Genomic DNA, 57,671 nt, shown 5'->3' on the forward strand with positions numbered 1-57,671 from the left:
TTGTCTATTCTTTGTTTGTTAATAAGGGGGGCACTACTTGCCGTATATAGCAAAGATTAGTAGATTAACTTTGTATTTTTATTAAACCGTTTTCTGCAAATCTTTTAGCAGACAAAAAGAAATATATGTTTATTGAGGGCATATCTGTCATTGACATTATGATATAATAGTTTTCATAAATCTGATATGGAACTTATCTAATAAAATTGAAGATTCCATGTTAACGGAAGATCAGACGGCATCACTGTTTGATACAGGTATGCTTCCGGTAAACGACGATTACTATCAGGCAAAAGATGTAGAAGAAATGAATGGACATTTCTTAATGTTTAATAAGATGATTGACACGTTGGAAGAACCATTATCCATTGATTTGATCAAAACTTTTCATTATGAACTGAAAAGTGGTGTTTTTGAAGATCGGGCGAAAGGATATGCGATAGGTGATTTTTAAAAACGTTTGGACATGGTTGGAATGTATGAAACGGTACTTCTGAAAGATGTTCCTGCGAAAATGGAAGAACTTTTAGAATGGTATCACAGCTAACCGTTAAAGGAACTCTCATATATGGCAGAATTCCATGCGAAATATGAGGCGATCCATCCTTTTCAAGATGGAAATGTAACACAGAGACGCCGGCAGAAAGTGGCGTAACAGCGGCACCCGATTTGCACATTAAAATTAGTTAAAGTATTTGTATTAGGAAGATTGTTGGAGAAAATGTGATTGTTGAGTAGAAAAAAGACAGACAGATTGATTTATGAATAATTTATAAAGTTGTTGAGCTATTTGCAGATATGAAATATAATTATTTTGAAAAAAGGTGTCTGACTGTTACTGTTCATAGTCGAAATGCATTTAAACTACGCTGTTACGATTCGGTACAGTGAATTATGAGAGTGTTTATGTTTCGCTGCAAGCAACTTTAAATGTGCAAATACCATTCCTATAATTGGCTGGAAGCTATGAATAGTAACGTTTAACTATATGATTAGGGTATGGAAGTATTGACATGTAAGGGAATACTTGCTATAATATGTCACTTTGGAGGAAAGTAATGGCGAAGAAAAAGATATATGCGGTAAGAAAAGGAAAATTAGTTGGGATTTTTAGAAGCTGGGATGAGTGTAGAGATTCAGTTAATGGGTATCCAGGGGCAGAATACAAAGGCTTTTTTACAGAGGAAGAAGCAAACGAATATTTATCTGGAATAGAGAAGAGCGAGTTGAATAGTTCTTTTGAAAAAGGGGAAGAATGTTTAGAAAATCAAATTATTGCATATGTTGATGGTAGTTTTGATGCAGATATTGGTAAGTATGCGTTTGGTTGTATTATAATTACTCCTAATGGTGAGGTCATTCGGGAGTCTGGAAATGGAGATAATCCTGATTCAATAGCATTGCGAAACGTCACGGGAGAGATGCTCGGAGCAATGTTTGCTGTAAAATGGTGTGATAAGAATGGATATTCTGCAATAGAGATATGCTATGATTATTTAGGTATAGAGAAATGGGCTACTGGCGAGTGGAAAGCCAAAAACAGTTTGACAAAGAAGTATGCGAATTTCATGAAAGAGAATAGTGATAAACTTAATATTTCATTCAAAAAAATCGCTGCACATACAGGGAATAAATATAATGAAGAAGCTGATAAATTAGCAAAAGCAGCATTGACAAATGGAAAGGGGATTCCTAAAATTAAAAAAGGAGATTTTTGGTTTACCGTTGATAATATCCTGTGGTCAGATTTAGAAACTATATTGATTTTGTTAGAGGAAGAATTTGGAGCAAATAATATTCAGAAGGAAGAAAAAAGTATTGCATATGGGCGTTCTGTTTCATTAAAATTAGGCAATAAGGATAAAATAGTGATAAATTATTATAACAAGGGAAATAAACTTGTTATGCAAGGAAAACCCAAACAGCTTTTTTCAACAATTTTGTCATATGTGACTGAATTAGTAGAAATTGAGAAAATTCCACAGATATACAATGATACATACAAAATTAATATTGATAAAGATGAAATTAGTTCAAAAGTTCAATATTATATGCCGAATGCTTATGATAAATTGCCAGCAAAAATGTCAAAGACATTGCATCAAGCAGTTTACAATTTAAAACTAGATGGGAATATGTTTGATGGCACATATTTGGCTCAACCAGTAATCAGAGCAATAGATGGTCATTTAAAAATGATTCTTTTGAATTTGGAGATTATTCCTGATTGGAAATATATAAAAGCAAATGGCTATGATATGTTTGAGAAAGTAGGGGCGAAATATAGGTTATGTTCTGAAAGATATGGGAAAGCTACTACAGAACAAGTGAAATATATAGGGAATTGTTATACTTTCTTTAATAGTAACCGAAATAAATTATCTCATTGGGATGACCCTACAGCACCTTTGGACACAACGGATTTACTTGATGTAGGAAGAGCACATGATTTAATTAAAAGAACATTATCGCTTATTGATGAATATTATGAATAAGTAGTAAAACAAAGAAAGGAGAAGACATATGAATAATTTTGATATTGTAAAACTTGATAATAAAGAAATAAAAATCCTAGTTATTATGAAAACCAGTGATTCTCCTTTTGATTTTGTTAATGAACTTCAACAACAATTAAGAACAATAGATTTTTCTGGTTTGTTTGTTATTGATGAATTACTGCATAGTGGCAATAATGAGGAGCGATTTATTAGTGGTTTTTTTGATGGGAATTCGTTTGATAATTCAAAATTTAAATTTGAATATATAGATAAAAAAAGTATTATTCGTAGTTATATGTGCAATTATCTTAAATCTGATTTAGAAGTTTTGAATTATAGTAGTCTGACAGAGAAACAGCAAAAATTGATTTCTCATGGGTGTGTTATATAGGTATAGTGTAAAGAGCAGATGTGATTAGATATATCTGTTCTTTATTTATTGGGAAAAATCGGTTTGACAGTTATCCCCATCGTACCATTGCCAGATGGAAATGGTACGATGGGGAGGTTTATTCTATTCAGAGAATGTTTGAAATCCAATTTGATTCCTTTGATTATAGAGGTTAAGTACCGAACAAAGTATATTGAAGGGCTGGAAGAATACCGGGAAACAGGAAGAGTTGGAGTGCTGCTGGGGCTGTTTGAAGAGGAACAGAAAAAATATCTTGAAAAGGTTGCTTATTTCCTCTGCGAAGATGTCAGGTGAATATGTTTGGTAAGAACTTGATATTATTCAGTATGAAAAAATTCATTAAGGATTTTCAATCATCTGTTAAAAGTGAAGAAAGCAATAGACAGATTATATAGAAATTATAATTTACTTACTGCATATGAGAACGAAGCGGGAGGATTGTATATGAAAGATAATATGTTTTGTCTTGCAGGAAAGGTAAATATTCCAGCAGAAAAAAGAAATGAGATGAATAGATATGTTCTTGAAATCATGGACAAATGTGGTATAAGAAAGACAGTAGAAATGACGGTTGCAGGAAAAAAGTGACTGTGGCTGCCCCTGCACGACCAAATACAGATGGGATTGTTTTATTTGATTAATTCAATTTTTGAAAAGAAAAAGAGAAAAATTTCCCAATACGACCTGAATACTTGCGAACTGTATGTGGAAGATCCGGGATATAATGAATTTGGTATTGTAATGAATATGATAATGGTCTTGCAGGAAGCATATACGAATGGCGGCTGCTATTTTATAAAATCTGGCAAGCTGTATGATGTAGAAATATACCTGCTTTTGATTCAGGGGGTATTAGGAGAGAAAGTAACGTTGCCTGGGCGAATTAGAATGTCGGAAGTGTATCTTTTTTTCAGAAATTCTGAAGAATATAAGGATATTACATATACAGATTTATTAGAGGATTATTCGGACAAGTATGGCAGCTTGGATATGGAGCAGTTGCTAGCAGTTTTTGAAGTCGAAAATAAAAAAATAATTATGCCCGATGAGACAAAGATATCTTGTAGAAACGAAATAAAATCTGCAAATTCATGCAGCCGGATAGAATATGCATATAGAGTTTTTGAAGGTATAAAAGAAACTGAAAAAACAGTTATGAGAAGTTTCCTTGCAGAACTGATAAACGCTGATTTTACTAAAAGAAAAGAACTATCAGCACGTCAGGATGAAAAGGGGATTATTGCAGAGCTCTCCCTGTATGTTTTACCTATGCGTCTTGTGCTTGCCTATACGCAGGCTGCCAACTTGGATTTCTGGGAAACATGGGACTCTGTAGGGACAAAAGGATATTCTGACATCATATGGGAAGCTGATTCCAAAGATGACGAAAGTGATTTCCAGAAGTTTCCCTTTTATAAGGCAATACAGAGAGAAGATGAAGACGAATTTTTAGAGTTTTGGGATGGATGTAATCTGCTTTTATCACAAAATATGAAGGAATGTATCCGATATTGGGAAGAGGAAATGAATGGTATTTGCGTACCTCCTATTATTTCAGTAGAAAGTTTTTTGGCGGATATTATAACTAGATTGGAACGTAGTTGCTGCAGGTATGTGGAGGAGAAGTTTGTTGCAGAGTTTATGGAGCATGGAAGTGAAATAAATTACCAAAAGGCACTTATACTTATTCAACGGCTTTTGGACAAGGGGCAGGAGTATTTTCCAGAATTGACGGGGGGCAGGCAGAAGAGTGGATCATTAAAGACTCTAGGGATAGTTTTGACTATATTAAGATAAGTGCATTGGTGTCTTTGCTGACAAACAAGAAACAAAGAAATATTATATTTGGATTTTAGGGTGGCGTAGTATGGGTACATTTGCAAGATATACGGGAAAAATGGATATACCAGAAGAAAAGCGGGAATGCTTTGGCAGGCAAATGATGAAAATTCTGAACTATGGTGGGATGATGCAGTTTGAAAAGGTTTTATTGTTTGGTCACGAACTGCTTCTTTTAAGCCCAGTGGAATTATCGAGTGAAGGTAAGGTGGATTTCTGGTATAATTATTTTGAGGAAAGTAGCTTGGAAAATGGAGGATTTTATGTGAATGATTCTATTTTCTATTCTAGTAAGATAGGAAACTGTGAGTTTTGTGACGTTATTCTTGCAGCATATGTGTATACTAAATGTATGATAAAAGTCCTGGGTTTGTAGAGTGCAATGGAGAAATAATTGATCCTCAATTTTATGTTGGATGGCTCAATCATATTCTCGGAACAACATTTTCCATGAAAAAGAGATATCATCTTTGGGAAGCGGCAGAACATATTGCTTCTTATAGATGTGATTACGATAAGCCGTTTTCGAGAGATAAATTAAGACAGATGCTCCCTGATAAATTACTTAAAGCTGCTGGAGGAACGGAACTATCAGATCTGTTATATATCATATATGGTACTAAGAGTTTAAAATTAGATAATATAGTGCCGGCATCCTATCCGGAGGATATATACCGGTGCAAAATGGCCTTATTGCATTTACAGGAGTGTTATGGAGATAAATTCTATGACCATCTTTTACGGTTTCTTCAATTGGACAGAAAGAGGAGAGAGAAAAGTAGGGACGAAAATTTAAAGGCACTTGCAGAATTATCGTTGTTCCTTCCGGCACGAGTATTTGTTTATCCTGCGGCAGAAATAAAACAGGAGTCATTTTGGAAATTGTGGGAAGAATGGAAAGACAAAGTATATTATGACGAGCAGATGAAACAGTACGCTTCTGGAAAGTTGCAGGAACAGCGGAGAAAATGGAAAGAACAGATAATTCCTGAGATAAAAACAGCTGAATTTCTTCGACAGGATAATTGGTTCACATTTTATCATACGCCGGAAAAGCTAAAAGGGAAAAGCAATTATTATCTGACGGATGATGACCGGCTTTTTTGGTGGGACGGTACGGATGAAGTTGTTATATCAGAGGAGATGAACATTTGGTTGGAAGAACTTGCTGACAGGCATCGTAAACTAATGGAACTACCGGATGCAGGTTGTGGGGATATATTTGACAGCAGTAATTTTATAGAGAGTTTCATAATTCTTCTGGAGAAAATATGCAGCTATTATAAGCGTATTTATCCGTTCAAAACAATGTTTTATGATTTTTATCAGAATTCAGAAAAGAAAGAGTACAGGGCTGCTATAGCACTGCTTAAAATGCTTTACGAAGAAAATAAAGAAGATGGGAAAATAATCGAATACGCAAGAGAAAACTGGGATATGGTCAGCAAAAACGTGACGCAGAATATAGCGCGTTTGCGGTTAAAAAGGTATCTGAGCGTTATGGCAAATACAAAAGTGAGAAAAAAGTATTTTGGGTTTTAAGAGAACTTGCTATAAAAAGCTGGATGGTTTCTAAATGAGATCATTCAGTTTTTTGCGTCTCCAGATACACTTATACCACAACAATACTAGAAGCAGGATATGATATGGCTGCAGTTTCAAGAACATTAGGATATACGCGGAAAGAATTTTACTTTGATGACCTGATAGAGTATATAGGCTCTTTGAACAAAAGGAGTATTTTTAAGAAAAGACCAAGGAAAGAAGATAAAGCAGAAATGATGTTTCTTGCCCAGACCTTATTGCATTTCCATCCCAGATAGTGGCGTTTTTGTTCGAGTGTGCTTTCAGCTTTACACCAAACGAGTATTTTCTGTTCATAAGAAATTGTTCGCCGGCATCCATTCCTATGCCGGGCAAATAATTGTAAAATCGGCAAAAAAACAAAAAATTGCCGAATTGATAAAGGCGGTGAGAAATTGGAATGGAAATTTGTTTTTGATAATTTTACAACAACCTCTTTTGCCTGCTAGTAGAAAAGAACGCGAGGACTTTCTATGAAAGAACTGGCAGAGGAAGTCGGTATTGTTCCTGCAACACTGGTTCTATATAAAAGTGATAAACATCAGATTAAATACTGCGTTGCGGTCAAGTTGACCGAAGTATTAAAAATTGATTGGAATCAGCTTTTAGATACGCTTCGTTTGTGGACTATCTTTGTTTATCACTTCTAAAGAGAATACGGAAAGAACTATCAAAGTCTCAAGTGGAAATGGCTAAAGTGATTCAGATGAGAAGAAAAAACTTTCCATATTTCTTACGCTGGAGGAAAACAGTCTCCTGATCAAGAGTTAAAATCACTTACGGAACAAGTTGCTAGGAGAAAACAAGGCCACGGACAGCGTGGACGCTTTTATGATAAAAGCCATGTGCGCCCCTGGTAAAGAAAGGCTGAACAATCACATATCCTTTGGGCTAAGATGAGCCACTTTGTCTATAAAAAGAGGAAACGTTTTTGGTGCCCATTTTTACATAGCTGTCTGCCTTGCCGACAGGCAGCCAAATTTATGGAAAAGGAGGGAACAAAACATGTCGAACCAAAGAAACTCTCAGAAGAATGGCCGCTTGATTGCACTGGCCAATCAGAAAGGTGGGGGCAAAACAACAACTGTTAGCTTAGGGAGCGGCCTTGCCCTGCAAGGGAAAAAGTGCTGCTGATTGACGCCAATCCCCAGGGCGATCTCACGACCTGCCTGGGTCGGCAGGATCAAGACAGTTTACCGATGACGCTTGTCACTCTCATGGAAAAGGTGATCCGCGACGAGTCTTTTTCTGTGGGCGGGGTATCCTATGCTATGAAGAAGGCATAGACCTTCTTCCGTCCAATATCGAGCTGTCTGCGATGGAAATAAGCCTTGTAAACGCCATGAGCCGGAGTTTACCATGCGAACCTATGTTGATGAAGTAAAAAACGGTATGATGTACGACAAACGCATGAGTAAATAGATTGTGAACAAATCCTTTTTTGGTATGATAGAAAAAAATGGGATTTTTCTATGAATGAATTATTAGAATGGATGGAATATATAGAGGATAGCCGTCAGCAGGCAAAGGCAAGGCATGAACTGAAAGATATTATTGGGATCGTACTCTTCGCTACACTTGCCAATGTGGACGACTGGGTGGAGATGGAATATTTCGCCCATTACTATTCAGGGGAGAAAAGATAGTGTTTTACAGTGCTGTTTAGTCTCATTTAATATCATTTTGTATGTCACGGGTGGACAGGATGATACTATAAGGATTAAGTGATACCAGATGAACGGGTGACCTGATTCGTACAATAGCAAATAGCTGTCTATTAGCCTGCATATTTATACCCTTACAGGAAAAAGGCGTCTTATACAGAGTATACTTGAAAGTATATTTGTACATCTGTTTAAAATGTGTAAAGGGGATGGAATCTTGCTCCGCAATCTTCTGTTGAATGAAAATCATCCGCTTCATAACTGGACACTGCATATTAGCGGCACATTCAAAGAACCGGAAAAAGCGAACATTGAAGATGTTTTCACAGCAAAGGGAACTACTCATATTCAGATATTACGGGAAGCTTTAAATTCCCAGGTTGCTTTTGGAAGGCCTAACGTATAGAGGGGCCTTGGTCTGAATCTGACAAGTAGCTCAGAGCTTTTGAGTGAAATGGCAATGCATGGTATCATCGAGCCTGTGAACGGTCATGGAAAAGGAAAGTATCACTTCCGGCATCAAGAGAACTGAGACGATAAAGAAGAAGGGGATAGAAGTGGGAAAGCTCTTTTTTACAAGCGATAATCATTTTGGCCATGAGAGGGTAATTCAATTCGATGGGCGTCCGTTTTCTTCCGTAGAAGAAATGGATACAGAGATGATTCGCAGATGGAATGCAAAAGTGGGTAAAGGGGATCTGGTTTATGTGCTTGGGGACATGATATGGAAAACGCGCAGTGACGAAGCACCAAACCTGATTAAAAGTCTGAATGGCCAGATTATCCTTATTAAAGGAAATCATGATCGTTTTTTGGATAATGCGAAAGCAAAAAATGCTCTGGCAGGGATTAAAGATTATGATGATATTCGTGTGACGTTGGAAGACGGTACGAAGAGAAGATGTATCCTCAGTCATTATTTTATACCTATGTATAATGGACATCGCTATCAGGCGATCCATTTGCATGGGCATTCACATTTTACAGACGAAGCGGACATAGAGGTCGATATTGCGGAGTGGTTCAATAAGCAAGGACTCCATACAGAGATATATAATGTGGGATGCATGTACTGGAATTATGAACCGGTTACGTTGGATGAGATTATTGCTCATGGGAAGACGGTGCGTCCTAATTATGGGATGCGGAGCGATAATATGGAAAAGAGGAGTGAATAGCAGAGATGTTTCTGGTGAGCAGAGTCAAAATGAGAAATTACTTTTTGGAAAACGCTGACTATGAGTATGGTAGAACAGTTTTTTTTCATTGAATATGCAGACAGTCCTTGTTTCCGGGGCATGGATATCTGGAAAGAGGAAAAATACCGAGAAATACAGGGGACTTATCCTGTGATTTCGCTTACATTTTCATCTATTAAAGAACGAAATTTTGAGGAGGCAAGGAAAAAGATCTGCGCTACGATCCAGATGCTGTACCAGAAATGCCAGTTTCTGCTGGAAGGAGATATCCTGAACGGGCAGGAAAAAGGGAAAGGTAACAAAGTGACACCGCAGAAAGCGTCCTAACAGCGGTAAATTGCTCCGCAGATAAAATTTATAGGATAAAAATAAAAGAGCATTTACAGGATAGTGCGTAAATACTCTTTTAATATTTTAATATTTGTCCCAATATTGACAAAAATGTCCCGTGCATGATAAACTAAGTATAGAAAACAAGGAGGAGAGTGCGTATCATGAAGAAAAAAAATGTGATAAATTTAATAAAATATTATGCAGAAAAGAATGATGCGGGCTTTAGAAATGAAGCTTATGAAATTGCTAAAGGATTTGATGCTTCTGGAGATTATCAGCTTTCAGAGTATATTATGTCTTTATTGTCCAATGTAAATACGTTTGTTCCACAACTGTCGGAGAATGATTCTCCATTTTTTGAAAAAATTGAGGGAAAGGAAGATATGCTGTTACTTCCAGATGTAATTACCGGCGATTTGTTGGGCGTAGTAAATGCAATTGAGCATCATATTGGAATTAATAAGTTTTTATTTCAGGGGGCACCAGGAACAGGGAAGACAGAGGCGGTTAAGCAACTTGCACGGATATTGAATAGAGAAATTTTTATGGTGGATTTTTCGGCAGTGATTGATAGTAAACTGGGACAGACACAAAAGAATTTATCTATGTTGTTCAAGGAAATAAATAGTTTCATTCAACCTAATAAGGTCATTGTTATGTTTGATGAAATCGATGCCTTGGCTTTAGATCGAACGAATCAGAATGATTTGCGGGAAATGGGGCGGGCAACCTCCGCGATGTTGAAAGGATTTGACCGGATGAATGAAAATGTAGTTTTAGTTGCTACAACTAATCTTTATAAATACTTTGATAAAGCGTTAATTAGAAGGTTTGATTCAGTCATTGATTTTGATAGATATACCCAAGAAGATCTTCTTTCGATTGCAGAGAAGATGTTAGATCAATATCTTGATAAATTAAAACTGGCAAATAGGGATATCCGCTTGTTCCGTAAAATAATGAAACTAATGCAACAGATACCGTATCCGGGGGAATTGAAAAATTTGATTAAAACATCTGTTGCATTTAGTAATCCGCGTGATGGTATGGATTATTTTAGAAAGCTTTACTCTGCAGTCTGTAATGAAAAACCAGGAGATTTGAAAAAACTTCAGAGTCAGAAATTTACAGTTAGAGAAATAGAAATACTGGTTGGAAGATCAAAAAGTAGTGTTGCAAGAGATTTGAAGGAAGGTGTAATGAATGAATAACATTTTACAATTAAAAGGAAGATTTGAGCAAAGACCTAATAGTTCCAGACCGGGATCACCGAAACTTCCAAAGGGAAAAAGTGTGTCTTCGTTACATCTTATTGAATTGTCTGAACAATTGAAAAGAATTTTGGAGTATTGGGAAACAAATACAGATATCAATGGTGCCTTGGTAAGCGTGCACTATACACATATTGTTGCAAAGAGCAACAGATTGAAAATTTTGTTGTCTGAGAATAGTAAATCTCCTACAGAATCTATTAAAGGTGCTAAGTTTATCTGGGAATCAGACGAAGATGGTAAAGAGATACAAAAGCATGTGTTTACTCATTATATTTCACTTAAAGCGATTGAAAAAGCAATTGAAATATTGAGCGAAACAATATCTGTTATTGAAAAACACTTTAATGGAAATATTACTAGTGAGGATACAGAAAAAATAGCAGAAACACCCGCGGATAGATTTAGTGAATTTTCTAAATCCAATTTTTTAAATGCTGTGGTGGATGGATTTTATGTTGAAAGTTTTGATATCGATCGTGCCACAGAAGAGATAACAGAGGAGTCCATTATAACAATTTATCAGACCGGGATTGAGACGAAGAAATTATTGTCAAAGTTTGGCATCCATATTGTTGATGAACGTATTATTGATGGCACTACATTAAGACTTAATCCAGATGAAGCGAAACTGTTATACAATAATGCATCTTATCTGATTGCGATGAGTATCACTGATTTTTCACAGCTTACGAGAGATGAAGCGTTGGATGATAAGGAGGAGCTTAGTAATGAAGAAAATTTGATACCGCATCCGATCAACGAACCTGTAATAGGAGTTATTGATACACACTTTAATGAAAAAGTATATTTTCATGAGTGGGTAGAATATAAAAATTTGCTTGATCCCAATATTCCATTGACCGCAAAGGATTATGAACATGGAACAGAGGTAAGTTATATTATTGTAGATGGTCCACAAGGTAATCCAGCACTTGATGATGGGTGTGGTAGATTCCGAGTGCGCCACTTTGGTGTTGCAACACATAAGGGTTTCAGTTCGTTTACCGTGTTAAAAATGATACGCAATATTGTTGCCTTAAATAGGGATATTAAAGTGTGGAATTTATCATTGGGCTCCAAACTTGAAATCAAGCCTAATTTTATTTCCCCAGAAGCGGCAGAACTAGACCGTATACAAAGTGAGTATGATGTTATTTTTGTTGTTGCGGGAACAAATAGATCAGATGGTGAAACAAAAAAAGATATGAGAATTGGATCGCCAGCAGATTCGCTTAATTCTCTGGTAGTTAATGCTGTAGATTTTAGAGGAAAATCGGCATCTTATACCAGAGTTGGTCCTGTATTATCGTTTTTTCATAAGCCTGATATCAGTTATTATGGCGGAGACGGTTCCAGTTATATTGATAAAATGGTTGTATGTCGTGATGAACTGGGTGCGGCATATGTAAACGGAACTTCATTTGCGGCCCCGTGGATTTCAAGAAAATTGGCATATTTAATTCACATTATGGGATTGAGTAGAGAAGTTGCGAAAGCGTTATTGATTGATACTGCAGCGGGATGGAATAGGAAAGATGATGTTTCACATAGTATTGGCTATGGTATTGTTCCAAGACATATTAATGAAATTTTAAAATCATCGAATGATGAGATACGTTTTATTTTGACAGGCGCATCAGAGGAATATGAGACATATACATATAATCTGCCAGTACCGGTTGTAGATAATGCACATCCATTTTATGCAAGAGCAACGTTAGTTTATTTTCCGCAGTGTGATCGTAATCAGGGTGTCGATTATACAAGTACTGAAATGGATATACATTTTGGGAGAGTTATTGTTGAAAAGGGGAAAGCTAAAATAAAACCAATAGATAATAACCAGCAATCGGAAGACAAGTTGATTACCATTTATGAAGAAGATGCAAGAAAAATGTATCGGAAATGGGATAATATTAAGCATATTAGTGAAGAGATTAAGGAAAGAAGAAGACCAAGGAAAGCATATGCTTCTGGTCTTTGGGGGCTAAAGATAAATACCAAAGAACGTTTACAGAGAAGAAAAGAACCACTTCAATTTGGAGTAGTTGTAACATTGAAGGAAATGAATGGTGTAAATCGTATTGACGATTTTATCAAGATGTGTATGGCACGTGGCTGGCTGGTTAATAAGTTGGATATTGAGAATCAGTTGGATGTATATGCAAAGGCAGATGAAGATATTGTATTCGAGTAATAATGTTGAAAAATGCATATAGGAATAGAAATCATCGTTTATTTGATAAGAAAAGGTATTTTAAAAGTGTTTTCACCTTGTGTGATATATTTGGATTATTTTGGAATAAAAATTTTAATGAGGTAGTACATGAGAAAAATAGTATATTTTGATGAAAATTCTGCCACAGACTATTTAACTATTCTTAATGGTGGCACGTTATTGATTTCTGATTCAGAAGAAGAAAAGGTTGGAAACAATACCGAAATTAAAGCTGGTGCAAGATTAAAAGTTCTGTTTAATTCTTTGTTTGTTAGCGGAAGTGCAAACTTAGACTCTAATATAGGAGCTTACACATCAGGAGAAAATTTCATAAAGACAACGATTTCAAATACGACACTCTCAGATTTTATAGAGATTGTAAGAGAGTCGGACAGTGACATTAAATGTATGAAAGGGTATAGTATACATATTATGCCTAACTCTATTGCATATTTTCAGACAATTACTCCTTATTTAGCAATGACAGAGGGACGGATTTGTGTTGATGGTGATTTTGCAATCAATATGAATAAAATGTATGATACATTGCGTTTGGGCAAGGGATATTATGAACTGTTGGCAATAAAGGAAACGGAAAAAGTAATATTCCGTTTTAATAATGAAGCATTTAAGAACAACTATGGGATTTCTGATTTATTACAGATGAATTTGAACTTTTATGGTGTCGAAGTGGGAAAGGGAAAAGAAGATCAGTTTGATTTTTCAAAGATGTTTTCTGATGAAGGAAAGATTATAACCGATTTTGAGCAGGTTGTGGTAGATAGCAATGAAGATAAATTGTTTCCCATTTACGATATTATATTGGCAGGGGTTGAATAGATGGCAAGACTTGTATTATATTATGGACCTCGTAATGAATTCTTGAAAATTATTCCAGAAAGATATTATCCTTTGGAAACTTTGATTAGGGTCTGTGATTCGGCAAATATATTTAGAAAAATAGATTTTGATTATGTGGTAGGGTATTCGATGTCATATTCGAGCATCACTGAGGGAGGTATTCAGAACTTCTGTACTATTTTGGATCGGGTGGATGAAGCTTTGGAGATTGTATATTTGCAGAATCCACCAGAATGTATCAAGAATGAAATTATTCGGTCTTATAACAAAGAGGATGTAGAGATAAAACAATACAAATATAGGTCGATAGGAAAGAAACAATTAGAGAATATTAATATTCATTTTGACGAGGAGATAGTAGGACAACCAAAAGTAAAAAAACAATTATTAGCCTCGTTGTACCAATTATATCGTAAGAAGAATAAGAATGCACCAATCATTTTTATGTTCTACGGGCCTTCGGGTGTTGGAAAGACAGAGACAGCTAAATATTTGAGTATGCTTCTTGGTGGAGAATTGTTTAGGCAGCAATTATCTATGTACCAGACGCAAGGTTTTTTTGATTATTTATATGGTGCTGATCATAACAGAGGAAGTTTTGCAAAGGACTTATTAGAACGAAAAAGTAATGTGGTTTTATTGGATGAGTTCGATAAAGCAAATCCAGGTATATGGAGTGCATTTTATCAAATGTTCGACGAAGGTCATTATATGGATAAAAATTATGATGTTGATTTGAGTAATGTAATTTTTATATGTACATCTAACGAGCCTTCACCAGAAACAATACGCAAAAAAATAGGAGATCCACTGTATTATAGAGTGAATAGGTATATTGAGTTTCAACTTTTGGATCTCATTGCAAAAAAGAAAATGGTGTCCAAGATTGTTCATGAAGAGTATTCGAGTCTGACAAGAGAAGAAAAGGAAAAAATGAACGAAAAAGACTTAGAAAATAAATATCTTGTTGGAGTAGATGTTTTTCAAAATTATAGACATGCTCGAAACTTGATAAAAAATGATATTAATCAGGCGTTAGTGGAAGATTTTTTGAGATAAATCACCGGATATTGCAAGAGCATTTTATCGTATAGGACATGTTAAAAGTTAGAGATGTGGCATTTAGTAAACTAGGATACCTGCAAAAATCTTAGAGCGGGCACTCTGGAGTATATTGTTCACGGAGAAGCTATATGGGGAGTTGGATATTGAAAAGAATGCGATATGGAGTCTGATGCTGGGAAACGGCTATTTGAAAGTGAGTGACAGCCGGACGGTAGAAACAAGTGATGGATGGGATCATGTCTATGGGGTAAGTGTCACAAATCTTGAAGTGCTTATTATGCTGAAAAAGATGGTCCGCAGTTGGTTTACATCATCATCGTCAAAGATTTTGACACGGGGAAAAAGCCTTCTGAGGCTAAGGAGCCGGAACGGTTTTATCATGGATTCGTATTAGGGCTGATTGTAGATCTCGAAGACCGTTATCAGATCACATCAAACCTCGAAAGCGGATTTGGAAGATATGATGTGGTGGTAGAGTCGAAAGAGAAAGCAGATCCGGCGATCATTATGGAATTCAAAATTCAGGATCAGGATGAGAAGGACTTGCCGCAGACAGTCGAAGTAGCATTAAGCCAGATTGAAACGAAGAACTATGCGTCCGTTCTGACTGGAAAAGGGATGCAGCCGGAGGGGAACAGAAAATATGTCTTTGCTTTCCGGGGGAAGGAGAATAAAAACCAGAGAAATGAAAGAATATAATCGACTGTTATTCCATGCAGGAAAAAACTGATAGGAAATGCATGATCTGTTGAGAGTTGAGGCTTTTTGTCTGCTGGTATGCTTGGCCTGAGCAGGGAAATTGCGGAAAGAGCTTTTGATGAGAAGGATAGAACACTTGAACAGTGAGGTGTAGTTTATGTATAACCTGAGTATGGATATAGTAGAAAGGAGATATCAGAAGGGATACCAAGAGGGATTTCGAATAGGTGTTGTTTTCTCTCTCAGAAATCTTATGAAAAATATGACATTGACGAAAGAACAGGCAATGGAAGCACTCGGTATTCCAGAATCGGAGAGAGAAGGATATGCAAAAGAATTGATTATGGAGTAGCGCCTGCTAGGTGGAAAGAATAGAGGGAAAGAACGGAACCTTTGGAAATTGACAATATAATACTGATTTAAACACTTGAAAACAGCCAGCACTAAATGTGCGGTGGTTTTTTGAAGTAAGTTAGGACATTTGAAAATGCGTAAGACGAGAAAATGTTAATATGGACTGAATGCTCTTATTGTTCTTGGAAGGATAGTACACTCTAATTATAAAATTTCCTGGTAGTCATGAAAAAGTGACTTTATTATGCGACCTGATCTTGTCATTCGACAAGATTTGGAAAAAGCTTTCAATGAAAAGAAGATAAAGCTCTATTTTGTAGACTTAAAATTTCAAAAGAGATAGATTTATGCAATAAAATAACTAAAATGTTTATAAAAACAAAGGACATAGAGATGAAAAATTTAAATTTGGTATACGCTTTGAAAGACAACATAATAGTTCATATATCCGAAGTGGAAAGTGGACTGCGGTGTGGATGTAAATGTCCGGCGTGTATCGAAACTTTAATAGCAAGAAAAGGCAATAAAGTATTACATCATTTTGCACATAAAAGCACGATCGAGTGTGAGTTCGGGTATCAAACATCTTTGCATTTGGCTGCGAAAAGAGTAATTTCTGAAACTGGTATCATACAAGTACCAGCATTATATTTGACGTTTCCAGAAACAGGGAGAAAAGAATTAATAGAACAAGAAAAAGTATTAAAAGTTTCGGAAGTTATTTTGGAAAAAAGATCGATAATATAATACCGGATATTTTGTTATTAACGGATATAGGAAAAGTAATAGTAGAGATTTTTGTTACTCATGAAATAGATTTAGAAAAGAAGAAAAAGATTGAAGTTTTGGGAGTACCGACAATAGAGATTGATTTAAGTAAAATTGATAGAAATATTTCTGAGCTAGATTTGCAAGACGTGTTGATTAATAAAAATGAGTATAAATCATGGGTATATAACGATAAACGAGAAGAAATTTATAAAAGGTTTTTAGAGGCCTCTGAAGCAAAGAAGATTATATCTAGAAATTTTGCGTTGCATGTTGATAATTGCCCTATCGGTAAGAGGGTATGGAAGCAAAAATCATATGCAAATTTTTTAGATGATTGTCAGTATTGTGATTATTTTATTTGTTATAAAAGTGTACAGGAAAATGATGTGGATCAGGAAAGAAAAATATTATGTTCTGGAAAAAGACTTATCGCACATGTAGCAGATTTTGAGGTGCCGTTCGAAAAAAGGCTAGGGGATTTTTAATGAAAAAAGAGAAGAGGAATTTTATGAATTAGTAGGTCAAGGGATTTGTCCGCAATGTGGTAGTTATTTGGTTATAAGAAATGGTAAATATGGGGAATTTTTTGAGTGCAGTAATTTTCCGCATTGTAGATTTACGTTTAATTATGATGAAAACAATTAGTGCTTAAGGGACCAGCTACGAAATCGATAAGAAAGGTAACTTTAATGAAGAACTCTTAGGGCGTTTTTATATTCTGTCGTTATTGATATACAGCTCTTTTGATTAGGGGTGAATTTCACCTCGTTAGGTATTCTCTTCTGGATGACTTTGAAAAGTTTTCCGATATAGCGCCCCTGGTATTGTATTGAGTCTGGCTTTTCTAGAGCAAGTTTTAAAACAGATAGGGGATGTGGACCCAGTTAATATTAATTTTTGTGTTTATTTTGAGACAACCTCGGAAGATCTGGGGCTCCTTTTTGAAATTTTGAATTACAAATCCTCTGCCTTCGGCAATTAAGTTAATATATCGAAAAGAATCAAAGGGAAAAGGCAAAGAAATTTGTTTGAGAGAAGAAAATGCCAATGTAAAGTGTTGATTTTCCCTGTGGATATCTTTATGATTTATAATGTAGTGGTAAAATGTCTTTTTTGAAAAGTGGAAAGGAGGATTTTAACAAAAAGTTTTGTTAAAAATAGAAATGATATTGATTGAACCTATAAATGCAATAACCTCATGGGAGAACTATGAATATCAAGGGCATATAGCTTTGTATATTGCTTTAAGAAATATATATGATTTATTACAGTATGGGAAAAGTATTTCGGGTTATGATTTACAAATTGAGGGGGAAGAAGATTTTTCTATAAGAAAAAATGCTAAATATATTTCCTTACATCAAGTTAAGGCGGGTGCGGTAAATTTAAAGAAAAATGATAAATTTTCATTTATAATAGGTATTCTTCAGCATAAAGCAGAATACGGATATTTTCATGTGTCAAAAAGTAAGAAAATCCCATTAGATTTCGTTTCAACAACATTGACATATATTAATGAATTGCAGGAAGAGTTGAGTAAAAAGATTATTTTAAAAAAGGATATTCCGACTACGGATAAAGAAGACGATTATATCGTTTTGGATAAAGTGTCAGGAAATCATAAAAAGGCAGATGTTTATAGCATAATAAAGTTTGTGTCTAAAAATTCAAATGATATAAAAAAAATAGAATCCGCAGTTACTGAGATTGATAATGCTTTAGAAACATATAAAGCTATTATAGAGAATAAGGTAGAAACGTTTAAAAAGGATAATCCACTTTTGTCTGAGGATGAAGCATATTTGTGTGAATATAAAGAAAAATATGATAATACAAAAGAGATTCGGGCAAAAGCATATAATATCATAAGTGAAATATTAAAAATACAATGCCCTCACTATACATTTGTTGATGTTGACTATACAGCGTTAGTATATGACAATTTATTTCTTTGTATGAAAGAGAAAATTACGGATTTTTATATTGAGAAAAATCGGAGTGGGAAATGTATATTTACGTTTGATGAGATACTAAGACAGATAGAGATAGATTATCATGAAAAAATAGATACGGTTGCATACCAATATTTTCAGGTGTTGAGGAGCATTCGGGATGCTTATGCTGAGTATCCAAGTGAGCCATGGAATAATTGTGCTGAAAGTAATTGCAGAGATTGTGCGGATTCTGATGTTTGCAATTTATTTAAGCAGGTTAGCATTTTGAACGGTAAATCAGAAACTGATAAAAACCGGATAATACATAATTTGATATTAAAAACCCCGCAAGTAGGAAAAAACAATAATTTGCCGCAAGACAGCTTAGTTTCTCATTTGTTTCTAAATCTTTTGGACGAAATTGAAACGTTAGGGCTTGTCAGAAACGATGCATATGAAACAATAAAAGATGGAAATAGGACATACAGGTTAACATTAGATAGTAGTTATGATATAGATGAATTTCAGAAAAATCTGAGAGAAGAATTAGAAAAAGAGACAGACAGGTCATTGTTATATGAATGTGATGTTTTGATTACAGACCGTTTGTGTGAGGAAAACCTATTCTTTAATGGGGGAGATGTAAATGTGTTAACAGGAAACGAATTGAGTGAGATAAGTGGGATAACCTCTTCTACAGTCGAAAAGATGAAAAAGGACTGTAATCGGCCTAAAATTATCAGACTTATAGATAGAAAGACAGCATTAGGAGAATTGAAGTAATGAAAGATATAATGATTGAGCTATTTGGAGAATACAATTTTATAAAAACGTGGGAAGAAAATAACAAGATTTTTTTTGTTAATGCAGACAAAAGTATTGTAAGCTATTTTATCTTAAATTCTATTGATTGTACTAATATCTCAGATGATGAAGAGGTGATAAGAGAAGAATTAAGTGAATTGGAAAAGGGATATATTGGTGGCGGGAATGAAAAAGGGGGAATTAAGTATTCCATAATTAGTTCCTTTGAAAATAAGCAGGAGGTGTCGCAAATTGACAAAAATACATCAGCAATATACCTTGTCAAGTTTTCGGAAATGAATATGCTATCTAAATATAGAAATTTGATTTATTCGATTGAAGAATCTCCGGATTATTTTAAAAGATATATTCTGCCATATACAGAAAAACAAGTTGACGGATTGAAAAAAGTCTTAGCCAATTATGGTGATAAAAGTATTGTTGAGATTCTTTCTCAGTTGGCAGATGAAGAGGAGAATTATTATTCTCTTATGAATGGAACAAATAATAATAGTGTCTATGAGCTTGTGATCAGGCTGTTTTCAAAGATACCTTTTTTACAATACCAATTTAAAGCAACATCCGATGATATTTCATTGGAAAAAATAGTCAAAGATTCTTTGAGCAATGATTTAGTAGAGTTTGATGAAGCGATTAAAGAAAATAGGATTGCATTGGAAGAATTAATTTCCTTAGAAAAAGATGATATTACTGAAAAAGAGATTGATAAAATTATAAATGAATTCATAGAAGGGGTGGAGTGATGCAATATAAAATTGTTAATTTGCGTGTAAAGAATTTTAAGTGTTTTGATAATGCAAAATTCTATGAATTCTGTATTGATTATGAAAAGAATCCTATTATTTTATCTGGACCAAATGGTTTTGGAAAAACTACTTTTTTTGATGCAATTGAATTGATTTTTTCAAAAAATATTACACGTCTAGATAAAGCGATTGAGAATAAAAAAACGAATCTAGGAAAACATATATTGCTTAATAAGGCAGATGTGGACGGATATGTTGTATTAACTTTAAAAAGAGAAGAAGATGAATTTCTTACACTGTTTGCAAAAATATTAAATAATACACATAAATTAGAGATTGAAAATTCAATATGTTATGGAAAAATTAAGGAATTTATTTCTACAGAAGAATTGGATCGGTTTCTTCATAATTACGATAATTGGAATGATACTGTAGATAATAAAACATCAATAAAATATAGAGCAGAAAATTTTAATGTATACTATTATGTTTCACAGGCGGAATCTGTGCATTTTTTAAAAAGATCTATTACTGATAGAAAAAATGCAATGAATGTTTTATTAAAAACAGATTTTATAGATGGAAGAAAAAATGCTATAACAAATCTTATTGGAAGCAAAATTGGAACAAGCGGGCATTTGATTAATGATGAGATTATAAATCTGGAAACACAATTAAAAAATAAAGCAATAAAGCTAAAAGCTTTATCAAATAATAATGTGCAATACGGGATAGAAAAGCCGCAGTATGTGGATTTAGGCCTTTATAAAAAAGATCCAAATTTATATTTTTGGGATAGAGAGAATATTGCGGAGGAAGATGTTTCTGAGATTAAAAGAGGATTACAGGTATTAGATAGTATAGTCTCTTTTTGGGAGAATGAAAGCGATTACAGAAATTATGGATGGAATAAAGATATCTCGAAAATACTTAAGGGAAATTCGATAGAAGACTATGTAGATAATCGAGAATATATAATTGACAATCTTATTTCAAGACAAAAAGCAGAGCAGCAACTGGAAAAGTGGGATTTTATGATTCAGATATATAATAGCACTCTTCTTTTTAGACAGGAGATTCCAGATGCTGCTAATTACAAAGATGAAGATGTTGTTGCGTTAAAGAAATTAATTCCAGAATTAAAGGAATATGATTTCTCATTACTTAAGAATATATCCAGTGAAATAGTTAGTTTAAAAAATGCATTTTCTACCAATCAAAAAATAATAGATAAGTTATCAAGTGCTCGAAATGCATTGAAAAATGCAAAAAATGAGTATGATAAGCAGGGAACCTCATGCCCATTTTGTAATACAGAATTTGCAAATGTAACTTTGTTAAATAATGGTTTTGAGGAAGTAGATAAATTATTGAGAAATGAAAGTGGAAGTACAGGGGAAAGGCTTGCATTAAAAAGCAGTGAACTGGAGAGTGAGGTTGAACGTGTAAAAAAGATGATCCATCCATACATAGATGGATTAGACGAAAATACTATTAATCTAATAGTTCAAAGAAAAACAACATTAAAAAGTTTTATCAGTGATTCTGGGAGGACAACAAATGTTGAGAAAGTCGCAAAACACTTGGCTGATACAGATTATGTACCGCAAACAGACAAGGACAAAACAGTAGTAGATATACAAAGAATCTTATCCGGACTGATTAAAGATATACGGAATCCGGAATTTGAAAGCTTATATGATAAATACAAATATGATGACGTAGAAAAAGTTTTTGGTAAAGATATTGCTGATATGAAGAAGTTGTTATCGATAGAAAAATTAAAAGGGAAATACCAATATCTTGAAAGAGTTGTTAGGGAAAAGGAAGATACTGAAATACATACAATTAGAAAAGAAATGAAAGAATTGATTATCAGGAAAGAAAAGGTAACAAAAATTCGTCAACAGCTACATAAATTAGGTAAAGTGTATGATAAAGCGGTGGAAGAATATAAAAATTTTACTTTAAAGCAATTAAGAGTACCGTTATTGATATATACAGGTAAAATACTTCAAGATTATCAAAATGGTCTGGGGGTATTTGTAAGTAAGGATGAAATGAGATTTGTCTCAAATGGAGATGCTAAACATGATATATTAAACACCTTTAGTTCGGGTCAACTTTCTGGTTTTGTTTTAGCTTTTCTTTTTGCTATGAACAAACAATACATAAAAGTTTCTTCAGATGACATTGGATTTATCCTTATTGATGATCCAGTGCAGACTATGGATGATATAAATATTTCTTCTTTAATAGAAGTGCTTAGAAACGATTTTGCAGATAAACAAATAATATTGTCAACACATGAAATGGATAAAGAGAATTATATTTTGTACAAATTTTATAAATATAATCAAGTGGGACAATCTTTTAATGTAAAGGAAGAAATATATAGGTAGATGATTTTGAAAGCATTGTTATATGCTGAATTTGTCGGGCAATGTCTGGAAAATTGGAAATGGAGAGGGAAGAAAGGAATCCCTTAAAAGCTACTCGCAAACGGACAATAAGCTGACCCGATATATAAACTGGATGGTTTCTAAATGAGATCATTCAGTTTTTTTGTCTGGGATTTTCTCAACTAAATAAAAAAGACATTAATATCTATCATATTTATAGTGAAGGCCAAAGAAGAAAAGGAGGTTGATATTATGGAGAAAAATAAAAAGATAGCTTTTTTTGAAAGAGGCTCATGGTACGATCGCACGAAGTCTTATGATGAGAATTTTATGGTGAAGTATGGGAAGAAAGGAGGATTTAAAACGGCAGAAGAAGCAGAAGCAAGTTATTATAAGTATTTATCTGCTTTTGAGACTCAGAAAAAGGAACTGCAGAAACGAAAGGATAGCAGCATTTATTTGAAAGAATACCTTCAGGTTTGGTTAAATCAGCAGAAGGATTTCGCTTCTTCGACGGTCCAGGTATATCAATATGTTTTAGATTGTGTTATTCCCATGATGCCCGATATTAAAGTGTGTGCAGTGACTGAAAACTATATCAATACGCTTATTCGTAAAATTTCGGAGCAAAAGTTATCCTATGGATTAAAGCTGTATGAGCTGTTTGGCATGGCTCTTTCAAGCGCGTTTTCAGATGGAATACTGGACTTTGATCCGATGAAAAATGTACAACGGCCCCGGCGGGAGAAACACATGATTTTCCTGTACTCAGATACGGAGAAAACGACTTTTCTGCAATATGCAAAAAGATGTGACTGGTATTTAGAAATATTACTGGGTATGTTCTGCGGGCTGAAACGCGGAGAAATATATGGCTTGAAATTCGGGGATTTTGATATTGAGAAAAAGCAGGTTAAGATCCAGAGGGAAATTGTTGCGAAAAAAACGGAAGGTAAAAATGGGAAGATGACAAACAAACCGGTAGAGAAAGATATCCGTGGCAGCAGTTCTGAACGAACACTTACACTCCATGATACGATCATCAAAGAAGTACTTGTGAGAAAGAAGCAAAGTGAAAACGCAAAATTTCTACGGAGGCAGGACTACCGTGATCATGATTTGATTACTTGTCAGAAAAATGGTGAGTACAGAGCGCTGGCATCTTTTAACAAATTTCTTAAAGGACTATGCAGACAGGCTGGTGTCCCGGAGGTGTCGCCACAGGATTTAAGAGATATGTATGCGGAGATGATGCTCCGGACAAATAGGGTTTCCTTTTTGGTATTAAAGGGGTTAATGGGTTATGCAACGATTGAGGATGTATATGAAAGATATTCTGAGCTGACAGAACTGGAATTTTCCCATAACCAGTATATAAATAAAGAATTTCCTGCAGGATAAAGTGCGAGATGAATTATATAATCTTAGATTGGACAGTAAGTGATATCTGTAGGAGGAAAGAGAAATTTTGCTTTTTTGTTTTTTTAACCCTATGGGATAAGGAAATCAGCAGGCAGATAGGCAGATTTGATAGTGTTGAACAGGCAGAAGACGCGAAAGCGGCTGCGATAGAAGAACTGCAGCAGAAAAATTTTGCAGTTTATGGGGATACTAGTGTAAAGGAATTTTATCGTTATTGGCTCGAAGAAGTAAAAAAACCAGATCTGGCATATCAATCGTATTATGCCTACCGCAATTGCGTCTGCCGCTACATTATTCCTCAATACGGAAGACTGAAGATGGAGAATCTGATGAAAGTGCATATTCTGAATATGTATCAAAAGGTATACAAGTATTCACCAGCTGTTGCAAAGAACCTAAAAACAGTTTTGTCAACGTCCATAAAATATGCAGAGAGAAATGGTTATATAGGATATGATTTAATCACAGGACTAAAATGGAAGAAAGCAATTCCAAGGGCATTAAATATCCAGAATAAGAAAGCGTTGACGATAGAGGAATTGAAAGAATTTGTGGCAGCGGCAAAAGAAAGTGACATTTATCTTCCGGTTTTGTTCGCTGCATTAATGGGATTAAGACGAAATGAAATTATTGGTCTTAAGTATAGTGATGTAGATTTTGTGAAAAGACAAATTACAATCCGGCGTCAGTTAGGCGTTGACAGTAAGAGGAGCAAGGGAGATTTGCCTGCCAAGGAATATACCAAACAGGAAGTAAATTTGAAAACGCCTGCAAGTTTTCGACGTCTGGAACTACCGGATATTGTTTTCGAGACAATTTTAGAAGAGCGGACAAAATATGAAAAGCAAAGGAGCAGAAAAAGAAAATATTTTCAGGATTCAGATTATATATGCTGCTCTTCCTATGGAAGACCGAGGTCGGGAGGATATCTCTGGAAAAAACTGGACAAGTTTTTGCAAGAAAAAAATCTGGAACGTATTACATGGAGAAATCTGCGGACAACGTATACTACAGTAATTCTGAAAGCAGGTTATAGCTTGGCGGCCGTTTCCAGAACACTGGGACATACGAATAAAGAATTTACCGCAGATACTTATGTAGTGCTTCCACATATTACAGAAGGGTATGTTCTGAATGTAGACGAATGGATTAAGTGAAAGGAGAAGACGTTGATTCCCTTCTTCTTTCACATACAGAGAATTTTAATAAAATTTCCTAATGGGATTGACGCATATGACAAGATAGGATAGAATGAAAAAAGAACATTTGTTTGGAATAAAAACTATTGACTATGCATAATATCAGAATATTTATGCTGTTAGAATATTTGGGCGGAATTCGTGTAAACGCATATGAGAGGCATACAATAATGGTATTACACGAATCGTACAGGAGAAGCGGATATGAGTGAAGAAAGAAAGTTTAAATTAGTATCTTCCTATAAGCCGACAGGTGATCAGCCTCAGGCAATTGAATCACTGGTGAAAGGGTTTAAGGAAGGGAATCAGTGCCAGACACTGCTTGGCGTTACTGGATCGGGCAAGACATTTACCATGGCGAATGTCATCCAGCAATTACAAAAGCCAACGCTTATCATAGCACATAACAAGACACTGGCAGCCCAGTTGTACGGAGAATTTAAAGAATTCTTCCCGGATAATTCTGTAGAATATTTCGTCTCCTATTACGACTACTACCAGCCGGAGGCTTACGTTCCATCATCGGACACCTATATTGCCAAGGACTCGGCGATTAACGATGAGATTGATAAATTGCGCCACTCAGCCACAGCGGCACTGTCCGAAAGAAAAGACGTCATTATCGTGGCGAGTGTGTCCTGCATCTACGGACTCGGCAGCCCGATTGACTATCAGAACATGGTGATTTCCCTGCGGCCTGGTATGATAAAGGACCGGGATGAAGTCATTGGGAAGTTGATCGACATTCAGTACGACAGAAATGACATTGACTTTAAGAGAGGCACGTTCCGGGTTCATGGAGATGTACTGGAAGTATTTCCGGCCGGTTCTGGAGAGAATATAATCCGGGTAGAGTTTTTCGGTGATGAGATTGACCGGATTACGGAAGTGGACTCTCTGACAGGAGAGATTAAAAATGAGCTGAATCATATTGCGATTTTCCCAGCGTCCCACTATGTCGTATCCAAAGAGAATATGGAGCGGGCAATCGGACAGATTGAGGAGGAGCTGGAGCATCAGATTCGTTTCTTTAAAGGTGAGGACAAGCTTCTGGAGGCGCAGAGGATTTCAGAGAGGACGAATTTTGATATTGAGATGCTTCGGGAGACGGGCTTTTGTTCCGGGATTGAGAATTATTCCCGTCATCTGACAGGGCTTGCAGAGGGCGAGCCGCCGCACACGCTTCTGGATTATTTTTCGGATGATTTTCTGATGATTATTGACGAGTCCCACAAGACGATTCCACAGATCGGTGGGATGTACCATGGAGACCAGTCCAGAAAAACCACTCTGGTGGACTATGGGTTCCGTCTTCCGTCGGCAAAGGACAATCGGCCGCTCAATTTTGAAGAGTTTGAGAGCAAGATCAGCCAGGTGATGTTTGTATCGGCGACGCCGGGGGCCTATGAGGAGGAACATGAGCTTCTGCGGGCGGAGCAGGTAATCCGTCCGACCGGTCTTCTTGATCCTGAGGTGGAAGTGCGTCCTGTAGAGGGACAGATTGATGATCTGATTGGAGAAGTCAATAAGGAAGTAGCTAAGAAGAACAAGATCCTCATTACAACGCTTACTAAAAGGATGGCAGAGGATCTGACAGATTATATGAAAGAATTGGGAATCCGTGTGAGATATCTTCATTCGGATATTGATACCCTGGAACGAACAGAGATTATCCGGGATATGCGTCTGGACGTCTTTGACGTACTGGTGGGAATCAATCTTTTGAGGGAGGGCCTGGACATTCCGGAGATTACACTTGTCGCAATTCTGGATGCGGATAAAGAGGGATTCCTGCGTTCTGAGACATCATTGATTCAGACGATCGGGCGTGCCGCAAGAAATGCAGATGGACGTGTCATTATGTATGCGGACACGATAACAGACTCTATGCGGGCAGCTATTGATGAGACAAGGAGAAGGCGGGAGCTTCAGATGCGCTACAATGAGGAGCATGGCATTACCCCGCAGACGATTCGAAAAGCGGTGCGGGACCTGATCAGTATTTCCAAGAAAGTTGCAAAGCAGGAAGAAGTGCTGGAGAAGGATCCGGAGTCTATGAGTCGGGAAGAGCTGGAGAAGCTGATCAAAGATCTGCAGCGACAGATGAAAAAAGCGGCGGCGGATTTGGATTTTGAGACGGCTGCCAAGCTGCGAGACAATATGATTGAATTAAAAAAGCATTTGCAGGAAATTGAAGAATAAAAGAAGGGAAACAACAATGGACAACAGACAATATATCCGCATCCGCGGAGCAAATGAGCATAATCTGAAAAACATCAGCCTGGATATTCCAAGGAATGAACTGGTTGTACTGACGGGCCTGAGTGGTTCCGGGAAATCCTCTTTGGCGTTTGACACGATTTATGCAGAGGGGCAGAGACGTTACATGGAATCACTGTCCTCCTACGCAAGACAGTTTCTGGGACAGATGGAAAAGCCGAATGTAGAGAGTATTGAGGGACTTTCCCCGGCAATTTCCATTGATCAGAAATCTACGAACCGGAACCCACGTTCTACTGTAGGAACGGTAACAGAGATCTATGATTATTTTCGTCTCCTGTATGCGAGAATCGGGATTCCACACTGCCCAAACTGCGGTAAGGAGATCAAAAAGCAAACGGTGGATCAGATGACAGATCAGATTATGGAACTGCCGGAGCGGACAAAAATCCAGCTTCTGGCGCCGGTCGTGAGAGGACGGAAAGGAACCCATGCCAAGCTTTTGGAGAAGGCGAAGAAGAGCGGGTATGTCCGGGTGAGGATCGATGGAAACATGTACGAGCTGACAGAGGAGATCCGCCTGGAAAAGAATATCAAGCATAATATTGAGATTGTGGTGGACCGGCTTGTGGTAAAACCGGGGATTGAAAAGCGTCTGACCGACTCCATCGAGACGACTCTGAATCTGGCGGAGGGATTGATGACTGTGGACGTGATTGACGGAGAACCGATCAATTTCAGCCAGAGCTTTTCCTGTCCGGACTGTGGGATCAGTATTGATGAGATAGAGCCGAGAAGTTTTTCGTTTAACAATCCGTTTGGCGCCTGCCCGGAATGTTTTGGACTAGGATATAAGATGGAGTTTGACGAGGATCTGATGATCCCGGATAAATCTCTGAGTATCAATCAGGGAGCGATCGCGGCGCTTGGATGGCAGTCCTGTATGGATCCATCCAGTTTTACAAATGCCATTTTGCGCGCTCTTTGCGAGGAATACAAGTTTGATCTGGATACTCCGTTTGAAGAGTATCCGAAAAAGATCCATGACGTTCTGATCTATGGAACGAATGGAAAGGAAATCAAGGTATATTACAAAGGACAGCGGGGCGAGGGCGTCTACGACGTGGCCTTTGAAGGGCTGATCAAAAATGTAGAGCGGCGTTACCGGGAAACCGGGTCCGACGCGATGAAGGCAGAGTACGAAACTTTCATGCGAATTACACCGTGTCATGCCTGCAAAGGGCAGCGCCTGAAAAGGGAAGCGCTGGCTGTGACTATCGGCGGCAAAAATATTTATGAAGTAACAGCTATGTCTATTGAAAATCTTCAGGAATTTTTAAATGGGCTGGAACTGACCGAGGTACAGAAGATGATCGGAGGACAGATTCTAAAGGAAATCCGTTCCCGCATCGGGTTTTTAATCGATGTTGGTCTCGAGTACCTGACTCTTTCACGGGCGGCAGGCAGCCTGTCCGGCGGGGAAGCACAGAGAATTCGTCTGGCGACTCAGATCGGTTCCGGTCTGGTTGGTGTAGCCTATATTCTGGATGAACCGAGCATTGGACTGCACCAGAGGGACAATGACAAGCTGCTTGCCACTTTGAAGCATCTGCGGGATCTGGGAAATTCTTTGATTGTCGTGGAGCATGACGAGGATACCATGCTTGCTGCGGATTATATTGTGGATATTGGTCCGGGAGCCGGGGAGCATGGCGGAGAAGTCGTTGCTACGGGGAATGCTCAGGAGATTATGAATACGCCTGGTTCTGTTACCGGAGATTACTTAAGCGGAAGAATCCGAATTCCGGTGCCGGAAAAGAGGGCGGTGCCGACCGGATTTCTAAAGATTGTCGGGGCAAAGGAAAATAATCTGAAGAATATCAATGTAGAGATTCCGCTTGGCGTGATGACCTGTGTGACAGGTGTATCAGGTTCAGGGAAAAGTTCACTGATCAACGAGATTTTATATAAGAAACTTGCGAAAGTATTGAATCATGCCAGGACTATTCCGGGAAAACACAGGGAGATTCAGGGCCTGGAAAATCTTGACAAGGTTATCGATATTGACCAGTCGCCGATCGGGCGGACGCCACGATCCAACCCGGCGACATACACGGGTGTTTTTGATCTGATCCGGGATCTGTTTGCGGCAACGCCGGACGCAAAGGCGAAGGGATACAAGAAAGGCCGGTTTAGCTTCAATGTCAAAGGCGGCCGGTGTGAGGCGTGCAGTGGGGATGGAATTTTAAAGATTGAGATGCATTTCCTCCCGGACGTCTATGTGCCGTGTGAAGTTTGCCATGGAAAGAGGTACAACCGGGAGACATTGGAGGTAAAATATAAAGGAAAGAGTATTTTCGACGTGCTGAATATGACTGTGGAAGAGGCGCTGACCTTTTTTGAAAACGTGCCGAGTATCAGACGAAAGATGGAGACACTTTACGATGTGGGGCTCTCCTATATCCGCCTGGGACAGCCTTCGACAACGCTGTCCGGTGGGGAGGCACAGCGAATCAAGCTGGCAGCAGAGCTGAGCAAGCGCAGTACCGGGAAGACTGTCTACATTCTGGATGAGCCGACGACGGGACTTCATTTTGCGGATGTCCATAAGCTGACCGAGATTCTCAGAAGACTGGCGGCGGACGGCAATACAGTCATTGTCATTGAACACAATCTGGATGTCATTAAAACAGCGGATTATATTATCGATATGGGACCGGAAGGCGGAGACAAAGGCGGAACTGTTATTGCGAAAGGGACGCCGGAGGAGATTGTAAAATGTCCACAATCCCATACAGGGCGATATCTCGCGCCATTCCTTAAAGAATGAATATGTAACAGTTCAGCCACACAGCTCGGATTAGCCGCTATGCGGCTTTAAACGCCACTTGCGTGGCTAAATCCTCGCTGATGGCAGAACGCCATATACAAAGTACACAAAAAATCTTCGTTTTCAAACAAGTTGAAACTCAGATTTTTGTGACTTTGTGTATGGCTGAACTGTTACGAAATTTACAGATTATGAGAAAAAACTCTTTCCATTTCCAGGAAGATTGATTATAATAACAAATGTATGCGTAGAACCAGAGGTTTATGCGTTCTGACATACGAAAGAGGAAGTATAATAGACCAAAGAGGAGCGAATATAGATGGATTTGCGAAAGGGGTTTAGTTCATGGCGGTAGTAGATATTGGGATTGACCTTGGGACAGCGAGTGTCCTGGTATATGTGAAAGGAAAGGGTGTCGTACTCAAAGAGCCGTCCGTTGTAGCGTTCGACAGAGATACGAGCGAGATTCGTGCGATCGGGGAAGAAGCAAGACTGATGCTTGGCAGGACGCCGGGGAATATTGTAGCGGTGCGTCCGTTAAGGCAGGGCGTTATTTCTGATTACACAGTTACGGAAAAGATGATCAAGTATTTCGTGCAGAAGTCGCTTGGAAAACGTACGTTTAAGCGGCCACGCATCAGTGTCTGTGTTCCAAGCGGTGTGACGGAAGTGGAGAAAAAGGCAGTAGAGGAGGCGACTTTTGCGGCGGGAGCCAGAGAGGTGCATCTGATCGAGGAGCCGGTTGCCGCGGCGATCGGGGCTGGCATCGATATTTCCAAAGCATGTGGAAATATGATTGTTGACATCGGAGGCGGTACATCAGACATTGCGGTTATCTCTCTTGGCGGCACAGTTGTTAATACATCGCTGAAAGTCGCGGGAGATGATTTTGATGAAGCGATTGTGCGGTACATGAGAAAGAAGCACAATCTTCTGATCGGTGAGCGTACTGCGGAAGATATCAAGATACGGATTGGTACGACGTATCCGCTTGTGGAGGATGAGACGATCGAGGTACGGGGACGAAATCTTGTGACAGGTCTTCCGAAGACCGTGACAGTTTCTTCTTCTGAAACGGAGGAAGCACTGCGTGAGCCGACAAGCCAGATTGTAGAGGCTGTGATCGGAGTGCTGGAGAGAACACCGCCGGAGCTTTCAGCGGATATCCTGGACAGAGGGATCGTCCTGACGGGCGGCGGAGCTCTGCTTCGTGGGCTTGAGGAGCTGATTGAAGAGCGGACAGGAATTCATACAATGACTGCGGAAGATCCAATGCAGGTCGTTGCCATCGGCACCGGACAGTTTGTCGAATTTATGAGTGAGAACAAAAAGTTTCATGTATAGAAGTCACAACAAAGGGACTGCTGCGGGAGAAGAGTACGAGTTTCGCGGCAGTCCTGTTCTATTCTGAAAAAAGGCCGCAAACGGCAGTCTGAAGCAGCCCGACGGCGGGTGACAGCGAGCTGAAGAACGGCAGATGGAGGCACGGTTTGGAAAAGATTACAGGATATATCGACCATATCATCTTTCGGAATGAGGATAATGGATATACGGTATTTCAATTAAATAATGAAGAAGGAGAACTGACTTGTGTCGGGAAGTTTTCCTATATCGGCGAGGGTGAGTTTTTGGAACTGGAAGGAGAATACACCATGCATCCGTCCTATGGGATGCAGCTTCAGGTGACAAATCACAGGATCAAGGAGCCGGAGGACAGGGAATCCATTGAGAGATACCTAGGTTCCGGAGCAGTCAAAGGAATCGGGCCCGCGCTTGCAGGGAAAATCGTCGCCAAATTCGGGGAAGATACGTTTCGCATTATGGAAGAAGAGCCGGAGCGGCTGGCGGAGATCAAAGGTATCAGTGAGAGAAAGGCAAGAGAGATCTGTGTGCAGGTGGAGGAGAAAAAAGACCTCAGACAGGCCATGATATACTTGCAAAAATACGGAATTTCCATTCATCTGGCGGTTAAGATTTACCAGAAATACGGACTTGGCACCTACAGTGTTCTGGAGGAGAATCCGTACAAGCTCGCGGACGACATTGAGGGCGTCGGCTTTCGGACAGCGGATGAGATAGCCTCGCGGATCGGGATTCACACTGATTCGGATTTCCGTATTCAGAGTGGCATCTTTTACACGTTGCTCCAAAGTGTGCAGGAGGGACATGTATACTTGGAAGAGAATGTACTGTCAGAGAGAGCGGCGCAGCTTTTGGAGGTGGAGCTGAAAGATATTGAGAAATATCTGATGGATCTTGCGATGACCAAAAAGGTGGTTCTGAAGCAGGATGGGGAAAAGGTGCGTGTCTATCCGGCCCAATATTACTATATGGAAATGAACACGGCCCGGATGTTAAAGGAGCTGAATATAAACTATGACGAACCAGATGATCTGATCCGCAGAAGGATTGACAAGCTGGAGGAAGAGACAGAATCTACATTGGATGAACAGCAGAAAAGAGCAGTGGCGGAGGCGGTAAAGCATGGGATATTCATCTTGACCGGAGGACCTGGTACAGGAAAGACAACGACCATCAATGCGATGATCCGTTATTTTCTAAGTGAGGGAATGGATATCCGTCTGGCGGCTCCTACCGGGCGTGCGGCAAAGCGGATGACAGAGACGACGGGTTATGAAGCGCAGACGATTCATCGGCTTTTAGAAGTAAGCGGCAGTCCGGAGGAGAGCAGCAAAGGTGGATTTGGAAGAAATCAGGACAATCCGCTGGAGACGGATGTGGTGATTATTGATGAGATGTCCATGGTGGATCTTGCATTGATGCACGCACTGTTGTCCTCGGTGGTTCCGGGGACGAGAGTGATCTTTGTGGGCGACCGCAACCAGCTCCCGTCGGTGGGACCGGGGAAGGTCCTTCAGGATCTGATTGAGTCCCATGCATTTCCGGTGATGATGCTGACCCGGATTTTCCGGCAGGCACAGGAAAGTGATATCGTCGTCAATGCTCACCGGATCAATGCGGGGGAAGAAGTGCGTCTGGATAATAAGAGCAGGGATTTCTTTTTCCTGAAACGCCAGGATGCGGACGTCATTATCAGTGTGATTCTGACTCTGATCCAGAAAAAACTGCCCCGCTATGTAAAGGCGAAGATGACAGATATTCAGGTGCTTGCTCCAATGAAGAAAGGACTGCTTGGAGTGGAGCGGCTGAACCGGATTTTACAACAGTATTTAAACCCGCCTTCTGTCAAAAAGCAGGAGAAGGAATATGGGGAAAGACTGTTCCGTGTCGGAGATAAGGTCATGCAGACGAAAAATAATTATCAGCTTGAGTGGGAGATCGCAACGAAATACGGTCTGGTTGTGGACAAGGGCGTCGGAGTTTTTAATGGAGATATTGGTATCGTGACGGCAATCCATACATATGATGAGACTGTGGAAGTAGAGTTTGACGAAAAAAGAAAGGTAAAATATCCGTTTAAGATGCTCGATGAACTGGAGCTTGCTTATGCGATAACCATCCATAAATCACAGGGAAGCGAGTATCCGGCAGTCGTCATCCCGCTGCTTGCGGGACCGAGACAGCTTTATTGTCGAAATTTGCTGTATACAGCGGTTACAAGAGCGAAAAAATGTGTTACACTGGTAGGAAACGAAACTGTTTTTCGTGAGATGATTCAAAATGTGGATGAGCAGAAGCGGAATACGTCGCTTGCAGAGCGGATTCAGGAGATTTTGTAGGGAGACAAATCATCTGATCGGGGGAAGAATCAGAAGAAACACAAATGAATATCATTGGGAAACTGTTATACCCAGACGTATGTCCTTTCTGTGGAAAGGCGTACACAAAGGGGAGTTGCGAAGACTGTAAGAAAAATCTTTTTTGGGCGAGGGAGCCGGCCTGCAAAAAATGCGGAAAGCCACTCCGGGATGAGAGGACGGAGTTCTGTAAAGACTGCAAAGAGAGGGTGGAAACGGGAATGTGTTACTATGACCGTGGACGGAGTCTCTGGGTTCATCGCCCGCCGGTGAGCGGATCCGTCTACCAGTTTAAGTTTCACAACCGCAGAGTGTATGCCAGGTACTATGCCGGGGTGATGAAAGAGCAGTTTGATAGATTGATCCGGAAATGGAACGTACAGGCGATTGTGCCAGTTCCTATGGATCATAAGAAAAGGCGCAGGAGAGGCTACAACCAGGCAGAAGTTCTGGCCAGGGAGCTTGGAAGGATAACGGGAATCCCGGTGGAGAGAAAGCTGCTTCATAAGAGAAAATCCAGGGCAGCGCAGAAGACATTGGACCGCCGTGGAAGAGCACATAATCTTGAGGGGAGTTTCTGGGTTGAACGTCAAACCATAGCTCTGGAAAGGATACTTTTGATTGACGATATTTATACGACCGGGAATACCGTGAATGAAGCGGCCAAAATACTGAAAAAGTCGGGGGTGCGGCAAGTTTTCTTTTTAACGATAAGTATTGGACAAGATATTTGATTTTTGATATACTGAACATAGTTTTTCTGATGACAGGAAGGTGGAATATGGTTAACGAAGAAAAAGTAAAGTTGATGAATAAGATGGCACTTTATGAAGAAAAGTATGGAAAAGAGGATTTCAAGATCGCTTCTTACTATAAAAAGGATTATGTCAGCTATCAGACGATTTTTACCGTTATCTGGGTCACGATTGGTTATGTGGTTCTGTTTGGAGTATTTGCGGCGGCATTTGTGGAGACCTTTCTGAGCAACGTAGGTCTGTTTGCGATTGTTCTGTTTGTACTTGCGGCCGTTGCGTTATATCTGATTCTTGTTGTTTCTTATGGACTGTTTGCGTCCGGATTTTATCAGAAGAAACATATCAGAGCAAAGGGAAGAGTAAAACGCTATATCCGTATGCTGACGCAGCTGGATAAATTCTACAGCAAAGAAAGGAAGAAAAAGAATGAGTAATTTATTTGTCCTGAAGGAGCAGCTGCAGGCTTTCTATGCGAGGTACTCAAAAGAAGTGGATAAGATCGTGCATTTTCTTCTCGCGTTTATAGTATTTTATCTGATCAATTCGAAGATCGGTTACATGGAAGCAGTTTCAAATCCGATTGTTGCCCTGATCCTGGCGTTGATCTGTGCGTTTTTGCCGGGAACACTGACAGTCCTGGCGGCGGCTGTCCTGATTCTGATTCATATTTTTGCCCTGTCCATGGGAGTGATGGCAGTAACGGCAGCACTTTTTGCGATTATGTTCATTTTTTATTTCCGATTTACTCCGGAGACGTCCATGATCGTGCTGCTCGTTATGGTAGCGTATCTTTTTAAGATTCCCTTTGCTGTCCCGATTTCCTTTGCGCTTATGGGGACGCCAAGCTGTATCATTCCGATTATTTTTGGTACGATGATTTACTCCATGATCAGCTATCTGGAGACATCGGCTACAGCAGTGACCGGTGCCAGCGGAATGGCAGGGGAGATCTCTCTGTTTGCGTCCCGGATTCTGCAGAATAAGGAAATGTGGATCTACATCGCATCGTTTGTTGTAGCGGTACTGGTTGTCTATACACTGAGAAAGAGTGAGTTTGATCAGTCCTGGAAGATCGCTGTGGCATCAGGGGCTGTGGCGGACATCATTGTGATTGTGGCAGGAAGTATTGTTTTTTCTACTCCGATCGACTATGTGACGCTGATTTTTGGAAACATGATTTCCGTCGCACTGGCGCTGATTTTAGAGTTTTTCATTTTTTCTGTCGATTATTCTAAAGCGGAGAAGTTCCAGTATGAGGATGATGAGTACTATTACTATGTAAAGGCGATTCCGAAAGTATCCGTGGCAGTTCCGGAAAAGCGCGTGAAAAAGATCAGCAGGCGGAAGACGGATCTGAGAAAGCATGAAAGTAAATCGAAAGAGCATCCGATGAAGGAATCACCGGAAGCTTCGCCGGCTCCGGCAGAAAAACCGGCAGAAAAGTCCTACATACCGGGAATGACGGAGGAGATGCTCCTGGCAAAGCAGCTCCAGGAAGAGATGGATCTGGAAAAGATTCTGAAAAATGAGCTGGATGATAAAGAAGATAAGTAAAAATACAGACAAAGAAGAAAAATCAAAGGGGAAAAACATGGGTGAGTATAAGAGGATGGGAGGTGACAGGAGTGAACAACCGGTTTTTTGAGGCGCTGAGGGGCTATTTTCCGGACTGGTATCTTCCGGATGTTTATTGGACAGATATCGTTGAGATTGTGATTGTGGCGTTTCTGATTTATCAGCTTATGGTCTGGATTAAGAACACGAAGGCGTGGATGCTGTTAAAAGGAATTCTGGTGCTGGCCGTGTTTATTCTTGTTGCGGCCATACTGAGAATGAATACGATTTTATGGATTGCAAGGAACAGTGTGTCGATCCTTGCGATAGCGGCGATTGTGGTGTTTCAGCCGGAGCTTCGGCGGGCGCTGGAAAAGCTTGGGGAAAAGCGGTTCCTTACAGCGATTGTGCCGCTTGATAAGGGGAAAGAAAATGAACGTTTCAGCAGCCGCACGATCGATTCGATCGTGGATGCATGTTTTGCTATGGGAAAAGTCAAGACCGGAGCACTGATTGTAGTAGAGCAGGCCATCCGTCTGACGGAATATGAAAGTACCGGTATCTATCTGGACTGTATCGTATCTTCCCAGGTTTTGATCAATATTTTTGAACACAACACTCCGTTGCATGACGGTGCGATTATCGTAAGAGGGAACCGGATTGTGTCTGCGACCTGTTACCTGCCGCTCTCGGATAATATGGAGATCAGCAAGGAACTTGGAACAAGGCACCGGGCAGCTCTCGGTATGAGTGAAGTCAGCGACGCACTTGTTATTGCGGTCTCCGAGGAAACCGGTTATGTCTCTGTAGCACAGGGCGGACAGCTCGTGCGGAACGTGACGCCGGAATACTTGAAGGAGAGTCTGATTCGGATTCAGACGAAAAATACGGAGAAAAAGATAGCGAGACTGTGGAAAGGAAGGCGGAAACATGAAAGAGAAACTGACTAACAACCTTGCTTTGAAGCTGTTGTCGCTTGCCCTTGCCGCATTCCTGTGGATGGTGGTCGTGAATCTTGACGATCCGGTCACATCTGTACAGTTTTCTAATGTACCAGTTGAGATTCTGCATCCGGAAGTTGTGACAAGCAAAGGAAAAACCTACCAGATCGAGGATGAGACTGATACTGTCCGGGTGACGGTGCGTGCGAAGCGATCCGTTCTTCATAGTCTGAGGGTTCATGATATCAAAGCTTATGCGGATATGAAAGAGATGTCCCTTGGTTCCCAGATTCCTATCGAGGTATCGATCCCGGGAGTTGAATATTCAGAAGCATACTCAAATCCTAGGAATCTTCAGGTTACAATCGAAGATGAAGCGCAGAATACGTACCCGATTACACCGACGACAACAGGAAGTGTACGGGACGGATATGTGCTCGGAGAGATCAAGGCGGATCCGGAAAAAGTACGTGTGAACGGTCCGAAGTCCATTATCGAACGGATCGACAAGGTCGTGGCGGAGGTTGATGTGACCGGACTCGCGTCGGATACCGTGTTGCAGTCCAAGCTTGTATTCTATGACGCGGATGGAAAAGCGATTGATAATACTTTGTTGACGCTTCAGGACCTGAAGGATGAAAATGATGTCAGAGTACAGGTGGAAGTAAGGAATACAAGAAGACTTCAACTTGATTTTGATACATCGTATATTACGGCAGCGGACGGTTACCTGTTTACCGGAATTGAGACAGAGCCAAAAGAGGTTCAGGTATCAGGAAGCACAGATGTACTTGAGGATCTTGACAAAATCGAGATTCCGGCAAGTGCGTTGAATATCCGGGATCTGGACAGCAAGGAAGAGGTTGTGGTGGATATTACGCCATATCTTCCGGATGGAGTCGAATTGATCGACGAGAATGCGGGAGCTGTTGTGGTGACAATCGGAATCGAGGAGGAAGGCAGCCGGACGATCGAGATTCCAACCGGAGCCATTGTGGTGAACAACCTGCAGGACGGACTTCAGTATTCCTATGTATCCGGAAACAACCTGGAGATTAAGGTACAGGGAGATCAGGAGCTTTTGGATGCTTTGGAGCTGGATGAGGGCAGCTTGTCTATCAATCTGGTGACCTACAAAGAGCCGGGAGAATATGATGTCCCGGTAGAAGTAAAGCTTCCGGAAGGATGCTCCTTGGCGGAGAATGTTGTCATCAAGGTCAGACTGGAGCAGGTGGAAAATAAGGAAAGTGAATAACTGGAGGAGAGCGATATGGTTAGCCGGAAAGTCGTTATCAGCAATCCCACAGGACTGCATCTGAGACCGGCAGGGCTGTTCTGTAAAGCTGCGGCAGAGTTTTGCTGCAGTGTCAAATTCCGTACGGATAAGGGAATCAGCAGTGCAAAGAGTGTGCTCAGTGTTCTGGGAGCCTGCGTGAAATGTGGCGATGAAATGGAGATTATCTGCGATGGAGTGGATGAAGAGCAGGCACTTGAGACAATGGTAGCGCTTGTGGAAAGTGGATTGGGAGAATAGAAAAAAGAATGAGGAGTGTGAGATAACATGCTGAATTATCAGAGATACAAAAGAGTACCGGTTGTTCCGTATCCGGAACGTACCTGGCCGGACAAAGAGATTGAGAAAGCGCCGATCTGGTGCAGCGTGGATTTAAGAGATGGAAACCAGGCTTTAATTGAGCCAATGGTGGTGGAAGAGAAGATTGAGATGTTCCAGTTGCTCGTAAAATTGGGATTTAAGGAGATCGAAGTGGGGTTCCCATCAGCGTCCCAGATTGAATATGACTTCCTGAGAAAGCTTGTTGAGGATGATCTTATTCCGGATGATATGTGGATTCAGGTATTGGTACAGTGCAGGGAGCATCTTGTGGAGAGAACATTTGAAGCACTGAAAGGTGTGAAGAATGCGATTGTACATATTTACAACTCCACGTCCACACTCCAAAGAGAGGTTGTATTTAAGAAAGAAAAGGAAGAAATTAAGCAGATCGCCATTGACGGCACGAAGATGGTGAAAAAATACGCAAAAGATTTCGAGGGGAATTTAAGAATCGAGTATTCTCCGGAAAGCTTTACCGGAACTGAACTTGACTATGCCCTGGAGGTATGCGAGGCAGTTCAGAAGGAGTGGGGAGCGACAAAAGAAAATCCAATCATTATAAATCTTCCGGCAACGGTGGAGATGACGACGCCGAATGTATATGCGGATCAGATTGAATGGATGCACCGTCACTTCAGTGACCGCGAGAGTGTCATTTTAAGTATTCACCCACATAATGACAGAGGTACAGGCGTTGCGGCAACCGAGCTTGCACTTCTTGCGGGAGCGGATCGTGTGGAGGGAACTTTGTTTGGAAACGGGGAGAGAACCGGAAATCTGGATATTCTGACCGTTGCCTACAATATGTTTTCCCAGGGAATCAATCCGGAACTCAATATTGAAAATGTAACAGAGATCAAAGAAGTATACGAAAGATGCTGCAAGATGGATGTACCGATGCGCCATCCATATGCCGGTAAACTGGTATTTACCGCATTTTCCGGATCTCATCAGGATGCAATTAACAAAGGAATGAAGGCCATGCAGGAGAGAAGGCAGGAATGGTGGGAAGTACCATATCTTCCGATCGATCCATCCGATATCGGAAGAGAGTACGAGCCGATCGTCCGCATCAACAGCCAGTCCGGTAAGGGCGGCGTAGCCTTTGTAATGGACAGCGAGTTTGGATATAAGCTTCCGAAGCGGATGCATAAAGAGTTTGCCGACGTCATTCAAAAGATTGCGGAATCCCAGGGTGAAGTGGCTCCTGCAACGATGATGGAAGTATTTGAGAAAGAGTATCTCCGCAGGAAGGCACCATATGAATTCATCCGTGCAAAAGCAGAGGATGTGGCGGAAAATGAGACGGAGATCGAAGTGGTCTTCATGGCAGGTCAGGAATTAAAGAGTGCTAAGGCAGTAGGAAACGGACCTCTTGCCGCACTGAAAAAGCTGATGACAGAGGAATCTGGAATGGACTTTACTCTGATCGACTACTCACAGCACGCTCTTAGTCAGGGGTCTGAGGCAAAGGCGGCAGCCTACATCTGCCTGCGCGACAACCGCAGCGGAAAAGAGACCTATGGAGTTGGCGTCAGCGCCAATATTACACGGGCAGGTTTCCGGGCGTTTTTCAGCGCTGTGGACAGACTGATGGAAGAAAAGTAAGGGAAATCAACATAATAAAAGGAGACAGACGATGAGTAAAGCAGCTTTAGTGATTATGGCCGCAGGAATCGGCAGCAGATTTGGAGGAGGAATTAAGCAGTTGGAACCGGTCGGGCCAAATGGGGAAATTATTATGGATTATTCCATCCGGGATGCTGTGGAGGCAGGATTTGACAAAGTAATATTTGTCATCCGCAAAGATCTGGAAAAAGATTTTAAAGAAGTGATCGGAAACAGAATTGAAAAACAGATTCCAGTGGAGTACGCTTTTCAGGAGCTCGACGATATTCCGGAAACATTCCGGACGAAATTCCAGGAAAGAACAAAGCCGTGGGGCACGGGGCAGGCGATTTTGGCGTGCCGGGGCAAGGTGACAGAGCCTTTTCTCGTCATCAACGCGGATGATTTCTATGGCAAAGAAGCCTATGCGGAGGCATATCAGTATCTCAAAGAAAACAGAGAAAATACCGGGAAAGAACCAATCTGCATGGTGGGCTTTGTCCTGAAAAACACGCTTAGTGAAAACGGCGGAGTGACAAGAGGTGTCTGTGAGGTGGATGAAAATGGTATGCTCACCAACATCATTGAGACACACAATATTGTCAGAAATGGGGATCATGCCGAGGCAGAGGACGGAGCAAAACGGCTCGAACTTGAAGCTCCGGTTTCCATGAACATGTGGGGATTACAGCCGGAATTTCTGAATATTCTGGAAAAAGGTTTCCAGGAATTTCTGGAAAAAACAGATGCCAAGGATCTGAAAGCAGAGTATCTTCTGCCTACCATCATTGGCGGACTTCTTGCGGATGGACAGGCTGAAGTCACTGTGCTGCAGTCCAGGGATAAATGGTTTGGGGTGACATATAAAGAAGACAAAGAGAGTGTTGTCAATGCAATCAAAGAATTAATTGAGAGCGGAATTTACTAGAAAACGTTGATTATGTAAGAAAAGAGAGAAGATGAACATGGAAATTTTCCTGTTGCATGTTCTCTTTTTTTGTATTCATAAGACTCTTGGAAATTTTATATTGAGAAAAGAAAATGTTACATCACTTAATGGAGGAACAGGGGAATTCAGGGAAATTCCGGCGGAAATATTACGAAATTATTACAAGATAAGAAATTTTTAAGGTCTAATAACTTGCGGAAAGGATAGAAATCTTATATAATATAGAGAGTTTTAGACCAGCGAGGTGTTTTATGAAACGAGAACTGAAAAAATTTGAATCAACCATGTGGTTGTGTATCAAATTATTATTATATATTTTACTGATGGGCACCTTTATGTTCATTATGTCCAGAGAAAACAGGGCTTTGGGCGTTCTTTCCAGAACAATGGGTATCACATTTTCTACCTATTGTGTTGTGGGACTGTTGTTTTTGAATATTTACGGCAGATATGATGTGGGACGGAGAAAGAGTAAGCCAATCATCTATTCCCTTTCTTTGGCGGTTCTGTTTACAGATGTTGTGACATATATCCAGTTGATGATTATGAATACGATCACTCCGAGCATTTATGCTTTCCGGTTGGACAGCCTTGGATCACTGCTCCTGAGTTTTCTTGTTCAGGTTATGATTATCATCGTATTTGCCTACGGTGGAAACGGGCTGTTTTTTACGATTCATAAGCCGGAAAGCTGCTGTATCGTGACTTCGTCCCAGGAGAGCCTCGACAATATTGTCAGAGGAATTCTAAAGTATAAGAAACAGTACAAGATCGACTACATCATGGACTATAAAGACAAGAATCTGTTTGAGACAGTGGGAAAGGCAGATACTGTCTTCATCCATGATGTACCGTTGGATGTTAGAAGCCGGATTGTCCGTTTCTGCTATAAAAATAAGATTAATATTTACTTCAATCCGGAGATTGAAGATATTGTGGAGATGAGCGCAAAATACTATCTGCTCGATGATGTCTCTGTACTCAACGCCAATGTGAAAGCGTGGACAATGGAGCAGAGGGTAATGAAGAAACTTTTGGACATGTCTCTGGCTATTGTGCTTGGGATTCTGACGTCCCCCATCTGGATTGTAAGTGCTATCGCAATTAAAGCTTATGACGGCGGACATATCTTCTTTAAACAGAAACGTGCGACACTGAACGGACGTGTTTTTGAAGTATATAAATTTCGGACCATGAAAGAACATGTGGAGAACCATTCTGTAACGGATGATGATGACCGGATTACCAAACCAGGGAAGATTCTGCGGAAGATCCGAATGGACGAGCTTCCGCAGTTGATTAATATTTTAAAAGGAGATATGAGTTTCGTCGGCCCGAGACCGGAAATGCTTGAAAATGTCAGGGCTTATGAAGACCAGCTTCCGGAATTTCGCTACAGACTCCGGGTGAAAGCTGGCCTTACCGGATATGCCCAGATTTCCGGAAAATATAACACATCACCGAAAGACAAGCTGATGATGGATATGATCTATATTGAAGAGTTCAGTATCCTGAGAGATATCCAACTGATTTTCCAGACTGCGATTGTACTTTTGAAATCTGACAGTACAGAGGCTTTTCGGACGAACGAAACACGGAAATATATATTTAAAGAAGCACAAGAAACGAAAACGGAGGAACAGTAAAACATGAAAAAGTATGATTATGTGATCGTAGGAGGCGGATTGTTTGCGGGTACATTTGCGTACTTTGCAAAAAAAGCAGGAAAATCCTGTCTGGTTGTGGAAAAAAGGGAGACGCTCGGCGGCAATCTTTACTGTGAAGACGTGGAAGGAATCCATGTACACAAGTACGGCGCCCATATTTTTCATACGAGCAACAGAAAAGTATGGGATTTCGTGAATTCTCTTGTGGAGTTCAACCGTTACACAAACTCCCCGGTGGCAAATTATAAAGGGGAAATCTACAATATGCCGTTCAATATGAATACCTTCAGCAAAATGTGGGGGATTGCGACCCCGAAAGAGGCGGAGGAGATCATCAACCGGCAGAAGGCGGCTGTCAAAGGGGAACCGAAGAATCTGGAGGAACAGGCGATCAGTCTGGTGGGAGAAGATATTTACAAAAAACTTATCAAGGGATACACGGAAAAGCAGTGGGGACGTGACTGTAAAGATCTTCCGGCTTTTATCATCAAGCGCCTTCCGGTACGTTATACTTATGATAACAATTACTTTAATGATCTCTACCAGGGTATCCCAATCGGCGGATATAATGTGTTGATCGATGCACTGTTCGAAGGCTGCGATGTGGAGCTTGGCGTAGATTACAATGAAAATAAAGAAAAGTACAATGCGCTTGGAGGAAAAGTGCTCTATACCGGTATGCTGGACGCATATTTTGGATATCAGTTTGGCAAGCTGGAGTACAGAAGCCTGAGATTTGAGACAGAGGTGCTGGATGAACAGAATCATCAGGGGGTGGCGGTTGTCAATTATACGGACAGGGAGACGCCATATACCCGTGTAATTGAGCATAAGCACTTTGAATTTGGAACCCAGGAAAAGACAGTCATCACGAAAGAATATCCAACAGACTGGGAAGAGGGGATGGAGCCATATTACCCGGTCAACGATGAAAAGAACCAGGAATTATACCAGAAATACAGAACGTTAGCTGATGAGGAGCATCTCCTGATCGGCGGCAGGCTGGCAGAATATAAATACTACGATATGGACAAAGTGATTGAGTCCGCGTTCCAGCTTGTGGAAAAAGAATTGCAATAGGAGAATAAAAGTATGGAAGAGAATAAGATCAAAGTCAGCGTCATTATGCCTGTCTACAAGGTAGAAGAATATGTTGGAAAGGCGATTGAGAGTATTCAGGCTCAGACATTAAAGGACTGGGAATTTCTGATTGTCGATGACGGAACTCCGGATAAAAGCGGGGAGATCTGTGACGCGTATGCTGCGGAGGATGAAAGAATCCATGTGATCCATAAGGAAAACGGCGGCGCTCCAAGTGCAAGAAATACCGCGATCGAGATCGCGAAAGGAGAATACATGTATTTCATGGATTCCGACGACTGGGCGGAACCGACGATGCTGGAAGATATGTACAAGCTTGCAAAGCGGGACAACGCGCAGCTCGTGGTGGCAGGTTTCTTCATTGACACCTATTATGACAAGGAGCATTATGTGACAGACGATTACGTGGTGGAGGATGCTGTTTATCCGGACAAAGAATCGTTCCGGAGAAACGCATACAAACTATTTGACAAAAATCTACTCTATACACCTTGGAATAAGCTCTTTGAGTCCAGATATATTATGGAAAACAATCTGCGTTTCCCTGAGACATTCTGGGATGATTTCCCGTTCAATGTCAGCATTGTAAGAAATGTGGAACGAGTGACCGTGACCCATAAGCAGTACTACCACTTCCTGCGGGCACGCTCCGAGTCTGAGACTGCGGCTTATCGTCCGGGTATGTATGAAAAGCGGGAAGAAGAGCATGGCTGGATGATGGATCTTTACAAAGAGTGGCATGTTGGCGACGCAAAGAGTAAAGAGATGATTGCAAGGAGATATGTAGAGCGTTTCATCGGCTGTGTGGAAAATGTCACGAATCCGAAATGCGAAATGACAAACCAGGAAAAACGTGCCGAGATCAAAAAGATGCTGGCAAATCCGAGAGTAGGTAAGATGGTGAAAGTGGCAAGACCAAGATCTTTCTATATGAAAGTGATGCTTCTGCCGGTTCGTTGGAAGAGCACCTGGCTTACCTATCTGGAGGCAAAGGTGATTACCTTTGTAAAGACGAAAAACACGAAACTGTTTACCAAATTAAAGGCGGGAAGATAATGAGAGATCAGAGAATCAGAATTTTGAATATTGCCAATATGAATTCTGACAGTGGAGTGGCTTGCTTTCTGATGAATTACTTGCGAGCCATGGACATGAAAAAATTCCGCATGGATTTTGTGTGCTGGGACAAAAGAGAAGATAATTGCTATGCTGAAATTAAAAAAATGGGTGGGAGAGTTTTTCTTGTTACCAGCTATAAAAAAAATCCCATCCGTTTTTTGGCAGAGATCAGGAAAATTGTGAAACAGGGAGGATATGACATCATCCATGGACACGAGGCGATTATGAGTTTGCCTGCACTGTGGTATGGGAAAAAATACAAAGTACCGGTACGAATTGCGCATAGTCATAGTGTGGGAATGACGTCGCCTGTGAAAGAGCTGATTGCGTCTGTCAGCAGGCATGCGTTTGAAAGATATTGCACAGATGTGATGGCATGTTCCAAGATGGCAGGGGATTATCTGTTTGGTGATCAGGTATTTCAAGAAAGGGGACAGGTACTTCATAATGCGATTCGGACAGAAGAGTATGCTTTCCAAACCGAGGTAAGAGAAAGGCTGCGCCGGGAGCTGGGAGCAGATAAAGAGCTGGTAATTGGGCATGTGGGAAGATTTAATGAAAATAAGAATCATAAATTCCTTGTAGACGTCTTTGAAAAGGTATTGGAAAAGGAAAAAGATGCCCTGCTTCTTTTGATCGGAGAGGGCGAAACGATGGACGATGTGAAGAAGCAGGTCAGTGAAAAAGGAATGGAACGCCAGGTGCGATTTTTAGGAATCAAAAAGAATGTAAATGAATGGCTTCAGGCGATGGATGTGTTTGCCTTTCCTTCTTTTGCGGAAGGGCTCGGCATCGTATTGATTGAAGCGCAGGCGGCAGGACTGCCATGCTGTTGTACAGATACCATTCCGGGAGAAGCAAAATGTTCGGAAAATATGGTGTTTTTATCTTTGAATGAAAAAAAAGATGTGTGGGCAGAAACATTGCTCGATATGCGTGTTGAGGATCGGGCGGCAGGAACACAGAATGTCAGAAATGCAGGATATGATGTGCTTGAGGAAGCAAATAAGCTGGAGCGGTTTTATGTCGAAGCGAGTGCGAGGTAACAATGAAAAAGGTATTAGTTTATGGTATGACCAATCTTACCGGGGGAATTGAAAACTATATTTACAATCTTACCAAGGAGTTCCGAGGAGTATTTCAGTTTGATTTTCTCATCCACTTTGAATCTATGGCTTTTGAAAAAGAGATGAGGGAAAACGGATCTCAAATATTTTATATTCCGGGGAAAGGACAGGGTATCCTCACGCATTTGAGAGCGTTTTTCCATTTCTTGAGAAAACATCGGGAATATCGGGTGATTTATTTTAATGTCATGGATCCGATGGTATTTCCAACGGTGATGGCAGCGCGTCTTATGGGAAGAAAATGCGTGGTGCACAGTCATAATGGCGATATGATGAAAAGCAAAGTCCAGAAGATTTGCAGATTTTTTCTGAATCTAGCTGTAAATCAGCGAATGTCGTGTGCGCAATGCGCTTCGGAATATTTGTTTGGAAAAAGGAAAAGGAAACAAACTGTTGTCATACATAATAAAATTGATACGGAAAAGTACCTTTTTGATCAGGATGTCAGAGCGAGAAAACGAAGAGAGCTGGGAATAGAGGATCAGTTTGTGATTTGTCATGTTGGCCGGCTGACCCATCAAAAGAATCCTAAGGGAGTGATTGACATCCTGGCGGAAACCGTAAAAAAAGACAAAGACGTCATTTTGCTGTCTGTAGGTACCGGAGATATGAAAGAGGAAGTCAGGCAATATGCAAAAGCAAAGCATGTGACAGAGCGCATCCGATTTTTAGGTGTACGGCAGGATGTAAATGAGATTATGCAGGCATCAGACGTGTTTATTCTTCCATCATTTTATGAAGGACTTCCGATTGTAGGAATCGAGGCGCAGGCAAGTGGACTGCCGTGTCTCTTTTCGGACTGTGTGACAAGAGAAACCGATATTACGGGAAACTGCCAATTCCTTTCCTTAGATGATAAAGCACGCTGGGCGGATGAAATCATAAGATGTAGAGGAATGGAACGGAACAATCAGGGACAACAGGTAATGAAACAGGGGTATGACCTGAAACATCCGCTGGACAAAAATATCATAAGAAAATGCCTGGACAGTAAGAGGGAAAAATCATGCGGGAAATAACAGAATTAAAAGAGCTTCAAAAAATAGAACTGGAAATGCTGCAGGAAATCGACAAAATTTGCAGGCATTACCACATACGATATTACCTCGCTGGAGGTACGCTTCTTGGAGCGGTCAGACATCAGGGCTTTATTCCATGGGATGACGACATCGATATCGCTATGCCAAGGGAGGACTATGAACAGTTTATCAAAATCATGAGCCACAAAAAGCATCCCATCTATAAACTGCTTGCTATTGAATGTACCAAGGGATATCCATATACGTTTGCAAAAGTAGTGGATACCAGAACCAGGCTTGTGGAAGAAATCGGGAAAGACCTTCATCAGATGGGAGTATTTATCGATATTTTTCCGATTGACGGGATGGGAAATCAAAAAGAGAAAGCAATGCAGCGTTTGATGAAGATTATTCGTTTACGCAGCAGAATCTGGGAAGCAGCGCTGAAAAAAGATGAAATTAAAAATAAAGAGAGAAATCTGAAAAATCAAATGATTAAATCTGCCGCCAATGGACTGATAAAAATCATCGGTATTAAAAGATGTTATCATTATATGATGAAGTATGTGAAACAGGAAACGTTCCAGGATTCCAAATGGATCGCAAGCGCGGTTGGCGGCGCGGGTATCGAGCGCGAGTTGATTGAGAGAAAGTATTTTGACAATATGATTGAAATGGAATTTGAGGGAAAGCGATTTTATGCGCCTGAGGGATATGAGAAGTATCTGACAAATTTATATGGTGATTATATGCAGATGCCGCCCAAGGAAAAAAGAGTGGCGTCGCACAGAGGAAAAATATGGTGGAAGTAGAAAACAATATACCAGAAATCAGTATTATCATGCCGGTATATAATTCGGAAACATTTTTATATCTGGCTGTAGAAAGTGTAAAGAGGCAGACCATGAAAGAATGGGAGCTGCTTTTGATCGACGATGGTTCATCGGATGCGTCCGGGAGATTATGTGATGCCTATGCGAAAGAGGATGCAAGAATTCGTGTGTTTCATCAGGAAAACCAGGGAATTACGAAGACAAGAAACCGGGGAATCAAAGAAGCCAGGGGCGAATTCATTACTTTTATTGATAATGACGATGAACTTGTCGAAGATATTATGGAAAAATCCTGCTCGTATGCGAAAAAATATAGGGCAGATATTGTCAAGTTTGGATATCGTGTAGAAGAGGATTTCCCGAATGGAGCCAAAGAAGTCCGGGATAATTGTATAAAACAACAACTGATTATAACAAGAGAACAATGTGGAGAGGAATATCAGAATATCTACCGAAGTGGATATTTTAATATGATCTGGAATGGAATCTATCGCCGGACTCTGTTTGAGGATAAAAAGTTGATGTTTGATGAGTCTGTGATTATGGGATACGAAGATTGGATTTTTAACAATCAGATGTATCTGATACCGGAACGACAAGTGATTATGGATTATGTGGGATATATTCATTATCAGAGATATCAGCATAGTACTTCAAAGAAGTTTCATCCAAATCAGATCGAAGCAAATGTAAAGGCAGCGGAGGCAGAGTATCATCTCCTGCGTAGAATGAATCAGGAGTATGGGACTACGTTTACATGGGTATTAAGAGCAACGGATTATCTAATAGATATTCTCTTCCTTTTTGAAAGAAGAGGGTGTAATTATGGATATCGGGACAAGAAAAAGGCGTTAAAATGGGTACGCTCCCAAAAAGTGTTTCGGATATTTCATAAGAAAGAGCAGTTGGGAAATTTGCCGAAGCAAAGGAAATGGATGGCGGTTCTTTTTGACAGACAGTGGTATATGATACTTCTGATATTGGCGGATCTATATTATAAATTCATATTGTGGAAAAAATTGAGAAAATAAAAAAGGAGACATCTATGATTTTAGAATATTTAAAACATTTAAAAAGGAAATGGTATATTTTTCTTTTAGCGGTACTTGTGATAGGAGGAGCAGCCTATTTCGGACAGTCTTATTTATACGCAAAAGAAAAAGGCGGAGCCGGAAAATCTATCGAAGTAGATGTTTACCGTCTGTTAAATATTGACGTAGCTTCACTGGAAAGCACGAAGACAGGTGAAACGTTAGATTACGATATGAGTCTTTTGTGGACAAGAAGTACATTGTTGTCTGAGCTTGCGGATTCTTATACAGAAAACTATGATATGGAACAAGTCTGTCCCGGATGGGGAAATATGGCTCTGAAGTATCAGGTAGAATGGATCCAGGAACAATTCCAGCTTTACCATGTACCGAATTCCATGATCTATGAAGTGAGATTCTATAAAGTGATTGCGGAATCGAAACAGGAAGAAATCCAGCCTGTTATGGAAGAGATGATGAATGACTATATAGAGAAAGCAATGGAAAGTGTTTCTTTGGTAGAAAAGGATTTGAAATATGAAGTTGCCAAAGAGAAGACATATATCAGGAATCAGATCGTGGAGGCAGAGAATACTTTTAAAGTGAAAGAATTTGCTCTTGCCGGAGTTTTGGGAGTTTTAGGCGGATTATTTGTGATCACGATATTATTTGTAAGAAAGAAATAAAGCACAGGAGTCTTTATGATTTATATATTATTTTTTGGATTATGTTGTATGTTTGTTACAGCATATTTGATGAATCAAAAAGATATATTGTCTCCCTGGGTCATTACGATCGGGATGTTTCTGGTCAGTACATTTTTTGCGATTCTGAACATTGACACATGGCAGTTTACGCTGAGTCCGCTGACTGTTTTCGTGATCTTGACCGGAGTTTTTGCATTTGGCGTGGGAGAAATATTGATTTCAGCTGCTTTTGAAAAACATGCTGTTCCAAAAAGAAAGCAAAACAGAGGAATTTCAAGAATTGAAATTCCCCAAACGATAGTGATCGTAATTGTACTTGGTATGGTAGCAGGTTTGGCAGTTATGATCAAGCAGACATATGAAATTTCGCTGCTGGCAGGAAATACGAATGGTCTGGCTTCGATGTTGGAGTATGCAAGAAAAATGTATATTATTCCAGGATATACGATCGGAAAGGCAAGTATTCATATATCTCTGCTAGGAAAAGCATTTTCAGCGGTTTTTTTATATTTCTTTATCAATAATCTCCATGCAGGGAAGAACAGGCGGGACGTTCTTTATCTTTTCCCAGTTGTGTTATACTTATGTATGGCAGCCCTGGGCACAGGACGTACCTTTATGATCGAGTTTTTAGGAATGGTCATTATTTTTCATTTCCTGATTGAAAGAAAAAAGAATGGATGGAAGACCATTCATGTATGGAAAATTGTATTGATTGCGGCGGCAGCGCTTGGCGTTTTCTTTATTCTGTTTTTCCTGTTTGGATTTATTACAGGAAAAAGCCAGGGAGGAAAGTTGTTTGATATGGTTTCCGTTTATACAGGAATGTCAATACCATCTCTTGATTACTGGCTGAATAAAGCCAAGGATCTGTCGACGGTCTTTGGCGAAGAGACCTTGTATGGAGTAACCAGTGTCCTTAGAAAGCTGAATCTGGTTCATCTAAAGGAAACGGTGCGTCATTTGGAATTTGTGGATTTCGGAGATGCATCTGGAAATGTATACACATGCCTGCGCAGATACATCAATGATTACGGGTATGTTGGAATGTTATTTATGCAGGGAGCTGTAGGCGCATTTTATTCCTTGTTTTATAATAATATCAAAAAAGAGAATGGATTTGGAATTTTGCTGATCTTTTACGGGGTGCTGATGTATCCATTATTTATGCAGAGTATCGATGAACTGATCCTTTCTTCGTATTTATCGACGTCATATATGTATTTAGCAGTTTATATTTTGGTAATCTATTTTGTTCTTATGAGAGTCAGCAAAAAGAAAGTTGGAAAGTTGAATGAACTCTAAAATAAAAAATGTATTTCAAAACGTATCCTACTCTGTATTGGCGAATGGAATCAATACTCTTGTTTCCATGGTCCTGGTATTTATTGTACCGAAAGCTCTGGGGGTAAGAGAGTACTCATACTGGCAGCTATATACTTTTTATGTCACTTATACCGGCTTTTTTCATTTTGGGTGGGCAGATGGAATCTATCTGAAGTTTGGCGGAAAGAAATATGAAGAGTTAGATAAGACATATTTTAACAGACAATTTTGGCTGCTGACGTTTTTTGAAATCTTGATTGCCTTGGTAATCGGCGCAGTTGCATATTTCGGGGTAGATGATTCACAGAAGCAGATCGTTCTCATCCTGACAGGGACATGCTGTATTCTCCAGCTTCCACGGACATTGCTTCAGTATATTTTACAGATTACAGACCGAATCAAAGATTATGCCAAAAATTATATGTTGGAAAAAATCGTGTATGCAGTCTGTGTTTTGTCCATGCTCGCGCTGGGACAAAAGAATTTTGTGATTTTGATTTCAGCAGATTTATTTGCAAGGCTTGTCACTTTGGTACTTCTTTGTATTCAATGTAAAGATATGGTTTTTAGAAAACTATCTTGTGTAGGAATTGGAGTGAGGGAGTCCGGAGAAAATATAGCAATAGGCAGTAAATTGATGTTTGCCAATATTGCAGGGCTTTTAATTAATGGAATTGTAAGATTTGCCATAGAGAATCACTGGAATGTGGAAACATTCGGGAAAGTTTCCCTTACAATGACAATGTCGAATATGCTGATGGTCTTTATCAGTGCAGTCAGTGTTGTCATTTATCCGATGTTGAAACAGACACCGGAAGAACGGTTGGCTCAGATGTATAAAACGATTCGGATGATGCTGATGATACCGGTTCTTGGAATGTTATTAGTCTATTATCCGGCCAAGGTCTTGTTGAGCGGATGGCTTCCCCAGTATGCCGAGAGCTTAAAATATATGGCGCTCCTCTTCCCGATGTGTGTCTATGAAAGTAAAGTTTCTTTGTTAATCAATACCTATCTGAAAGCGCTCAGAAAAGAAAAGATGATGATGTATATTAATTGGGGAATCGTAGTGATTTCGTGTATCATTACAGGAGTCGTAGTATATGTACTGGACAATCTGACATTATCGATTGCTTCACTGACAGTCATCCTTGCGCTCAGATGCAATATCGCAGAGATTTATCTTATCAGAACCTTAAAAATATCATCAGGGAAGACCTTATTATTTGAAAACGGACTTGCTCTCATCTTCATTGTGTCGAGTTGGATGATTCAATCCTGGTTCTGCATGTTGATTTATGGAGCTGCGTATTTGGCTTATCTTTTTTATAACAAGGAGAATCTGAGACCATTGATAGAACAGATGCGGGATGGTGTTTTCAGAAAGATCAGGAGGAAATAGAATGAACATAGCAGTAATTTTTGCCGGAGGGATCGGAACACGCATGAACAGTAAGGCGCTTCCGAAGCAGTTTTTGAAGCTTTACGGGAAAGAGATCATTATTTATACGCTGGAACATTTTGAAAAGCATCCGGAAATCGACGCGATTGCGGTGGCGTGTGTGAAGGGATGGATCCCGTTTCTGAATGAATTGCTGGAAAAATACAGATTCAAGAAAGTGAAAAAGGTCGTTCCAGGTGGAACGACAGGGCAGGATTCCATTTATCAGGGGCTGAAAGCGGCAGAAGCTATTGCGCATGGAGAGAAAAGTATTGTTCTCGTACACGACGGCGTACGCCCGCTGATCAATGGAGAACTCATTACAAACTGTATCCAGGCTGTCAGGGATAAGGGGAGCGCGGTGACGACGGCTCCGGTGATTGAGACGATCATATGCTCGGGAGAAGAACGGAAAGTGGATGGAATCATAGACCGGTCAAAATGTCTGGTTGCACGGGCACCACAGTGTTTCTGGCTTTCAGAATTGCTGGAAAGTCACGAGAAAGCAAGAAAAGAGGGACGTTTGGATTATATTGATTCCGCATCGATTATGTCCCACTATGGCAAGGAGCTGTTTGTGGTGGACGGCCCGGTAGAGAATATCAAAATTACGACACCCATGGATTTCTATACATTCCGGGCTCTTTTTGAGGCACGGGAGAATTCGCAGCTTTTCGGAATCTGAAAAAACAGGAGGAATGGCAATGGATTATCAGAATCAGATCGTCAGAGAGGATATGTGTGAGCTTGCAAAGGAACACTTGCCGTTTGAAAAACTAAAAGGAAGTTCGGTCCTTGTTACAGGAGCATCTGGGATGCTCGCCACCTATATCGTATATTTTTTTATGTATCTTAATGAGACAAGAAAGTATGATATAAACGTGACAGCTCTGGTCAGAAATGAAAAGAAAGCATGGGAAAAATTTGAGGATTTTCGTGATATGCCATATTTCCATCTGAAGGTGCAGGATGTGTGTACGCCGATTACCATGGAAGAGAAGCCGGAGTACATTATCCATGCGGCAGGAAATGCCAGCCCGCATTTTATTTTACATGATCCGGTCGGAATCATTGCCGCAAATACAACAGGGACGGTAAACGTCCTGGAACTTGCAAGAAAGTCCGGTACAAAAAAAGTGCTGTACACTTCCACACGGGAGGTATACGGAAAAATGCCGGATGGAACAGAAGAAATCCACGAGGAGACATTTGGAAGTCTGGACCCGATGGAATTCCGGGCCTGTTATCCAGAAAGTAAGCGGATGGCGGAAACAATCTGTCAGAGTTACTACCACCAATATCAGGTTCCGTTTACAGCCGTGAGGATCGCTCATTCTTACGGCCCGGGCATGACCATCAACAATGACGGCAGGGTCATGGCGGATTTCATCTCAGACATCGTAAATAACAGAGATATTGTGTTAAAGAGTACAGGCGACGCCGAGCGGGCGTTTTGTTACATCACGGATGCTGTTGCGGGGATGTTGTTTGCTTTACTGGACGGAGAAGCAGGGGAGGCATACAATATTGCAAATGAGACGGAACCGCTTCCGATCCGTGAGGTTGCCGGGATGTTGACCGGTCTGTACCCGGAAAGGGGAAGAAAAGTCGTATTTGATATTCCGGAAACGATGAGTGCCGGTTACAGTAAAATGGGACGCACAAGACTGAATACGGAGAAACTGGAGAAAATGGGATGGACATGTAAAGTGCCGTTAAAAGAAGGATTAAAACGAACCGTGAAAAGTTTTGAATAATTGCAGAGAAAACGGGACTACCCTCATTGTATTCATGGGAAGTCCCGTATTTTTGTAATGTTAGCTTCGGATTTTAACATATGGGAAAGTTTGCTCTCACTTGTTTTCCAGAAATCCGCGGATCACCTGCTGGTCATTGGCACTGCAATTTCGGTACTTTTCGATCAATTCCAGCTCCTGATCTGTCAGAAAGATCGAACGCTTGTGATCTTCGGTCTCTCCCAGGTGGTAGTTGTAAATCGGCAGGGACTCGTTGATCTGATCCACATGAATGATCCCGGCGACCAAATCATCCAAGGTGACCTTATAAAAATGAGAAAAGCGGACTAACGTACACAAGTCTGGCTCTCTGAGCGCTTTTTCATAGTGAGAGTATGCCTGTCTGGTGATATTTAAAATAGCACTCAGATCTTTTTGAGTGTAATTATATTTTAAGCGAAGCGTCTTTAAATTCCGTGCAAGCTGTACATTTGCCATGGCATACCTCCATTTTTAGAAACAGTATAGCAGTTTCTTATGTAAAATTCAGATAATGCCACGAAACGTATAATATATACAAAAAGCAACGAAATGTTGCCCATTATTATTTTATAAATCCTTATTTCAGATACTGAGTCTGCTTAAGACGCTGTTATGATACTGCTTTGAGAATGTCACGTCTTCCCCAAACCAGGAAGGCGGCGTATAAGTATCTGCTTTTTCCACGGAAGGAAATTCAATTTCTGCCAGCATCAGCGGAGCGAGATCTCCATGGAAACAGTCCAGTTCCACCGTCAGTCCGTCCTCTAAAGGGATCAGATAGCGCCGTTTTTGGATCAGTCTTCCATCTATTTTTGTACGCAGATGTTCATAGGCTTCTTTTGTGAGAGGAAGATTATACTCCTCCCGGACCAGGAACCCTTTGGATTTGTAGGTCAGCACATAGCTGTCATCGTAACGCCGGATGCGGACAACCGGCTCTGTGTTCAGATATCCCTGTTCAATCTCATGGGATGGATAGTCGTGCAGTGAGAAAGGGCAGGTCTCGACCAGATATTTTCGCTCGATTTCCATATTGTCATTATTCATTATCATTTCCTCCTGGAGTTTGTATTCCTGTTTCTTTCAGTATAAAGAGATCCAAAGAGGAAAACAAGCCCCCCTAAATAGTATTTTCCGACAAGTTGTAATGATTCGGCTATCCGGCTCAGAGCTGCGGTTTGCGGCAGATTTTCGTTGCCCAGGCCGCATGGCTGAATCGTTATGCCAGGTTGCATTTTGCAGGTGAGTCTGCTAGAATCAGACCGTATAAGGAGGAAAACACCATGAGAAAAATGGCATATACTTTTGCGGCCATACTGCTTGCTGCCGTGTTTGGTCTTACAGGCTGCGGCGGAGACTTTGACGCGGCAGGTTATATGCAGGCCGTGCTGGATGAGAGACTCCAGGGGGAATTTTCGGAGGCGGCGCAGATCATGGACACATCGGAATTTGAGCTGAAACAGGATTATGAATCATCGGTGGACAGCTTTGTTTATGCCTATCTGACGGCCGGATACGAGGAGCTGAATGATTACACGCTTTATGAGTACGAGACACTTGTAAAAGATATCTTCAGTGTGATGAAATACGACGTTAAGAAAGCAGAAAAGGCCGGGGAAAAGGAATATGAAGTTTCCGTTGAGATACAGCCGGTGGATTTGTTCCTTAATTATGTAAAGGAGCTTGAGCAGGCTTCTGATGAAATCGAGAAGTCAGCAAAAAACGGCGGATACGAGGGAACCGAAGAAGAAATTCGGGAAATGATGCAGTACGATTATCTGTCCAGGGCGTACAGCCTTTTACAGGACGCCTATACCTCGATGCAATACGGAAAACCGGAAACCGTGATCGTGGAAGTCGCGGCGGAAGATGGGAATTCTTATGCCGTCAGCGAGGAGGAGTACCAGATGCTTCTGGAGCAGTTCTTCCGGATGGATGAGATCGCGAACACAAACTAAGGACAAAAGCAAAAGACGAAAATCACTGGAAAAAGTGCAGGATAGGGCTGGAAATCCATATTAGAATATGGTATACTCAAACAATCAGTGTAATGTAGATAAGTCTGCCGACTTTTCGCATATACGATAATATTTAGGAGGAAATGTAAATGAGTTTACAAGTAGAGAAACTGGAACACAACATGGCGAAACTGACGATCGAAGTTTCAGCCGAAGAACTGGAGAAGGCACTCCAGGGAGCTTATAATAAGCAGAAGAAAAATATCAGCATCCCAGGATTCCGTAAAGGAAAAGTGCCGCGCCAGATGATCGAAAAAATGTACGGACCGGAAGTTTTCTACGATGACGCTGCAAATCAGCTCATTCCGGAAGCATACGGAAAAGTATATGATGAAGAGGATCTTGAGATCGTATCGCAGCCAAAGATTGATATCGTACAGATTGAAAAAGGCAAACCATTTATTTTTACAGCTGAGGTGGCATTAAAGCCGGAAGTAACATTAGGCGAATACAAAGGATTAAAGGTAGAGAAGATTTCCAACCGTGTTACACAGAAGGAGATCGACGCGAAGCTTGCCGAGGAGCAGGAGAAGAACGCGAGAACTGTTTCTGTGACAGACCGTCCGGTTCAGGATAAAGATGAAGTCGTTCTTGATTTTGAAGGATTTGTAGACGGCGTAGCATTCGAAGGCGGAAAGGGAGAGAACTATCCGCTTACTATAGGTTCCGGATCTTTTATTCCGGGATTTGAGGATCAGCTTATCGGTGCGAATCTGGAAGAGGAAAAAGAAGTCCGTGTAACATTCCCGGAAGAGTACCATGCAAAGGATCTGGCAGGAAAAGACGCGGTATTCAAATGCACAGTACATGAGATCAAAGTAAAAGAACTTCCGGAGCTTGACGACGAGTTTGCTTCCGATGTATCTGAGTTCGAGACGCTCGATGCTTTCAAAGCAGATATCAAGGCAAAAATTAAAGAACAGAAGATCGCGGAAGGCAAGAGAAAACAGGAAGATAAAGCAGTGGAAGAAGCTGTGGCAAACGCACAGATGGATATCCCGGATGCCATGATCG

The 57,671-nt window shown here is 40.3% G+C and carries 55 protein-coding genes (1 of these 55 only partly in view); 53 read left to right on the forward strand and 2 right to left on the reverse strand.

What is annotated here, in order from left to right:
- Positions 1-217 precede the first annotated feature (217 nt).
- The 51 genes from AOA56_RS16655 to AOA56_RS10280 all read left to right on the forward strand — a co-directional run bounded on the left by AOA56_RS16655 (position 218) and on the right by AOA56_RS10280 (position 54,618).
- Positions 218-454, forward strand: coding sequence for a hypothetical protein (locus AOA56_RS16655; RefSeq protein ID WP_330376488.1), 237 nt, complete (start codon positions 218-220; stop codon positions 452-454).
- A gap of 604 nt (positions 455-1,058) precedes the next feature.
- Complete coding sequence (locus tag AOA56_RS16020; RefSeq protein WP_162224699.1) at positions 1,059-2,495, forward strand: ribonuclease H1 domain-containing protein; 1,437 nt, start codon at positions 1,059-1,061, stop codon at positions 2,493-2,495.
- A 28-nt stretch (positions 2,496-2,523) separates the two neighbouring features.
- A complete protein-coding gene (locus AOA56_RS10060; RefSeq protein WP_053769594.1) occupies positions 2,524-2,889 on the forward strand; it encodes a type II toxin-antitoxin system RnlB family antitoxin in 366 nt (121 codons plus the stop codon).
- A gap of 63 nt (positions 2,890-2,952) precedes the next feature.
- Positions 2,953-3,204, forward strand: a complete 252-nt coding sequence (locus AOA56_RS10065) for a Fic family protein (RefSeq protein ID WP_152334149.1) — start codon at positions 2,953-2,955, stop codon at positions 3,202-3,204.
- Positions 3,205-3,354: 150 nt separating this feature from the next.
- On the forward strand, positions 3,355-3,498 hold the full coding sequence (locus AOA56_RS15895; protein ID WP_156316932.1) for a hypothetical protein: 144 nt from the start codon (positions 3,355-3,357) through the stop codon (positions 3,496-3,498).
- Between the two features lie 45 nt (positions 3,499-3,543).
- The gene (locus AOA56_RS10070; RefSeq protein WP_152334150.1) at positions 3,544-4,707 is read left to right on the forward strand and encodes a hypothetical protein; all 1,164 of its coding nucleotides are present in this window, start codon (positions 3,544-3,546) and stop codon (positions 4,705-4,707) included.
- 70 nt (positions 4,708-4,777) lie between these two features.
- Positions 4,778-5,125, forward strand: coding sequence for a hypothetical protein (locus tag AOA56_RS10075; RefSeq protein ID WP_053769597.1), 348 nt, complete (start codon positions 4,778-4,780; stop codon positions 5,123-5,125).
- Complete coding sequence (locus tag AOA56_RS10080; protein ID WP_062304503.1) at positions 5,098-6,291, forward strand: hypothetical protein; 1,194 nt, start codon at positions 5,098-5,100, stop codon at positions 6,289-6,291. The genes AOA56_RS10075 and AOA56_RS10080 overlap by 28 nt, the downstream gene beginning before the upstream one ends.
- Before the next feature lie 104 nt (positions 6,292-6,395).
- Positions 6,396-6,572: a hypothetical protein gene (locus AOA56_RS15900; protein ID WP_156316933.1), complete on the forward strand. Its 177-nt coding sequence runs from the start codon at positions 6,396-6,398 to the stop codon at positions 6,570-6,572.
- Between the two features lie 234 nt (positions 6,573-6,806).
- The gene (locus AOA56_RS15905) at positions 6,807-6,983 is read left to right on the forward strand and encodes a helix-turn-helix domain-containing protein (protein WP_156316934.1); all 177 of its coding nucleotides are present in this window, start codon (positions 6,807-6,809) and stop codon (positions 6,981-6,983) included.
- Between the two features lie 822 nt (positions 6,984-7,805).
- Positions 7,806-7,979, forward strand: coding sequence for a transposase family protein (locus AOA56_RS15590; RefSeq protein ID WP_242843451.1), 174 nt, complete (start codon positions 7,806-7,808; stop codon positions 7,977-7,979).
- Positions 7,980-8,488: 509 nt separating this feature from the next.
- Positions 8,489-9,175 (forward strand): metallophosphoesterase, encoded by a 687-nt coding sequence (locus AOA56_RS10090; RefSeq protein ID WP_242843452.1) that lies wholly within the window; start codon positions 8,489-8,491, stop codon positions 9,173-9,175.
- A 54-nt stretch (positions 9,176-9,229) separates the two neighbouring features.
- Positions 9,230-9,523, forward strand: a complete 294-nt coding sequence (locus AOA56_RS10095; protein WP_278277150.1) for an AAA family ATPase — start codon at positions 9,230-9,232, stop codon at positions 9,521-9,523.
- A 167-nt stretch (positions 9,524-9,690) separates the two neighbouring features.
- Entirely contained in the window at positions 9,691-10,740 is a 1,050-nt protein-coding gene (locus AOA56_RS10100; RefSeq protein WP_053769601.1) for an ATP-binding protein, read from the forward strand.
- The gene (locus AOA56_RS10105; protein ID WP_053769602.1) at positions 10,733-13,000 is read left to right on the forward strand and encodes a S8 family peptidase; all 2,268 of its coding nucleotides are present in this window, start codon (positions 10,733-10,735) and stop codon (positions 12,998-13,000) included. The genes AOA56_RS10100 and AOA56_RS10105 overlap by 8 nt, the downstream gene beginning before the upstream one ends.
- A gap of 129 nt (positions 13,001-13,129) precedes the next feature.
- Complete coding sequence (locus AOA56_RS10110; RefSeq protein ID WP_053769603.1) at positions 13,130-13,861, forward strand: DUF6414 family protein; 732 nt, start codon at positions 13,130-13,132, stop codon at positions 13,859-13,861.
- Entirely contained in the window at positions 13,862-14,941 is a 1,080-nt protein-coding gene (locus AOA56_RS10115; RefSeq protein ID WP_053769604.1) for an AAA family ATPase, read from the forward strand. It begins immediately after the preceding gene.
- A gap of 306 nt (positions 14,942-15,247) precedes the next feature.
- Entirely contained in the window at positions 15,248-15,646 is a 399-nt protein-coding gene (locus tag AOA56_RS10120) for a PD-(D/E)XK nuclease domain-containing protein (protein WP_053769605.1), read from the forward strand.
- A 157-nt stretch (positions 15,647-15,803) separates the two neighbouring features.
- A complete protein-coding gene (locus AOA56_RS16025; protein ID WP_053769606.1) occupies positions 15,804-15,998 on the forward strand; it encodes a hypothetical protein in 195 nt (64 codons plus the stop codon).
- Between the two features lie 395 nt (positions 15,999-16,393).
- Positions 16,394-16,747 (forward strand): competence protein CoiA family protein, encoded by a 354-nt coding sequence (locus tag AOA56_RS10130; RefSeq protein ID WP_162224700.1) that lies wholly within the window; start codon positions 16,394-16,396, stop codon positions 16,745-16,747.
- 11 nt (positions 16,748-16,758) lie between these two features.
- Entirely contained in the window at positions 16,759-17,256 is a 498-nt protein-coding gene (locus AOA56_RS10135) for a hypothetical protein (RefSeq protein ID WP_053769608.1), read from the forward strand.
- Between the two features lie 43 nt (positions 17,257-17,299).
- Positions 17,300-17,416 (forward strand): topoisomerase DNA-binding C4 zinc finger domain-containing protein, encoded by a 117-nt coding sequence (locus tag AOA56_RS16830; RefSeq protein WP_278277151.1) that lies wholly within the window; start codon positions 17,300-17,302, stop codon positions 17,414-17,416.
- A 503-nt stretch (positions 17,417-17,919) separates the two neighbouring features.
- A complete protein-coding gene (locus AOA56_RS10140; RefSeq protein WP_152334151.1) occupies positions 17,920-19,488 on the forward strand; it encodes a hypothetical protein in 1,569 nt (522 codons plus the stop codon).
- Complete coding sequence (locus AOA56_RS10145) at positions 19,488-20,273, forward strand: ABC-three component system middle component 1 (protein ID WP_053769610.1); 786 nt, start codon at positions 19,488-19,490, stop codon at positions 20,271-20,273. The genes AOA56_RS10140 and AOA56_RS10145 overlap by 1 nt, the downstream gene beginning before the upstream one ends.
- Positions 20,273-22,678 carry an AAA family ATPase gene (locus tag AOA56_RS10150; protein ID WP_053769611.1) on the forward strand — a complete coding sequence of 802 codons (2,406 nt, stop codon included), beginning with the start codon at positions 20,273-20,275 and terminating at the stop codon, positions 22,676-22,678. Before AOA56_RS10145 ends, AOA56_RS10150 begins: the two co-directional genes overlap by 1 nt.
- A gap of 252 nt (positions 22,679-22,930) precedes the next feature.
- Positions 22,931-24,079, forward strand: coding sequence for a tyrosine-type recombinase/integrase (locus AOA56_RS10155; RefSeq protein WP_053769612.1), 1,149 nt, complete (start codon positions 22,931-22,933; stop codon positions 24,077-24,079).
- Between the two features lie 8 nt (positions 24,080-24,087).
- The gene (locus AOA56_RS10160) at positions 24,088-25,257 is read left to right on the forward strand and encodes a site-specific integrase (RefSeq protein ID WP_053769613.1); all 1,170 of its coding nucleotides are present in this window, start codon (positions 24,088-24,090) and stop codon (positions 25,255-25,257) included.
- 246 nt (positions 25,258-25,503) lie between these two features.
- The gene (uvrB, locus tag AOA56_RS10165) at positions 25,504-27,501 is read left to right on the forward strand and encodes an excinuclease ABC subunit UvrB (protein WP_053769614.1); all 1,998 of its coding nucleotides are present in this window, start codon (positions 25,504-25,506) and stop codon (positions 27,499-27,501) included.
- Positions 27,502-27,517: 16 nt separating this feature from the next.
- Positions 27,518-30,349: an excinuclease ABC subunit UvrA gene (gene uvrA, locus AOA56_RS10170; protein WP_024732076.1), complete on the forward strand. Its 2,832-nt coding sequence runs from the start codon at positions 27,518-27,520 to the stop codon at positions 30,347-30,349.
- Positions 30,350-30,694: 345 nt separating this feature from the next.
- The gene (gene mreB, locus AOA56_RS10175) at positions 30,695-31,693 is read left to right on the forward strand and encodes a rod shape-determining protein (RefSeq protein WP_024732077.1); all 999 of its coding nucleotides are present in this window, start codon (positions 30,695-30,697) and stop codon (positions 31,691-31,693) included.
- A 146-nt stretch (positions 31,694-31,839) separates the two neighbouring features.
- The gene (recD2, locus tag AOA56_RS10180) at positions 31,840-34,050 is read left to right on the forward strand and encodes an SF1B family DNA helicase RecD2 (protein WP_048621475.1); all 2,211 of its coding nucleotides are present in this window, start codon (positions 31,840-31,842) and stop codon (positions 34,048-34,050) included.
- Between the two features lie 44 nt (positions 34,051-34,094).
- On the forward strand, positions 34,095-34,802 hold the full coding sequence (locus AOA56_RS10185; RefSeq protein ID WP_053769615.1) for a ComF family protein: 708 nt from the start codon (positions 34,095-34,097) through the stop codon (positions 34,800-34,802).
- 47 nt (positions 34,803-34,849) lie between these two features.
- On the forward strand, positions 34,850-35,257 hold the full coding sequence (locus tag AOA56_RS10190) for a hypothetical protein (RefSeq protein WP_053769616.1): 408 nt from the start codon (positions 34,850-34,852) through the stop codon (positions 35,255-35,257).
- Positions 35,250-36,377, forward strand: coding sequence for a hypothetical protein (locus AOA56_RS10195; protein WP_053769617.1), 1,128 nt, complete (start codon positions 35,250-35,252; stop codon positions 36,375-36,377). The genes AOA56_RS10190 and AOA56_RS10195 overlap by 8 nt, the downstream gene beginning before the upstream one ends.
- A gap of 71 nt (positions 36,378-36,448) precedes the next feature.
- Positions 36,449-37,327, forward strand: a complete 879-nt coding sequence (gene cdaA, locus AOA56_RS10200; protein ID WP_048622222.1) for a diadenylate cyclase CdaA — start codon at positions 36,449-36,451, stop codon at positions 37,325-37,327.
- Positions 37,308-38,573 (forward strand): CdaR family protein, encoded by a 1,266-nt coding sequence (locus AOA56_RS10205; protein ID WP_024732083.1) that lies wholly within the window; start codon positions 37,308-37,310, stop codon positions 38,571-38,573. Before cdaA ends, AOA56_RS10205 begins: the two co-directional genes overlap by 20 nt.
- A 15-nt stretch (positions 38,574-38,588) precedes the next feature.
- Positions 38,589-38,852, forward strand: coding sequence for an HPr family phosphocarrier protein (locus AOA56_RS10210; protein ID WP_024732084.1), 264 nt, complete (start codon positions 38,589-38,591; stop codon positions 38,850-38,852).
- Between the two features lie 27 nt (positions 38,853-38,879).
- Positions 38,880-40,541, forward strand: a complete 1,662-nt coding sequence (gene leuA, locus AOA56_RS10215) for a 2-isopropylmalate synthase (protein ID WP_024732085.1) — start codon at positions 38,880-38,882, stop codon at positions 40,539-40,541.
- Positions 40,542-40,572: 31 nt separating this feature from the next.
- Positions 40,573-41,469 carry a nucleotidyltransferase family protein gene (locus tag AOA56_RS10220; RefSeq protein ID WP_024732086.1) on the forward strand — a complete coding sequence of 299 codons (897 nt, stop codon included), beginning with the start codon at positions 40,573-40,575 and terminating at the stop codon, positions 41,467-41,469.
- Between the two features lie 272 nt (positions 41,470-41,741).
- Positions 41,742-43,136, forward strand: coding sequence for a sugar transferase (locus AOA56_RS10225; RefSeq protein WP_053769618.1), 1,395 nt, complete (start codon positions 41,742-41,744; stop codon positions 43,134-43,136).
- Positions 43,137-43,139: 3 nt separating this feature from the next.
- Positions 43,140-44,237 carry a UDP-galactopyranose mutase gene (gene glf, locus AOA56_RS10230; protein ID WP_048621481.1) on the forward strand — a complete coding sequence of 366 codons (1,098 nt, stop codon included), beginning with the start codon at positions 43,140-43,142 and terminating at the stop codon, positions 44,235-44,237.
- A 12-nt stretch (positions 44,238-44,249) separates the two neighbouring features.
- Positions 44,250-45,314: a glycosyltransferase family 2 protein gene (locus AOA56_RS10235; protein ID WP_024732087.1), complete on the forward strand. Its 1,065-nt coding sequence runs from the start codon at positions 44,250-44,252 to the stop codon at positions 45,312-45,314.
- A complete protein-coding gene (locus AOA56_RS10240; RefSeq protein WP_048621482.1) occupies positions 45,314-46,423 on the forward strand; it encodes a glycosyltransferase family 1 protein in 1,110 nt (369 codons plus the stop codon). Before AOA56_RS10235 ends, AOA56_RS10240 begins: the two co-directional genes overlap by 1 nt.
- A 2-nt stretch (positions 46,424-46,425) precedes the next feature.
- Positions 46,426-47,523 carry a glycosyltransferase gene (locus AOA56_RS10245; RefSeq protein ID WP_053769619.1) on the forward strand — a complete coding sequence of 366 codons (1,098 nt, stop codon included), beginning with the start codon at positions 46,426-46,428 and terminating at the stop codon, positions 47,521-47,523.
- Positions 47,511-48,335 carry a LicD family protein gene (locus tag AOA56_RS10250; RefSeq protein ID WP_048621484.1) on the forward strand — a complete coding sequence of 275 codons (825 nt, stop codon included), beginning with the start codon at positions 47,511-47,513 and terminating at the stop codon, positions 48,333-48,335. Before AOA56_RS10245 ends, AOA56_RS10250 begins: the two co-directional genes overlap by 13 nt.
- Positions 48,323-49,387: a glycosyltransferase family 2 protein gene (locus tag AOA56_RS10255; RefSeq protein ID WP_024732092.1), complete on the forward strand. Its 1,065-nt coding sequence runs from the start codon at positions 48,323-48,325 to the stop codon at positions 49,385-49,387. Before AOA56_RS10250 ends, AOA56_RS10255 begins: the two co-directional genes overlap by 13 nt.
- A gap of 14 nt (positions 49,388-49,401) precedes the next feature.
- The gene (locus AOA56_RS10260; protein ID WP_053769620.1) at positions 49,402-50,073 is read left to right on the forward strand and encodes a hypothetical protein; all 672 of its coding nucleotides are present in this window, start codon (positions 49,402-49,404) and stop codon (positions 50,071-50,073) included.
- A gap of 15 nt (positions 50,074-50,088) precedes the next feature.
- Positions 50,089-51,399, forward strand: a complete 1,311-nt coding sequence (locus AOA56_RS10265) for an O-antigen polymerase (protein ID WP_024732094.1) — start codon at positions 50,089-50,091, stop codon at positions 51,397-51,399.
- Positions 51,389-52,822, forward strand: coding sequence for an MATE family efflux transporter (locus AOA56_RS10270; RefSeq protein WP_024732095.1), 1,434 nt, complete (start codon positions 51,389-51,391; stop codon positions 52,820-52,822). Before AOA56_RS10265 ends, AOA56_RS10270 begins: the two co-directional genes overlap by 11 nt.
- Before the next feature lies 1 nt (position 52,823).
- Entirely contained in the window at positions 52,824-53,546 is a 723-nt protein-coding gene (locus AOA56_RS10275) for an IspD/TarI family cytidylyltransferase (RefSeq protein ID WP_053769621.1), read from the forward strand.
- Between the two features lie 19 nt (positions 53,547-53,565).
- Entirely contained in the window at positions 53,566-54,618 is a 1,053-nt protein-coding gene (locus tag AOA56_RS10280; RefSeq protein ID WP_053769622.1) for an NAD-dependent epimerase/dehydratase family protein, read from the forward strand.
- Positions 54,619-54,714: 96 nt separating this feature from the next.
- Here the strand turns inward: AOA56_RS10280 and AOA56_RS10285 are convergent, their stop codons facing one another.
- Positions 54,715-55,095 carry a helix-turn-helix domain-containing protein gene (locus AOA56_RS10285; protein ID WP_024732097.1) on the reverse strand — a complete coding sequence of 127 codons (381 nt, stop codon included), beginning with the start codon at positions 55,093-55,095 and terminating at the stop codon, positions 54,715-54,717.
- Positions 55,096-55,221: 126 nt separating this feature from the next.
- Entirely contained in the window at positions 55,222-55,671 is a 450-nt protein-coding gene (locus tag AOA56_RS10290; protein WP_053769635.1) for a CYTH domain-containing protein, read from the reverse strand.
- Between the two features lie 251 nt (positions 55,672-55,922).
- On the opposite strand from AOA56_RS10290, the gene AOA56_RS10295 reads away from it, so the two are divergent.
- Positions 55,923-56,597, forward strand: a complete 675-nt coding sequence (locus AOA56_RS10295; RefSeq protein ID WP_024732099.1) for a hypothetical protein — start codon at positions 55,923-55,925, stop codon at positions 56,595-56,597.
- A 149-nt stretch (positions 56,598-56,746) separates the two neighbouring features.
- Positions 56,747-57,671 carry the 5' portion of a trigger factor gene (gene tig, locus AOA56_RS10300; RefSeq protein WP_024732100.1) on the forward strand. 362 nt of this gene lie beyond the right edge of the window, so only the first 925 of its 1,287 coding nucleotides appear in the window; it begins with the start codon at positions 56,747-56,749; its stop codon lies off the right edge, out of view.

It is taken from the genome of Sellimonas intestinalis (assembly GCF_001280875.1).
GTDB classification, from domain to species: Bacteria; Bacillota; Clostridia; order Lachnospirales; family Lachnospiraceae; genus Sellimonas; species Sellimonas intestinalis.

Bases quoted from the DNA above. Each gene is read 5' to 3' on its own strand.
- AOA56_RS10265 (WP_024732094.1), top strand. From the start codon at position 50,089: ATGATTTATATATTATTTTTTGGATTATGTTGTATGTTTGTTACAGCA.
- AOA56_RS10130 (WP_162224700.1), top strand. From the start codon at position 16,394: ATGAAAAATTTAAATTTGGTATACGCTTTGAAAGACAACATAATAGTT.
- AOA56_RS10145 (WP_053769610.1), top strand. From the start codon at position 19,488: ATGAAAGATATAATGATTGAGCTATTTGGAGAATACAATTTTATAAAA.
- mreB (WP_024732077.1), top strand. From the start codon at position 30,695: ATGGCGGTAGTAGATATTGGGATTGACCTTGGGACAGCGAGTGTCCTG.
- AOA56_RS10235 (WP_024732087.1), top strand. From the start codon at position 44,250: ATGGAAGAGAATAAGATCAAAGTCAGCGTCATTATGCCTGTCTACAAG.
- AOA56_RS10260 (WP_053769620.1), top strand. From the start codon at position 49,402: ATGATTTTAGAATATTTAAAACATTTAAAAAGGAAATGGTATATTTTT.
- AOA56_RS10155 (WP_053769612.1), top strand. From the start codon at position 22,931: ATGGAGAAAAATAAAAAGATAGCTTTTTTTGAAAGAGGCTCATGGTAC.
- AOA56_RS10190 (WP_053769616.1), top strand. From the start codon at position 34,850: ATGGTTAACGAAGAAAAAGTAAAGTTGATGAATAAGATGGCACTTTAT.
- AOA56_RS10280 (WP_053769622.1), top strand. From the start codon at position 53,566: ATGGATTATCAGAATCAGATCGTCAGAGAGGATATGTGTGAGCTTGCA.
- AOA56_RS10110 (WP_053769603.1), top strand. From the start codon at position 13,130: ATGAGAAAAATAGTATATTTTGATGAAAATTCTGCCACAGACTATTTA.
- AOA56_RS16020 (WP_162224699.1), top strand. From the start codon at position 1,059: ATGGCGAAGAAAAAGATATATGCGGTAAGAAAAGGAAAATTAGTTGGG.
- AOA56_RS15895 (WP_156316932.1), top strand. From the start codon at position 3,355: ATGAAAGATAATATGTTTTGTCTTGCAGGAAAGGTAAATATTCCAGCA.
- AOA56_RS10290 (WP_053769635.1), bottom strand. From the start codon at position 55,671: ATGGAAATCGAGCGAAAATATCTGGTCGAGACCTGCCCTTTCTCACTG.
- AOA56_RS10275 (WP_053769621.1), top strand. From the start codon at position 52,824: ATGAACATAGCAGTAATTTTTGCCGGAGGGATCGGAACACGCATGAAC.
- AOA56_RS10090 (WP_242843452.1), top strand. From the start codon at position 8,489: ATGGAAAAGGAAAGTATCACTTCCGGCATCAAGAGAACTGAGACGATA.
- AOA56_RS10210 (WP_024732084.1), top strand. From the start codon at position 38,589: ATGGTTAGCCGGAAAGTCGTTATCAGCAATCCCACAGGACTGCATCTG.
- AOA56_RS10270 (WP_024732095.1), top strand. From the start codon at position 51,389: ATGAACTCTAAAATAAAAAATGTATTTCAAAACGTATCCTACTCTGTA.
- AOA56_RS10185 (WP_053769615.1), top strand. From the start codon at position 34,095: ATGAATATCATTGGGAAACTGTTATACCCAGACGTATGTCCTTTCTGT.
- glf (WP_048621481.1), top strand. From the start codon at position 43,140: ATGAAAAAGTATGATTATGTGATCGTAGGAGGCGGATTGTTTGCGGGT.
- AOA56_RS10205 (WP_024732083.1), top strand. From the start codon at position 37,308: ATGAAAGAGAAACTGACTAACAACCTTGCTTTGAAGCTGTTGTCGCTT.
- AOA56_RS10115 (WP_053769604.1), top strand. From the start codon at position 13,862: ATGGCAAGACTTGTATTATATTATGGACCTCGTAATGAATTCTTGAAA.
- AOA56_RS10150 (WP_053769611.1), top strand. From the start codon at position 20,273: ATGCAATATAAAATTGTTAATTTGCGTGTAAAGAATTTTAAGTGTTTT.
- AOA56_RS10285 (WP_024732097.1), bottom strand. From the start codon at position 55,095: ATGGCAAATGTACAGCTTGCACGGAATTTAAAGACGCTTCGCTTAAAA.
- AOA56_RS10105 (WP_053769602.1), top strand. From the start codon at position 10,733: ATGAATAACATTTTACAATTAAAAGGAAGATTTGAGCAAAGACCTAAT.
- AOA56_RS10075 (WP_053769597.1), top strand. From the start codon at position 4,778: ATGGGTACATTTGCAAGATATACGGGAAAAATGGATATACCAGAAGAA.
- AOA56_RS10220 (WP_024732086.1), top strand. From the start codon at position 40,573: ATGAGTAAAGCAGCTTTAGTGATTATGGCCGCAGGAATCGGCAGCAGA.
- AOA56_RS10255 (WP_024732092.1), top strand. From the start codon at position 48,323: ATGGTGGAAGTAGAAAACAATATACCAGAAATCAGTATTATCATGCCG.
- AOA56_RS10240 (WP_048621482.1), top strand. From the start codon at position 45,314: ATGAGAGATCAGAGAATCAGAATTTTGAATATTGCCAATATGAATTCT.
- uvrA (WP_024732076.1), top strand. From the start codon at position 27,518: ATGGACAACAGACAATATATCCGCATCCGCGGAGCAAATGAGCATAAT.
- AOA56_RS10100 (WP_053769601.1), top strand. From the start codon at position 9,691: ATGAAGAAAAAAAATGTGATAAATTTAATAAAATATTATGCAGAAAAG.
- AOA56_RS10160 (WP_053769613.1), top strand. From the start codon at position 24,088: ATGAATTATATAATCTTAGATTGGACAGTAAGTGATATCTGTAGGAGG.
- AOA56_RS10225 (WP_053769618.1), top strand. From the start codon at position 41,742: ATGAAACGAGAACTGAAAAAATTTGAATCAACCATGTGGTTGTGTATC.
- AOA56_RS15900 (WP_156316933.1), top strand. From the start codon at position 6,396: ATGGCTGCAGTTTCAAGAACATTAGGATATACGCGGAAAGAATTTTAC.
- AOA56_RS10060 (WP_053769594.1), top strand. From the start codon at position 2,524: ATGAATAATTTTGATATTGTAAAACTTGATAATAAAGAAATAAAAATC.
- AOA56_RS16025 (WP_053769606.1), top strand. From the start codon at position 15,804: ATGTATAACCTGAGTATGGATATAGTAGAAAGGAGATATCAGAAGGGA.
- AOA56_RS10080 (WP_062304503.1), top strand. From the start codon at position 5,098: ATGTATGATAAAAGTCCTGGGTTTGTAGAGTGCAATGGAGAAATAATT.
- leuA (WP_024732085.1), top strand. From the start codon at position 38,880: ATGCTGAATTATCAGAGATACAAAAGAGTACCGGTTGTTCCGTATCCG.
- AOA56_RS15590 (WP_242843451.1), top strand. From the start codon at position 7,806: ATGAATGAATTATTAGAATGGATGGAATATATAGAGGATAGCCGTCAG.
- AOA56_RS16655 (WP_330376488.1), top strand. From the start codon at position 218: ATGTTAACGGAAGATCAGACGGCATCACTGTTTGATACAGGTATGCTT.
- AOA56_RS10195 (WP_053769617.1), top strand. From the start codon at position 35,250: ATGAGTAATTTATTTGTCCTGAAGGAGCAGCTGCAGGCTTTCTATGCG.
- AOA56_RS15905 (WP_156316934.1), top strand. From the start codon at position 6,807: ATGAAAGAACTGGCAGAGGAAGTCGGTATTGTTCCTGCAACACTGGTT.
- AOA56_RS10245 (WP_053769619.1), top strand. From the start codon at position 46,426: ATGAAAAAGGTATTAGTTTATGGTATGACCAATCTTACCGGGGGAATT.
- uvrB (WP_053769614.1), top strand. From the start codon at position 25,504: ATGAGTGAAGAAAGAAAGTTTAAATTAGTATCTTCCTATAAGCCGACA.
- AOA56_RS10295 (WP_024732099.1), top strand. From the start codon at position 55,923: ATGAGAAAAATGGCATATACTTTTGCGGCCATACTGCTTGCTGCCGTG.
- AOA56_RS10250 (WP_048621484.1), top strand. From the start codon at position 47,511: ATGCGGGAAATAACAGAATTAAAAGAGCTTCAAAAAATAGAACTGGAA.